The 56,836-nt window shown below is 71.6% G+C and carries 53 protein-coding genes, 1 tRNA gene and 1 pseudogene (2 of these 55 running past the window's edge); 32 read left to right on the top strand and 23 right to left on the bottom strand.

Annotation, left to right across the window (positions count from 1 at the left end; genetic code table 11):
• The 6 genes from HNR20_RS12465 to hppD all read right to left on the bottom strand — a co-directional run.
• On the bottom strand, window positions 1–594 hold the 5' portion of the coding sequence (locus tag HNR20_RS12465; RefSeq protein ID WP_184179242.1) for a hypothetical protein. Its footprint begins 288 nt before the window's first position; 594 of the gene's 882 nt are visible here — the first part of the coding sequence; it begins with the start codon at window positions 592–594; the stop codon falls past the left edge of the window.
• Window positions 595–754: 160 nt separating this feature from the next.
• Entirely contained in the window at window positions 755–1,309 is a 555-nt protein-coding gene (locus HNR20_RS12460; RefSeq protein WP_229687097.1) for a hypothetical protein, read from the bottom strand.
• Between the two features lie 139 nt (window positions 1,310–1,448).
• A complete protein-coding gene (hisC, locus tag HNR20_RS12455; protein ID WP_184179240.1) occupies window positions 1,449–2,552 on the bottom strand; it encodes a histidinol-phosphate transaminase in 1,104 nt (367 codons plus the stop codon).
• The gene (locus tag HNR20_RS12450) at window positions 2,549–3,577 is read right to left on the bottom strand and encodes an RDD family protein (protein ID WP_184179238.1); all 1,029 of its coding nucleotides are present in this window, start codon (window positions 3,575–3,577) and stop codon (window positions 2,549–2,551) included. Before HNR20_RS12450 ends, hisC begins: the two co-directional genes overlap by 4 nt.
• Window positions 3,574–4,281, bottom strand: a complete 708-nt coding sequence (locus HNR20_RS12445; protein WP_184179236.1) for an RDD family protein — start codon at window positions 4,279–4,281, stop codon at window positions 3,574–3,576. Before HNR20_RS12445 ends, HNR20_RS12450 begins: the two co-directional genes overlap by 4 nt.
• Window positions 4,282–4,292: 11 nt before the next feature.
• A complete protein-coding gene (hppD, locus tag HNR20_RS12440) occupies window positions 4,293–5,498 on the bottom strand; it encodes a 4-hydroxyphenylpyruvate dioxygenase (RefSeq protein ID WP_184179234.1) in 1,206 nt (401 codons plus the stop codon).
• Window positions 5,499–5,637: 139 nt separating this feature from the next.
• Between hppD and HNR20_RS12435 the strand changes: the two genes are divergently transcribed.
• The 5 genes from HNR20_RS12435 (at window position 5,638) to HNR20_RS12415 (ending at window position 14,153) form a co-directional block, all read left to right on the top strand.
• Window positions 5,638–6,141 carry an Lrp/AsnC family transcriptional regulator gene (locus HNR20_RS12435; protein ID WP_184179232.1) on the top strand — a complete coding sequence of 168 codons (504 nt, stop codon included), beginning with the start codon at window positions 5,638–5,640 and terminating at the stop codon, window positions 6,139–6,141.
• A 70-nt stretch (window positions 6,142–6,211) separates the two neighbouring features.
• Window positions 6,212–7,660 carry an outer membrane protein assembly factor BamB family protein gene (locus HNR20_RS12430; RefSeq protein ID WP_373291031.1) on the top strand — a complete coding sequence of 483 codons (1,449 nt, stop codon included), beginning with the start codon at window positions 6,212–6,214 and terminating at the stop codon, window positions 7,658–7,660.
• A 138-nt stretch (window positions 7,661–7,798) separates the two neighbouring features.
• A complete protein-coding gene (locus tag HNR20_RS12425; protein WP_184179230.1) occupies window positions 7,799–9,466 on the top strand; it encodes a fumarate hydratase in 1,668 nt (555 codons plus the stop codon).
• A gap of 263 nt (window positions 9,467–9,729) precedes the next feature.
• A complete protein-coding gene (locus HNR20_RS12420) occupies window positions 9,730–12,708 on the top strand; it encodes an AfsR/SARP family transcriptional regulator (protein ID WP_184179228.1) in 2,979 nt (992 codons plus the stop codon).
• Between the two features lie 35 nt (window positions 12,709–12,743).
• Window positions 12,744–14,153: a class II fumarate hydratase gene (locus HNR20_RS12415; RefSeq protein ID WP_184179226.1), complete on the top strand. Its 1,410-nt coding sequence runs from the start codon at window positions 12,744–12,746 to the stop codon at window positions 14,151–14,153.
• Here the strand turns inward: HNR20_RS12415 and HNR20_RS12410 are convergent.
• Entirely contained in the window at window positions 14,098–14,430 is a 333-nt protein-coding gene (locus HNR20_RS12410; protein ID WP_184179224.1) for a hypothetical protein, read from the bottom strand. The genes HNR20_RS12415 and HNR20_RS12410 overlap by 56 nt on opposite strands.
• A 439-nt stretch (window positions 14,431–14,869) precedes the next feature.
• Here HNR20_RS12410 and HNR20_RS12405 point away from each other — a divergent pair, with 439 nt between their 5' ends.
• The 3 genes from HNR20_RS12405 (at window position 14,870) to HNR20_RS12395 (ending at window position 16,537) form a co-directional block, all read left to right on the top strand.
• Window positions 14,870–15,682 (top strand): helix-turn-helix domain-containing protein, encoded by an 813-nt coding sequence (locus tag HNR20_RS12405; protein ID WP_184179222.1) that lies wholly within the window; start codon window positions 14,870–14,872, stop codon window positions 15,680–15,682.
• Entirely contained in the window at window positions 15,673–15,855 is a 183-nt protein-coding gene (locus HNR20_RS12400) for a DUF397 domain-containing protein (protein ID WP_110563761.1), read from the top strand. The genes HNR20_RS12405 and HNR20_RS12400 overlap by 10 nt, the downstream gene beginning before the upstream one ends.
• Window positions 15,856–15,943: 88 nt before the next feature.
• On the top strand, window positions 15,944–16,537 hold the full coding sequence (locus HNR20_RS12395) for a GNAT family N-acetyltransferase (protein WP_184179220.1): 594 nt from the start codon (window positions 15,944–15,946) through the stop codon (window positions 16,535–16,537).
• Here the strand turns inward: HNR20_RS12395 and HNR20_RS12390 are convergent.
• Entirely contained in the window at window positions 16,504–17,049 is a 546-nt protein-coding gene (locus HNR20_RS12390; RefSeq protein ID WP_184179218.1) for a CGNR zinc finger domain-containing protein, read from the bottom strand. The genes HNR20_RS12395 and HNR20_RS12390 overlap by 34 nt on opposite strands.
• An 85-nt stretch (window positions 17,050–17,134) precedes the next feature.
• Between HNR20_RS12390 and HNR20_RS12385 the strand changes: the two genes are divergently transcribed.
• Together HNR20_RS12385 and HNR20_RS12380 are read left to right on the top strand one after the other, a co-directional pair.
• Window positions 17,135–18,100, top strand: coding sequence for an EamA family transporter (locus HNR20_RS12385; protein ID WP_184179216.1), 966 nt, complete (start codon window positions 17,135–17,137; stop codon window positions 18,098–18,100).
• A gap of 102 nt (window positions 18,101–18,202) precedes the next feature.
• A complete protein-coding gene (locus HNR20_RS12380) occupies window positions 18,203–18,910 on the top strand; it encodes an HAD family hydrolase (protein ID WP_184179214.1) in 708 nt (235 codons plus the stop codon).
• 164 nt (window positions 18,911–19,074) lie between these two features.
• On the opposite strand, the gene HNR20_RS12375 is transcribed toward HNR20_RS12380, so the two are convergent.
• Together HNR20_RS12375 and HNR20_RS12370 are read right to left on the bottom strand one after the other, a co-directional pair.
• The gene (locus tag HNR20_RS12375) at window positions 19,075–19,977 is read right to left on the bottom strand and encodes a DUF559 domain-containing protein (RefSeq protein ID WP_229687096.1); all 903 of its coding nucleotides are present in this window, start codon (window positions 19,975–19,977) and stop codon (window positions 19,075–19,077) included.
• A gap of 287 nt (window positions 19,978–20,264) precedes the next feature.
• Complete coding sequence (locus HNR20_RS12370) at window positions 20,265–21,029, bottom strand: IclR family transcriptional regulator (RefSeq protein ID WP_268240271.1); 765 nt, start codon at window positions 21,027–21,029, stop codon at window positions 20,265–20,267.
• 63 nt (window positions 21,030–21,092) lie between these two features.
• Between HNR20_RS12370 and cysS the strand changes: the two genes are divergently transcribed.
• Both cysS and rlmB read left to right on the top strand, forming a co-directional pair.
• Window positions 21,093–22,508, top strand: coding sequence for a cysteine--tRNA ligase (gene cysS, locus HNR20_RS12365; protein WP_184179210.1), 1,416 nt, complete (start codon window positions 21,093–21,095; stop codon window positions 22,506–22,508).
• The gene (gene rlmB, locus HNR20_RS12360; protein ID WP_184179208.1) at window positions 22,508–23,656 is read left to right on the top strand and encodes a 23S rRNA (guanosine(2251)-2'-O)-methyltransferase RlmB; all 1,149 of its coding nucleotides are present in this window, start codon (window positions 22,508–22,510) and stop codon (window positions 23,654–23,656) included. Before cysS ends, rlmB begins: the two co-directional genes overlap by 1 nt.
• A 51-nt stretch (window positions 23,657–23,707) precedes the next feature.
• On the opposite strand, the gene HNR20_RS12355 is transcribed toward rlmB, so the two are convergent.
• Entirely contained in the window at window positions 23,708–24,313 is a 606-nt protein-coding gene (locus HNR20_RS12355; protein ID WP_184179206.1) for an NUDIX hydrolase, read from the bottom strand.
• Between the two features lie 167 nt (window positions 24,314–24,480).
• Window positions 24,481–25,572, bottom strand: coding sequence for an ABC transporter ATP-binding protein (locus HNR20_RS12350; protein ID WP_184179203.1), 1,092 nt, complete (start codon window positions 25,570–25,572; stop codon window positions 24,481–24,483).
• A gap of 342 nt (window positions 25,573–25,914) precedes the next feature.
• On the opposite strand from HNR20_RS12350, the gene HNR20_RS12345 reads away from it, so the two are divergent.
• Window positions 25,915–25,991 (top strand) — tRNA-Thr (locus tag HNR20_RS12345).
• Window positions 25,992–26,113: 122 nt separating this feature from the next.
• Here the strand turns inward: HNR20_RS12345 and HNR20_RS12340 are convergent.
• Window positions 26,114–26,734 carry a CGNR zinc finger domain-containing protein gene (locus tag HNR20_RS12340; protein ID WP_184179201.1) on the bottom strand — a complete coding sequence of 207 codons (621 nt, stop codon included), beginning with the start codon at window positions 26,732–26,734 and terminating at the stop codon, window positions 26,114–26,116.
• A gap of 90 nt (window positions 26,735–26,824) precedes the next feature.
• Here HNR20_RS12340 and HNR20_RS12335 point away from each other — a divergent pair, with 90 nt between their 5' ends.
• From HNR20_RS12335 to HNR20_RS12325, 3 genes are read left to right on the top strand one after another with little or no spacing between them, the layout of a single operon-like run.
• Window positions 26,825–28,051: an MFS transporter gene (locus HNR20_RS12335; protein WP_184179199.1), complete on the top strand. Its 1,227-nt coding sequence runs from the start codon at window positions 26,825–26,827 to the stop codon at window positions 28,049–28,051.
• Between the two features lie 38 nt (window positions 28,052–28,089).
• The gene (locus tag HNR20_RS12330) at window positions 28,090–28,491 is read left to right on the top strand and encodes a helix-turn-helix domain-containing protein (protein ID WP_184179198.1); all 402 of its coding nucleotides are present in this window, start codon (window positions 28,090–28,092) and stop codon (window positions 28,489–28,491) included.
• Window positions 28,492–28,526: 35 nt separating this feature from the next.
• Window positions 28,527–28,949, top strand: a complete 423-nt coding sequence (locus tag HNR20_RS12325) for a VOC family protein (RefSeq protein WP_184179196.1) — start codon at window positions 28,527–28,529, stop codon at window positions 28,947–28,949.
• A 13-nt stretch (window positions 28,950–28,962) separates the two neighbouring features.
• Here HNR20_RS12325 and HNR20_RS12320 read toward each other — a convergent pair whose 3' ends face one another.
• A complete protein-coding gene (locus HNR20_RS12320; RefSeq protein WP_184179194.1) occupies window positions 28,963–29,514 on the bottom strand; it encodes a hypothetical protein in 552 nt (183 codons plus the stop codon).
• Window positions 29,515–29,682: 168 nt separating this feature from the next.
• Here HNR20_RS12320 and HNR20_RS12315 point away from each other — a divergent pair, with 168 nt between their 5' ends.
• Both HNR20_RS12315 and HNR20_RS12310 read left to right on the top strand, forming a co-directional pair.
• Complete coding sequence (locus tag HNR20_RS12315; RefSeq protein WP_184179193.1) at window positions 29,683–30,450, top strand: enoyl-CoA hydratase/isomerase family protein; 768 nt, start codon at window positions 29,683–29,685, stop codon at window positions 30,448–30,450.
• Between the two features lie 79 nt (window positions 30,451–30,529).
• Window positions 30,530–32,068: a serine/threonine-protein kinase gene (locus HNR20_RS12310; RefSeq protein ID WP_229687095.1), complete on the top strand. Its 1,539-nt coding sequence runs from the start codon at window positions 30,530–30,532 to the stop codon at window positions 32,066–32,068.
• Between the two features lie 69 nt (window positions 32,069–32,137).
• Here the strand turns inward: HNR20_RS12310 and HNR20_RS12305 are convergent, their stop codons facing one another.
• The 4 genes from HNR20_RS12305 to HNR20_RS12290 all read right to left on the bottom strand — a co-directional run bounded on the left by HNR20_RS12305 (window position 32,138) and on the right by HNR20_RS12290 (window position 36,141).
• A complete protein-coding gene (locus HNR20_RS12305; protein ID WP_184179191.1) occupies window positions 32,138–32,581 on the bottom strand; it encodes an HNH endonuclease in 444 nt (147 codons plus the stop codon).
• Between the two features lie 212 nt (window positions 32,582–32,793).
• Window positions 32,794–34,005: a hypothetical protein gene (locus HNR20_RS12300; RefSeq protein WP_184179189.1), complete on the bottom strand. Its 1,212-nt coding sequence runs from the start codon at window positions 34,003–34,005 to the stop codon at window positions 32,794–32,796.
• A 67-nt stretch (window positions 34,006–34,072) separates the two neighbouring features.
• Complete coding sequence (locus HNR20_RS12295; protein WP_184179187.1) at window positions 34,073–35,626, bottom strand: hydroxysqualene dehydroxylase; 1,554 nt, start codon at window positions 35,624–35,626, stop codon at window positions 34,073–34,075.
• A gap of 26 nt (window positions 35,627–35,652) precedes the next feature.
• The gene (locus tag HNR20_RS12290; protein ID WP_184179185.1) at window positions 35,653–36,141 is read right to left on the bottom strand and encodes an MSMEG_6728 family protein; all 489 of its coding nucleotides are present in this window, start codon (window positions 36,139–36,141) and stop codon (window positions 35,653–35,655) included.
• A 95-nt stretch (window positions 36,142–36,236) separates the two neighbouring features.
• Here HNR20_RS12290 and HNR20_RS12285 point away from each other — a divergent pair.
• The 4 genes and pseudogenes from HNR20_RS12285 to HNR20_RS12270 all read left to right on the top strand — a co-directional run.
• Window positions 36,237–38,117: pseudogene (locus tag HNR20_RS12285) on the top strand (NAD-binding protein); the annotation flags it as partial.
• Window positions 38,118–38,721: 604 nt separating this feature from the next.
• A complete protein-coding gene (locus tag HNR20_RS12280; protein WP_184179183.1) occupies window positions 38,722–41,586 on the top strand; it encodes an AfsR/SARP family transcriptional regulator in 2,865 nt (954 codons plus the stop codon).
• Window positions 41,587–41,616: 30 nt separating this feature from the next.
• Entirely contained in the window at window positions 41,617–42,606 is a 990-nt protein-coding gene (locus tag HNR20_RS12275; protein WP_184179181.1) for an ATP-binding cassette domain-containing protein, read from the top strand.
• Window positions 42,603–43,388 (top strand): ABC transporter permease, encoded by a 786-nt coding sequence (locus HNR20_RS12270; RefSeq protein WP_184179179.1) that lies wholly within the window; start codon window positions 42,603–42,605, stop codon window positions 43,386–43,388. Before HNR20_RS12275 ends, HNR20_RS12270 begins: the two co-directional genes overlap by 4 nt.
• A gap of 27 nt (window positions 43,389–43,415) precedes the next feature.
• On the opposite strand, the gene HNR20_RS12265 is transcribed toward HNR20_RS12270, so the two are convergent.
• Together HNR20_RS12265 and HNR20_RS12260 are read right to left on the bottom strand one after the other, a co-directional pair.
• A complete protein-coding gene (locus HNR20_RS12265; RefSeq protein WP_184179177.1) occupies window positions 43,416–44,654 on the bottom strand; it encodes an APC family permease in 1,239 nt (412 codons plus the stop codon).
• Between the two features lie 11 nt (window positions 44,655–44,665).
• A complete protein-coding gene (locus tag HNR20_RS12260) occupies window positions 44,666–45,403 on the bottom strand; it encodes a phosphatase PAP2 family protein (protein WP_184188359.1) in 738 nt (245 codons plus the stop codon).
• A gap of 132 nt (window positions 45,404–45,535) precedes the next feature.
• Here HNR20_RS12260 and HNR20_RS12255 point away from each other — a divergent pair, with 132 nt between their 5' ends.
• The gene (locus HNR20_RS12255) at window positions 45,536–46,747 is read left to right on the top strand and encodes a DUF4032 domain-containing protein (RefSeq protein ID WP_373291017.1); all 1,212 of its coding nucleotides are present in this window, start codon (window positions 45,536–45,538) and stop codon (window positions 46,745–46,747) included.
• A gap of 391 nt (window positions 46,748–47,138) precedes the next feature.
• Here the strand turns inward: HNR20_RS12255 and nagA are convergent, their stop codons facing one another.
• Genes nagA through HNR20_RS12240 form a run of 3 tightly spaced genes read right to left on the bottom strand, consistent with a single transcriptional unit; the run spans window position 47,139 to window position 50,145 of the window.
• Window positions 47,139–48,248 carry an N-acetylglucosamine-6-phosphate deacetylase gene (gene nagA / locus HNR20_RS12250; RefSeq protein WP_184179173.1) on the bottom strand — a complete coding sequence of 370 codons (1,110 nt, stop codon included), beginning with the start codon at window positions 48,246–48,248 and terminating at the stop codon, window positions 47,139–47,141.
• Complete coding sequence (locus tag HNR20_RS12245) at window positions 48,245–49,219, bottom strand: ROK family protein (protein ID WP_184179171.1); 975 nt, start codon at window positions 49,217–49,219, stop codon at window positions 48,245–48,247. The genes nagA and HNR20_RS12245 overlap by 4 nt, the downstream gene beginning before the upstream one ends.
• Window positions 49,216–50,145, bottom strand: coding sequence for an SIS domain-containing protein (locus HNR20_RS12240; protein ID WP_184179169.1), 930 nt, complete (start codon window positions 50,143–50,145; stop codon window positions 49,216–49,218). The genes HNR20_RS12245 and HNR20_RS12240 overlap by 4 nt, the downstream gene beginning before the upstream one ends.
• Before the next feature lie 200 nt (window positions 50,146–50,345).
• Between HNR20_RS12240 and HNR20_RS12235 the strand changes: the two genes are divergently transcribed.
• The 9 genes from HNR20_RS12235 to HNR20_RS12195 form a co-directional block, all read left to right on the top strand.
• Window positions 50,346–51,131, top strand: coding sequence for a DeoR/GlpR family DNA-binding transcription regulator (locus HNR20_RS12235; RefSeq protein ID WP_184179167.1), 786 nt, complete (start codon window positions 50,346–50,348; stop codon window positions 51,129–51,131).
• Between the two features lie 121 nt (window positions 51,132–51,252).
• On the top strand, window positions 51,253–52,263 hold the full coding sequence (locus HNR20_RS12230; RefSeq protein WP_260321821.1) for an ABC transporter ATP-binding protein: 1,011 nt from the start codon (window positions 51,253–51,255) through the stop codon (window positions 52,261–52,263).
• Window positions 52,260–53,276 (top strand): ABC transporter permease subunit, encoded by a 1,017-nt coding sequence (locus HNR20_RS12225; RefSeq protein WP_184179165.1) that lies wholly within the window; start codon window positions 52,260–52,262, stop codon window positions 53,274–53,276. The genes HNR20_RS12230 and HNR20_RS12225 overlap by 4 nt, the downstream gene beginning before the upstream one ends.
• Window positions 53,277–53,382: 106 nt before the next feature.
• On the top strand, window positions 53,383–53,790 hold the full coding sequence (locus tag HNR20_RS12220) for a DUF3263 domain-containing protein (RefSeq protein ID WP_184179163.1): 408 nt from the start codon (window positions 53,383–53,385) through the stop codon (window positions 53,788–53,790).
• Window positions 53,791–53,976: 186 nt separating this feature from the next.
• Window positions 53,977–54,609: a hypothetical protein gene (locus HNR20_RS12215; protein WP_184179161.1), complete on the top strand. Its 633-nt coding sequence runs from the start codon at window positions 53,977–53,979 to the stop codon at window positions 54,607–54,609.
• Window positions 54,606–55,001 carry a phage holin family protein gene (locus tag HNR20_RS12210; RefSeq protein ID WP_184179159.1) on the top strand — a complete coding sequence of 132 codons (396 nt, stop codon included), beginning with the start codon at window positions 54,606–54,608 and terminating at the stop codon, window positions 54,999–55,001. The genes HNR20_RS12215 and HNR20_RS12210 overlap by 4 nt, the downstream gene beginning before the upstream one ends.
• A gap of 22 nt (window positions 55,002–55,023) precedes the next feature.
• Window positions 55,024–55,623, top strand: coding sequence for a DUF3618 domain-containing protein (locus HNR20_RS12205; protein WP_184179157.1), 600 nt, complete (start codon window positions 55,024–55,026; stop codon window positions 55,621–55,623).
• On the top strand, window positions 55,592–56,488 hold the full coding sequence (locus HNR20_RS12200; protein ID WP_184179155.1) for a hypothetical protein: 897 nt from the start codon (window positions 55,592–55,594) through the stop codon (window positions 56,486–56,488). Before HNR20_RS12205 ends, HNR20_RS12200 begins: the two co-directional genes overlap by 32 nt.
• Window positions 56,489–56,619: 131 nt before the next feature.
• Window positions 56,620–56,836: the start of a GNAT family N-acetyltransferase gene (locus HNR20_RS12195; protein WP_184179153.1), read on the top strand. Its footprint extends 293 nt past the window's final position; 217 of the gene's 510 nt are visible here — the first part of the coding sequence; its start codon is at window positions 56,620–56,622; its stop codon lies off the right edge, out of view.

Here is a 56,836-nt window from a genome sequence, read left to right as displayed (position 1 = left end):
GACCTGCCCGGAGCCACCCGGCGGCAGCGTGACGCCCTGCACCACCGGGAACGGGCCGGCACGGCTGTCGGCCGGTCCTTCGGTCAGGGCGACCGTGCCGGTCAGGTCGATGGCACGACCGCCGGTGTTGGTGACCTGGGCGGTGACCGTCGGCACTCCCTCTGGGCTGCGGGCCGGGCGAAGCTCACCGATCGAGAAGTCGGAGACCGGTTCGCCACCGGGTCCGATGTCGAGGTACATCCGGACGCCGACCCGGTGGATCTGGGTGATCTCCCCGCCATCCCGGGGCGCGGACGTGGCGGACGCCCAGATCACGCCGTACCGCTCGCCGCGCGAGGCGGGCGGCGGGACCTTGATGGTCGCCAGGATCCGGCCTTCGCCCCACGGACCGACCTCGACGGCTGACTTGTCGAGGGTGATCCATGAGGTCAGTTCGTTGGCCGTGCGGCCCTCGCCGAACTTGAACTCCGAACCATCCACGCTCGCCGCCGCCGGATAGACGTCGATGCGGCGGGCCTCGTCGGTGCGATTGGCGATCAGCAGTTGCCGCTTGATGGTGGTGCCCGGGGGGAGGTGATCGACGATGTAGCGCAACGCCCGGGGGTCGTCGCGGCGGTTGCTCGGCGCCTCCAGCAGCCGGATTCCGAGACGGTCGTCGGCGTCTGGCTCGGCCGCGCCGGCCCGGGTCGACAGACCCGGACCGGCGAGGAAGAGCAGCGCCAGTGCGACCGCTACGGTCGACCGGCCGTGGCGGCTAGGCCACCGAATGCGTCACCGTCCCGGTGTAGACGCCCGCGATGCTGTCCAGCGGCACGTGGACGATCAGGGTCGGGTTCCAGGTCGCGGTGTTGCCGCCGGTGCCACCGGTGTGGGTGAACGCGGGGAGCAGCGTGACGTTGTTCAGTGGTGCCGCGGCGGCCGCGGTGGCCTGCCCGGGCGTGAAGGTGCCGGTGCCGGTGGTCGTCGTGGACGGACCGGACCAGTAGTCGATCTCCGTTGCCAGCACCGTCTCAGCGGGGGTGCCACCGCCGGTCTGGAAGTTCGTCGCCGTTACCGAGGCCACCCAGGACGCGTCCGCCGCACCCCGGGAGTCGGTGACCGTGACCGCACCGAGCTGGCCGGTGATGGTGCCACCGGGCGCGCCGTCGCCCAGGTCGGCGGTGGCCGGCGCGTCGATGTCGAGGGTGCCGACGAGCACCTCGAAGGTGGTGGTGGTGGTATCGGTGGGCGCGGCGGAGGCCGGCGCGGCGAGGAAGCCCACCATCGCGGCGGCGGCCGCTCCGGCGAGGCAGATCTTGGCAGTACGCACTGTTTGTTACCCCGTTCTCGAAGTGAGCCGGCGTGAGTCCTCAGCACATCCGGCTACTTCGGAAGATAGGGCAGTTAGTGCGCACAAATGGACAAACGGAACTTATGGCCCGATCCGGGTCGTCCGTTTGGTGTGGTGCTCAGGTCAGCGCCGCCTCGGCAGCGGTCAGGAACGCGTCGTTCTCGGCCGGAGTGCCGATGGTGACCCGGACCCCGTCCCCGGCGAACGGCCGCACGATCACTCCACGCGCCTCACATGCCTTGCCGAACGCCACCGCCCGCTCGCCCAGCGGCAGCCAGACGAAGTTGGCCTGGCTCGTCGGCACCTCGGGCACGAACTTGCGCAGTGCCTCGGTGACGCGGTCCCGCTCCGCGACGACCAGAGCGCAGCGCCGCTCCATCTCCGTGACCTGGCTCAGCGCCGCGAGCGCCCCGGCCTGGGCCGCCGTGCTCGTGGAGAACGGGGTCGCCACCTTGCGGATGGCGGCGGCCACCACCGGCTGGGCGACCAGCCAACCGATTCGCAGCCCGGCCAGACCCCACGCCTTCGACAGGGTCCGCAACACCGCCACGTTGGGCCGGTCCAGGTAGTCGAGGCCGTCCGGCACCTCCGGGTCGGTGACGAACTCCCGGTACGCCTCGTCGATGACCACCAGCACGTCGTCCGGCACCGCGTCGAGGAACCGGTCCAGCTCGGCCCGGCGCAGCGCGGTGCCGGTGGGGTTGTTCGGGTTGCAGACCAGGATCACCCGGGTCCGGTCGGTCACGGCGGCGGCCATCGCCGCCAGGTCGTGTCCGTGCCCGGCGTCGTTGGGCACCCGCACGCTGGTCGCACCGCTGGTCGCCGCGATGATCGGGTACGCCTCGAAGGACCGCCACGAGTAGAGCACCTCGTCGCCGGGCAGGCAGGTCGCCCGGACCAGGTGCTCGGCGAGCGCCACCGACCCGCAACCGGTGGCGATCCGGTCGGCGTCCACCCCGTACTGCTGGGCCAGGGCGTCACGCAGCGCGACCACACCCATGTCCGGGTAGCGGTGCGAGGCGGTGACCGCCTCGGTGACCGCCTCCACCACACCGGGCAGCGGCCCGTACGGAACCTCGTTGCTGGCCAGCTTGATGGCCTCCGGCAGGCCCAACTCGCGAGCGAGGTCGGCGGGGCTGCGCCCGGGCACGTAGTTGGGCAGCGCGTCCAGGTCGGCGCGGGTCAGCCGCAGCGCCGGCTGGTGACGTCCGGAGTCGGTCATGGGGTGTCTCCCGGGGGCTGGTTGCGGTCGTTCGAGGGGGCGGATGCGACGTGCTGGGGGACTTCGACGACCACCGTCTGCGCGCGCCGGTCGTGCAGCGCCTGGCGCAGCGGGTGGTTGAAGAGCGGAGAGAGGGCATCGACCAGTTGCAGCACCAGGCCGAGCCCCGCGCAGTACCAGAGCAGGGTCGGCAGGCCCAGAGTGCTCCAGCGGCTCAACGACCGACCGATGCCCAGCGGCTGGTCGGCGGCGATCGGCACCGCTCGGATCCGCATCACCCGCTTGCCGACGGTCTGCCCACCAGCGGCCATGGCGGGCACCTCGTACGCCAACCAGAGCGCGGTGGCGATCAGCAGGATCACCAGCAGGAGGGACTCGGCCTGCGCACTGGGCATCGGCAGGCCGTCGGCGGAGGTCTCGCCCCGCGAGGCCCGCCGGAAGACCTCCTGCCAGTACGGCGCCCACTCCTGCAGCCATCGCCAGACGAACCAGCCGTTGGCCACCACGTTCAGTGCGAGGACGAGACCGAAGTCGATCAGCCGTGCGGTGAGCCGGCGGCCGTAGCCGGCCAGCGCGAAACCGTGCGGGCGCGGCTCGGGCGGCCGCATGGGCCAGCCGGGCTGACCGGCCGGAGGCGCCCAGCCGGGCTGACCACCCTGCGGACCCCAGCCGGGCTGACCACCCTGCGGACCCCAGCCGGGCTGACCACCCTGCGGACCCCAGCCGGGAGGGCCGCCGGGTGCTCCCCAGCCTGGGCCGTGACCCGGTTGCGGGCCGTACCCCGGTTGTGTGCCCTGATGTGGTGGCCAGCCGGGCGCTGCGGTCGCCGGGCCGGGGGCGCCGCCCGATGTGGCCGGCGTGGCCGGCGCGGCCGGGGTGACCGGCGCGGGCGGCTCGACCGGTGGTGGACCGTCCGGCGGGGTGGCGTCGACGGGGATGGGCGCGCCGAGCCAACCCTCGCCGTCCCAGTAACGCCGGGTCTCAGTGTCGGCAGGGTCGACATACCAGCCAGGTTGCACGCTCACGAAGACACCTTAACGACGACCGTTGCGGCGAACTTGTCATGGAGGCACTGCTGCCACGGCTTGTCCCAGAGCTGCCAGAAACCGTCGACGTAGCTGACCCCGGGGACCAGTGAGCCCGCCAGGTACTGCACGAGCCACCGCCGGCCGGCCATCCGCCGGTTCAGGGTGTGGGTCGGGTCGATCGGCACCACGCGCAGCTTCATCACCTTCTTGCCGAGCGTCTGGCCGCCGCGCTTGAGGTACTCCACGTGGTAGAGCCAGTAGAGCCCGAGCATCAGGACGAGGAGCCCGAGCTGGAGCAGGACGATCGGCAGGAAGAAATCGATGAAGAAGGTGCCCGGGTCGGGTTCCACGAGAGTCCCGTCGGGATTGGTCCGCGTCATCTCGGTGAACATCCGCCACCAGAGGATGAAGAAGAACGGGCTGAACAACGCAAGCGACACGGCGCTCGCCAGCGCCGAGTCGATCAGCCAGGCCAGCAGCCGGTCGGTGAAGCTGGCCAGTGGCTGACCGCTCGGGCTCAGCGGCGGGGGCAGCGGGCCGGGTGGGCCGACATGCCAGTGCGGCGGGGCGTACCCGGGCGGGGCGTATTGCGGCGGCGCAGCGTACCCCTGGGGGTGTGGTCCGGGCGGCGGCGCGAAGCCGCCGGCGGCGGGCTGAGGCCCACCGACCGGCGGCGTCGGGTACGACGGAGGTTGCGTCACGCTCGCAAGTGTTACAGGTTGCCGCGGGCTTCCTGCTCCCGCTCGATGGCCTGGAAGAGCGCCTTGAAGTTGCCCTTGCCGAAGCCCAGCGAGCCGTGCCGCTCGATCAGCTCGAAGAAGACCGTGGGGCGGTCCTGCACCGGCTTGGTGAAGATCTGGAGCAGGTAGCCGTCCTCGTCCCGGTCGACCAGGATCTTGCGGGCCTTCAGCTCCTCGATCGGCACCCGCACGTTGCCGATGCGGGCGCGCAGCTCGGGGTCCTCGTAGTACGAGTCCGGGGTGTCCAGGAACTCCAGACCGGCGGCCCGCATCGCGTCGACGCTGGCCAGGATGTCGTTGGTGGCGACGGCGATGTGCTGGGCGCCCGGGCCCTGGTAGAACTCCAGGTACTCGTCGATCTGGGACTTCTTACGGGCGATCGCCGGCTCGTTGAGCGGGAACTTCACCTTGCGGGTGCCGTTCGCCACGACCTTGCTCATCAGCGCCGAATAGTCGGTGGCGATGTCGTCGCCGACGAACTCCGCCATGTTGGAGAAGCCCATCACCCGCTTGTAGAACTCGACCCACTCGTCCATCCGGCCCAGCTCCACGTTGCCGACCACGTGGTCGACGGCCTGGAAGAAGCGCTTCGGCTGGATGCCGGCGTCGATCATCGGCTGCCGGTCCACGATCGGGCCGCGGGCCACGAAGCCGGGCAGGAACGGGCCGGTGTAGCGGGACCGGTCGACAAGCGTGTGCCGGGTGTCGCCGTACGCGGCGATGGCGGCCATCCGGACCGTGCCGTGCTCGTCGGTCACCTCGTGCGGCTCGACGACGCCGGCAGCGCCCTGCGCGACGGCGTGCGCGTACGCGGCGTCCACGTCCGGCACCTCCAACGCGATGTCGCTGATCCCGTCGCTGTGCCGGGCCACGTGCTCGGCGCCGTCGGCATCCGGGCGCACCGCGCCGGTCAGCACGAACCGGGCCGAGCCGCTGGTCAGCACGTACTGGGCGTGGTCGCGGTAGCCCTGCTCCGGGCCGCGGTAGGCCACGCAGGTCATGCCGAACGCGGTGGAGTAGTAGTGGGCGGCCTGCTTGGCGTTGCCGACCAGGAAGTGCACGTGGTCGAGGCCCCGGACCGGGAACGGGTCGTGGCTGATGTCGTGGTCGACGGCGCCGATGAGCCGGTCGACGTCGACGTCCTCGGTCGACTGGGGTCGGTCGATCGCCTGGGTCATGGTGGGCTCCCTCGCGTACCGGCCGGCCTGGTGGGCCGCCGTTGTCGGTTCTTGTGGCGAGGATCGCTGCCCCGGCACCGAGTGGGCAACTGTCGACAGAAATGCTGGTCAGGTTGCGCATTCGGTATGGTCTTCACCCATGAATGGTGAGCAGAATGTACAGCTCGATGCGCTCGACGTGCGCTTGATCGAACTGCTCGCCGAGGAGCCGCGGATCGGGGTGCTGGAGTGCTCCCGTCGGCTCGGGGTGGCCCGGGGCACCGTGCAGGCCCGGCTGGACAAGCTGATCGAGCGGCAGGTCATCGAGGGCTTCGGCCCGGAGATCTCACCGGCCGCGATCGGGTTCGGGGTGACCAGCTTCGTCACCCTGGAGATCAGTCAGCGGCACGGCCACGACCCGGTCACCGCCCACCTCGCGGCCATCCCCGAGGTGCTGGAGGCGCACACCATCACCGGCTCCAGCGACCTGCTCTGCCGGATCGTGGCCCGCTCCAACACCGACCTGCAGCGGGTCATCGACTCGATCGTCTCGTCCGCCGGCATTACCCGGGCTTCGACGATCATCGCCCTGGCCGAGCAGATTCCCTACCGCACGCTGCCGTTGGTGCGCAGCGCCGTACGGGCCGAGGGAAGGGCGCTCTAACACCTCCGAGCGCAGAAAGCGCGGCGACACGGCGGCGCGGGCGTACGGAAGATCCGCGATCGTGGCTACGGTGTGCGGTGTGGCGAAGGGGAGGGTGCGCGGCGGGCTGCTGCTTGGCCTCGCCGTGGTCGTCGCGCTCGCCGCGACCGGCGTGTGGAACCCTTTCCCGGGCCTGTGGGAGTGGGCGGACCGCAGCGAACCCATCTCCGAACCCGACGTGGTCTGGCAGCAGCGGGTCGGCGGCACTCCGCGCAGCGTGACCATTGCCGGCGACGCCGTCGTGGTCGAGCAGCGCACCCGGGTCGAGGCACGCAGCCTGGCGACCGGCGCGCAGCTCTGGGAGCGCAAGGCGGACTGGTCGGCGGTCGCCGGCGGCGACCGGGACCCGGTCGTCGCCGTGGGCAAGCTCCTGGTCAAGGGGTACGAGCTGCTCGACCCGGTCACCGGGGTGACCCGGCGACGCGACGACGACGCGGTGGCCGTGTGGACGTACCGGAACCTGCTCCTCGATGCCCGGTGCACGGATGCCACCGACTGCACCCTGAGCGCCTGGGACCCCCGCGGCACCGCGCCACTCTGGACGGCCTTCCTGCCCGGGGTGCACAGCGGCCTGCTCGCCGACAACCCGGGCCTGCGCGGCACCCGCCGGCTCACCGCCACCCGGATCGACGACGGGGTGGCCGGGGCGGAGCCCGCGCCACCGCTGCTCGGCTTCCCGGTCGACGGCCGCGTGCACGTGGTCGACACCGCCACCGGCAGGGTTCTGCAGAACGTCGAGCCCGGCCGGGACGAGCGGCTCTCCGTGGTGGGTGGCCGGATGCTACGGATCGCCGCCCGCTCCCAGGACGGCACCTGTTACTTCGCCATCTCCGCCCGGGACCCGGCGACCGGGCAGGAGGCCTGGCAGCGGGCCGGAGTCAACCTGCGGACCGCCGACAGCGCCGGCTGCGTGCAACGTGAGGACCCACAGGGCGCGCGCAACGTGCTGATCGGCGTCGCCCCGGACGGTCGCGAGGCGGTCATCGACGGGTACGACGGACGGCTGCTCTGGGTCGGTGACTCGGGCACCAAGCTGATCGCCGTCGACGACCGCTACGCGGTGTTCCGGGCAGCCGACAAGCGCTCGGTTATCGCCCGTGAGCTGGGCACCGACCGAGTGCTCTGGACACGTCCCGCCAGCGGCAAGGCCGGTGCCGCGCTCACCCCGTACGCGGCGGTGGTCGCCGACGAGAAGCCGTCCCGGTTGGCCGCGGTGGATCCGCGCACCGGCCGGGAGCTGGCCGTCCTGCGGACCTCGGCGAACGCTCTCGCGGTCGGGTCGCAAGGCATGATCATCGGTGAGGGGCGCGAGATCGGGTATGTCCGTTTCGGCGCCACCGGGGGCTCGCCCACCCGACCGCCCGGCGACGGCGGAAATCCCAGACCCGGCGGCACCGGCCCGGGCGGCGGGCAGAACAACGGCGACTGTGGGCCGAAGGGGGAGCTCTGCCCCGACCCGGACGGCGGCAAGGACGGCTGAGCGGCATGGCTGAGCGGCCGGGATGCCCGCTGAACGAGTTGGCGGCGGAGCGCGGCGCGTCCAGGCGATGAGAGCGGCGTCCCAGGACCAGCCCGGCGGGTGGGAGTGATCGACCGGTCTGCCCTAGGCTTGCCGCTCATGAGCAGTGCCGCCGCATTCTCGTACGCCCCTCTGCTGCCGACCGGCCCCGACCAGACGGACTATCGCCTGGTCACCGACGAGGGTGTGGACGTCGTACACGGCCCGGGAGGCCGCCGGTTCCTCACCGTGGAGCCGGCCGCGCTCACCGCGCTGACCGCCGAGGCGATGCACGACATCGCGCACTTCCTACGCCCTGCGCACCTCGCTCAACTCCGAGCGATCATCGACGACCCGGCCGCCTCGCCGAACGATCGGTTCGTCGCGTTGGACCTGCTGCGCAACGCCAACATCGCCGCCGGCGGGGTGCTGCCGATGTGCCAGGACACCGGCACCGCGATCGTGATGGGCAAGCGCGGCCGGCACGTGCTCACCGACGGCGCCGACGCCGAGGCCATCTCCCGCGGCGTCTACCAGGCGTACACCAAACTCAACCTGCGCTACTCCCAGCTCGCCCCGCTGACCATGTGGGACGAGCGGAACACCGGCAGCAACCTGCCGGCCCAGGTCGACCTGTACGCCGAGGACCCGGACGGGCACCCCGACGCGTACAAGTTCCTGTTCATGGCCAAGGGTGGGGGCTCGGCCAACAAGTCGTACCTCTACCAGGAGACCAAGGCGCTGCTGAACCCGACGCGGATGATGCAGTTCCTGGAGGAGAAGCTGCGGCTGATCGGCACCGCCGCCTGCCCGCCGTACCACCTGGCCATCGTCATCGGCGGCACCTCCGCCGAGTACGCCCTGAAGACCGCGAAGTACGCCAGCGCCAAGTATCTCGACGCGCTGCCCACCTCGGGCTCGATGAGCGCACACGGCTTCCGTGACCTGGAGCTGGAGGCGGAGGTGCTGGAGTTGACCCGCAACTTCGGCATCGGAGCGCAGTTCGGTGGCCGGTACTTCTGCCACGACGTGCGGGTGGTCCGGTTGCCCCGGCACGGCGCGTCCTGCCCGGTGGCGATCGCCGTCTCCTGTTCGGCGGACCGGCAGGCCGTCGCCAAGATCACCCCGTCGGGCGTGTGGCTGGAGCGACTGGAGACCGACCCGGCGCGCTTCCTGCCGGACGTCACCGACGATTCGCTCGACGCCGAGCTGGTCGTCCGGGTCGACCTGAACCGGCCGATGGCCGAGATCCGCGCTGAGCTGTCCAAGTACCCGGTGAAGACGCGCCTCTCGCTGTCCGGTCCGCTGGTGGTGGCCCGGGACATCGCGCACGCCAAGATCGCTGAGCGGCTGGATGCCGGCGAGCCGATGCCGCAGTACCTGCGCGACCACGCGGTCTACTACGCGGGCCCGGCGAAGACCCCGGAGGGGTACGCTTCCGGCTCCTTCGGCCCGACCACCGCCGGCCGGATGGACGCCTACGTGGAGAAGTTCCAGGCCGCGGGTGGCTCGCAGGTGATGCTCGCCAAGGGCAACCGCTCCGGCCAGGTGACCCGTTCCTGCCAGCAGCACGGCGGCTTCTACCTCGGCTCGATCGGTGGCCCCGCGGCCCGCCTCGCCCAGGACTGCATCAAGCACGTCGAAGTGCTCGAATACGCGGAGCTGGGCATGGAGGCGGTCTGGAAGATCGAGGTGGAGGACTTCCCCGCCTTCATCGTGGTCGACGACAAGGGCAACGACTTCTTCGCCGAGGTCACCAAGCCGGTGCTCACCGTCGGCCGCCGCTGACTCGGCGCGTACACGAAAAGGGGTGCCGGGCGGATCCGCCCGGCACCCCTTCTTCCGTCGTCTGTGCTCCACCGACATCGGTGCGCCCGCCCCGCTGGGGTGGACGGGCGCACCGCCCCCGTCGGATGCCGTCACCGACAACCCGGTGCGATTGTCGGTTGTACCGCTGTCGATCCGCTCTCACATCACTCTCGCCTGACTGCGGCGATCTGTGATCGTCGGACTACTCTGCTGGAAGTTGCGTTATCGATGCGGGGGAGTAGATGCGGTTCGGGATCATGGGGCCTCTGCGGGTCGGCGGTGGCGAGTCCACTGTCACCGCTGGTCGCGACCGGATCGTGCTCGCCATGCTGCTGTTGCGGGCCGGCCGGCTCGTGCCGGTCGACGAGCTGGTCGACGCGGTGTGGGAGGAACGTCCTCCGGCCACCGCGCGGGCCCAGTTGCAGACCTGTGTGTCGCGGTTGCGTCGCCGGTTCGCCGAGCTCGGGCTGCCGTCGGAGACCATCGTCACCGACCCGGCGGGGTACGGCGTCCGCGTCGCACCGACCGACCTGGACGCCGAGGTCTTCGCCCGAGGTGTGGAAGCCGCCCGTGCCGCCGTCACGGCCGGTCGCCTGATCGACGCACGTGCGGAATTCCGCGCTGCCCTGGCGCTCTGGCGAGGGCCGGCGCTCGCCGGGATCCCGAGCCGCAGCGTCCGCCGCCGTGCGCACGCACTCGACGAGCAGCGCCTCACCGCGTTGGAGGAGTGCGTCGACGTCGAACTGCGCCTCGGGCCGGCCGTCGAGTTGATCGACGAGCTTGCCGAAAGTGTCGACCAGCACCCGTTGCGGGAGCGGCTGCGCGGCCAACTGATGATCGCCCTCTCCTCGATGGGTCGGCAGGCAGACGCGCTCAGGGCCTATCGGGAGGGCCGGCGGCTCTACGCCGAGGAGCTGGGCATCGAACCGGGCGCCGAGTTGCAGGAGCTGCACCAGCGGGTCCTCGCCGGCGACCTGGCTCTGGCCGGTCGGGAGCCCGGGCCGATCGCCCCGGTCCGCTCGCTGCCTCGGGCGATCGGCGACTTCACCGGTCGGCAGCAGACGTTGGCCCGCCTGGTCAAGGAGGTGGACGCCGGCGCGCGGATCCAGCTCATCGACGGCATGGCCGGCAGCGGCAAGACCGCGCTCGCGGTGCACGTCGCCACCGCCCTCGCGGACAACTACCCCGACGCCCAGCTCTACATCGACCTGCACGGGCACAGCGAACGCACACCGCTGACGCCAGCGGCGGCGGTGGCCACACTGCTGCGGCAGCTCGGTGTGCCCTCCGAGCGGGTGCCGACGAACCTGGACGACCGGTTGGCGCTCTGGCGCACCGAGCTGGCTGGCCGCCGAGCTCTGGTGGTGTTGGACAACGCCTCCAGCGCCGATCAGGTGACCCCGCTGCTGCCCAACGGCTCGCACTGCCTGATTCTGATCACCAGCCGTCGCCGGCTGGTCGGCGTCGACGAAGGGCGCCCGTCGTCGCTGCCCGTGCTCGACACCGACGAGGCGATCGACCTGCTCGGGCGGGTGGCCGGTGTCAGCCGGGTGGCGGCGGAGCCGGAAGCGGCCACCGAGGTGGTCCGCCGCTGCGGCCACCTGCCTCTCGCCATCCGGCTGGCCGGTGCCCGGCTGGCGCACCGACCCCGCTGGCGGATCGCCGACCTGGCCGAGCGACTGAGCACCCGACCCGATCCGTTGGCCGAGTTCGAAGCGGGCGAGCGGTCCGTCGGCCGGGCCTTCGCCCTGTCGTACGCACAGGTGTCGCCGACCGCGCAGCGCACGTTCCGGCTGCTGGGCCTGCACCCGGGGGTACGGTTCGACAACTCGGTCGCCGCCGTGCTCGCTGAGCTGCCCCTACCCGAGGCGCAGGACCTGCTGGACGAGTTGGTCGACGCGCACCTGGTGGAGGAGGCGGAACCGGGTCGGTACCGGCTGCACGACCTGGTTCGCGAGTACGCGCGGACGCTGGTTGCCGAGCCGGAGCGAGCGGTCGAGCGGCGGGATGCGGTTGGGCGTCTGCTCGACCACCACCTGCACGTCGCCGTGGCGATCGCCCGGACGACGGAGCTCTCCTCGGGCCACTCGCTGATCGTGACGGCGGAGCCGGTCCGCCCTGACCTGGTCACTCTCGTGGCCCAGCAGGGTCGAGCCTGGCTCGACGAGAACCTGGCGGCGTGGACCACCCTGGTCCGCCTGGCGGAGACCGAGGGGCTCTTCCGTTACTGCTGGCAGTTGGCGAGGGCCTGCTGGCACGCCCAGTTCGAGGGCGGTCACCTGGACGAGTTGATCGAGACCCACACCGTTGGCCTGCGGGCCGCCGAGGAGTTGGGCGACGACCGGGCGGTGGCGACGATGCTCAACTATCTCGCCTCGGCCCACTACCGGCTGGGCAACTTCCCCGAGTCGATCCGGCTGATGGAGAGGTCGCTCGCCATCTTCCGTCGGCTCGGCCTGCGCAACGACGTCCGCAACACCCTGGGCAACCTGGGCACCTCGTACGCCGCCAACTTCGAATTTCGCCGCGCCCGGGAGTGCTACGACGCCGGCGCTGCTCTGGCGAGGCAGGTACGCGACAAGGAGGCACTCGCGAACGTCCTCAACAACCTGTCGATCACCTACCTGCTGTGGGGGCGGCACGACGAGGCGTTGCGCACCGCTCGGCGACACCTGGGGCTCGCCCGGGAGATCGGCGATCCCCGTCGGATCGGCAACGCCTTCGGGCACCTGGGCATGGTGCGGCACCGGATGGGCGACGTGGCACCGGCCCGCCGGTTGCTGCGGGTGGCGTTGCGCTTCAAGCAGCAGGTGGGCACCCGCTTCGGCGAGGGCGAGGTGCTCAACGAGATCGCGACGATGGAGCGGGAAGCTGGCCGCCCGGAGCGGGCCGCCGACCTGCACCGCGCGGCTCTCGTCGCGATGACCGAGGTGGGGGACCGCATCGCGCAGTGCAGCTCGCGCAACCTGCTGGCCCGGGCGATCCTCGACCAGGGGGACGTGGCCAGCGCGCTCGACCTGCATCGCCGGGTGCTCGCCGACGCCAACCGGTTGGGTGCCCGCTACGAGCAGGCTCGGGCTCTGCTGGGCCTCGCCCGCTGCCTGCGTCCCACCGACCCGGCGGCGGCGAGCACTCACCTGACCCGGGCGCTGTTCCTGTTTCGCCAGGTCGAGTCACCGGACCAGCACGAGGTGGAACGCCTGCTCGCCGAGTTGGGCTGACGGATCATCTGCGAGGCGGCGGCGGGCGCGGCAGGATGGTACGCGTGACGACTCCAGAGGCGACCGGTTACCGCATCGAACGCGACTCGATGGGCGAGGTGGAGGTGCCCACCGAGGCGCTGTGGCGGGCACAGACCCAGCGTGCGGTGCAGAACTTTCCGATCTCCGGTCGGGGCCTCGAGCCGGCCCAGATCAAGGCCCTCGCGCAGATCAAGGGCGCTGCAGCCGAGGTCAACGGTGAGCTGGGCGTGATCGACGCCAACGTGGCCGCCGCCATCACCGCCGCCGCGGCACACGTGGCCGACGGCGGCTACGACGACCAGTTTCCGGTGGACGTGTTCCAGACCGGTTCGGGCACCTCGTCGAACATGAACGCCAACGAGGTGATCGCCACCCTGGCGACCCGGAAGCTGGGCCGGGACGTGCACCCCAACGACCACGTCAACGCCTCCCAGTCCAGTAACGACATCTTCCCGTCCTCGATCCACCTGGCCGCCACCCAGTTCATCGTGGAAGACCTGCTGCCGTCGCTGGCCCACCTGGCGTCGGCGCTGGAGGCCAAATCGGCCGAGTTCGAGACGGTGGTCAAGGCCGGGCGTACCCACCTGATGGACGCCACCCCGGTCACCCTGGGACAGGAGTTCGGCGGGTACGCGGCCCAGGTCCGCTACGGCGTCGACCGGCTGGAGGGCGCGCTGCCCCGGCTGGCCGAGTTGCCGCTGGGCGGCACCGCCGTGGGCACCGGGATCAACACCCCGCTCGGCTTCGCCGCCGCCGTGATCGGCAAGCTGCGCGAGTCGACCGGGCTGCCGTTGTCCGAGGCGCGCAACCACTTCGAGGCGCAGGGCGCCCGCGACGCGCTGGTGGAGACCTCGGGGCAACTGCGTACCGTGGCGGTCGGCCTCTACAAGATCGCCAACGACATCCGCTGGATGGGTTCCGGCCCCCGCGCCGGCCTGCGCGAGCTGCGCATCCCCGACCTGCAGCCGGGCTCGTCGATCATGCCGGGCAAGGTCAACCCGGTGGTCGCCGAGGCGATGCGGCAGGTGTGCGCACAGGTGATCGGCAACGACGCGACCGTTGGTTTCGCCGGTTCGCAGGGCGACTTCGAGCTGAACGTCATGCTCCCCGTGATGGGTCGCAACCTGCTGGAGTCGATCCGGCTGCTCTCCGCGGCGAGCCGGCTGTTCGCCGACCGACTGGTGGTCGGCCTGGTCGCGGACGCCGAGGTCTGCCTGGCGTACGCCGAAGGCTCTCCGTCGATCGTCACCCCGCTGAACCGCTACCTGGGGTACGACGAGGCCGCGTCGATCGCCAAGGAGGCGCTGGCCAAGCAGACGTCCATCCGCGAGGTGGTGATCTCCCGGGGGCACGTCGACTCCGGCAAGCTCACCGAGACTCAGCTCGACGAGACGCTGGACCTGCTCCGGATGACCCACCCCTGACCGGTGCCGCCCAGCCGAGGAATCGGGTGAAGAGCGCTGCGGGGTCCGGGCCGTCGTGCGGGTTGAGCCGGTACAGGTCGGCGGCTGCGTCGTGCAGGACCGTGCAGAGGTAGATGCTCAACGCGATCTGATCGTCGGCGTACTCCTGCCGGAGGGTGAGTCGGGCGACCGGGCACGGCCAGGGCCCGGCGCAGACCCGGCAGAGCCAGAGCGGGCGCAGCGGCAGGTGCGGCCGCCGTTGCGGCGTGATGCGGTCCTCCGGGGCGGTCCGGGTCATGAGGCGGCCTTCCTTTGGAGCTGAATCGTTTGCGTCATCACCCCCCCCCGCTCGCCCCGGCGGTGGGCTGTGTGGGCGGTGGCTGCCCGGGCGGTGGGCTGTCCGGGCGGTGGGACGGCTGGGCGGTGGGACGGCCCGGTTGATCGACACCAGGTCGGCGACATGGCGGTATCGCACCCGTCGGGTTACCCCCACATCGGCGAACTGGAGTGGATCAACTCATCTGGACACTCTCGACCTGGCCGCCCTGGGCGGGGGCGGTCCCGTGCGGCGCCGACAGGCCCGGGGGCGGGAAGCGGTTCCGCACTTCACAGTCTGGTGATCAGACGACTACGGTCGGAAGCGTTTGGCCGCGTCGTCGTAGCCACCCTGTTTCGGGTGGCACCACCGCTGGCGGCCGACTGGAGTTGATCGTCGGCGGGGTGGAGGGCGGCAGGGCATGGCCGATGGACAGATGACGGCGGCGGCGTTCCTGATCGCGGAGCTGCGGCGGGCGCGGGCCCGGCGGGGCTGGAGCCAGGACGAGCTGGCCAAGGCGGTCAACTACTCGGCGTCGATGGTCAGCGCCGTCGAGCTGGGCCAGCAACCGCCCACCGGGAAGTACCTGGAACTCGTCGACCGTGCCCTGGACACCGGTGGCCTCTTCGGCCGCATGTCCACCGAGCTGGTCAGCCTCGACAAGGCCCAGGTCTGGTTGCGCGGCTGGCGGGGGATCCTCGCGGAGGCGCGAGCACTGCGGTGGTTCGATCCGCTGCACGTTCCAGGGCTGCTGCAAACCGAAGGCTACGCCCGCGCCATTTTCGAATCGGACAGGCTGCTCGACGCCGATGAGGTTGAGCGGCGGTTGACGGACCGAATGGACAGCCAGCAGGTTCTCTACGCGGACCGACCGCCGCACCTCGTAGCTGTGCTCGACGAGTCGGTGCTGCGGCGACGCGTCGGCGGCCGGAAGGTGATGTGCGAGCAGGCTCTGCACCTGGCGCGGTTGGCGACCGAACATCCGCGCGTTCAGCTGCATGTCGTGCCTCGTTCGGCCGAGGAGTATCCCGGCCTCAACGGCCCGTTCATCCTTGCCACCGTCGCCGACAACAGCGACCTTGCCTACCTCGGAGGCCAGATCGGTGGTCAGGAACTTGATCGACCAGCGGATTTGCTCCGTCTACAGCGGACTTGGGAGGCTACCCTCGGCCAGGCGTTGCCACCACAGGAGTCGATTGAGTTGCTGAGGGAAGTGGCGGAGTCGTGGAGTTGACCCGAGCCCGGTGGCGGAAGAGCAGCCGCAGTGGTTCCAACGACCAGTGTGTCGAGGTGGCGACGAATCTGGGGGACGTGGTCGGGGTACGAGACAGCAAGGACCCGGACGGGCCCGTGCTCGTTGTCGACGCGTATTCCTGGCGGTTCTTCGTGGTCGCGCCCCCGCGCTGACGCGACCGCCTCGCCTGCGACGGCCTTGATCTTCTGGTCGCGCGGTAAATGGTTCGACGGTGGTGTGTGGGGGCGGGATGATCCCGTCATGGGGGTGGATGACGTCGGCCTGCCTTCGACGGAGCGGTTGCGGTTGCGGCGGCTGACCACGGCGGACGCGGGCGCGCTGGTCGAGCTGGACAGCGATTCCGAGGTGATGCGTTTCCTCACCGGTGGTGTCGCTACCCCGCTGGCCACGGTCCGTGATGAGCAGTTGCCGAGGTTGTTGGCCGGGTACGACCGGCATCCCGGGCTGGGGCGCTGGGCGGCGCTCGACCGGGAGACCGGCGAATTCCTGGGCTGGTTCGCGCTCGACCCGTCGGCGGACGGCACCGAGGCCGAGTTGGGCTACCGGCTGCGCCGCGCGACGTGGGGGCGGGGTCTGGCCACCGAGGGTTCCCGTGCGCTGGTCCGCTACGCCTTCGACACCGTCGGGGTGCGTCGGGTCTGGGCCGAGACGATGGCGGTCAACGAACGCTCCCGGCGGGTGATGGCCAAGGCCGGGCTGCACCACGTGCGCACCTTCCACCTGCAGTGGGATGACCCGATCCCGGGCACCGAGCACGGCGAGGTGGAGTACGAGTTGCGGGCCGAGGAGTGGGCAGCCGGTCAGGAGCGGCCGGCCGCCCGACGGGCGCGGTAGGCGGTCACGGCGGCGCGGTTGCCGCAACCGGCCTCGCAGAACCGCCGGGACCGGTTCCGGGACAGGTCGACGAGCACGTTGTCGCAGTCCGGGTACTCGCAGATCCGCAGCCGGCTCAACTCACGTGCACGGACCAGGTCGGCCATGGCCATGGCCGCCTCCACCGCGATCCGAGTGGCCAACGGCGCGTCGCGAGGTACGGCATGCAGGTGGTACGGCTCTCCGTCGTGCTCGATGAGCTGGGGCAGCGCCCGGTGTTCGAGCAGCAGACCGTTGACCAGCGCGACGATCTCGGGCGGCTCGGAATACCAGATGCGGCGCAGTTGGGGCCGCAGCTCCCGGACGGCGCGCAACTCGGCCTCGGTCTGCTCGTGCCGCCCGCTGTAGCCGCGTCGGACGAAGAACGCGTCCAACGCCGCGATGTCGGGCAGCAACTCGCCGTCCCGTCCCGCGGTGTTGACCAGCGCGGCGGCGGCGATCAGCGAACATTCGGTGTCATGAGCGAATAGCAACTTGACTCCTGTCACAGGGGCCGCCTAGCGTCATCGGTACAAGGATAGTTTGCTAATGACACGGTGCCATCCCGAGGAGCGCGACATGCACTCACGACCTGCCGCCGGCGCCGCGTTGGCGCTGCTCTCCGCAGTCACCTTCGCCACCTCGGGCACCTTCGCACGATCGCTCATCGATGCGGGCTGGTCGGCGGAGGCCGCGGTGATCGCCCGGGTCGGCATCGCCGCCCTGGTGCTGGCGATCCCCGCCCTGCTGTCGCTGCGGGGAAAGAGGCAGGTGCTGCGGAGCAACGCAACGGCCATCGGGCTGTTCGGGCTCCTCGGGGTGGCGCTGGCCCAGGTCTGCTTCTTCAACGCGGTGCGCTACCTGCCGGTCGGTGTCGCGCTGCTGCTGGAGTACCTGGGCATCATCCTCGTCGTGGGCTGGATGTGGCTGCGGCACGGGCAGCGCCCCCGCCGGCTCACCGTGGCCGGATCGGTGGCCGCCCTGGCCGGGCTCACGTTCGTGCTGGACCTCGCCGGGACCACCGACTTCCACCCGGTGGGCGTGCTCTGGGGGCTGGGCGCGGCATTCGGCCTGGCCGGCTACTTCGTGCTCGCCGGCCGGGTCGATCCCAAGCTGCCCTCGGTCGCCATGGCCAGCGGGGGAATGGCCGTCGGCGCAGCCGTGCTGCTCCTCGTCGGGCTGACCGGTCTGCTGCCGCTGCACGCCACCTTCGGCGAGGTCACCTTCGCCGGACAGTCCACCACCTGGCTGTTGCCCATCGCCGGGCTCGCACTGGTGGCCGCCGTCATCGCGTACCTGGCCGGTATCGCCGGCACCCGGATCCTCGGCCCACGGCTGTCGTCGTTCGTCGGGCTGACCGAGGTGGTCTTCGCGGTGCTGATCGCCTGGCTGTTCCTGAACGAACTGCCCACCGGCTGGCAGCTGTTCGGCGGCGCGCTGATCGTCGCCGGGGTCGCACTGGTACGCCTCGACGAACTGCGCGGGACCCCGTCGACGTCCGCGCCGGTCTCGCCCGAGCCCGCGCTGGTGCTCGACGGTCGGTGACCCGGTGCTTCTCGGGCTACGTGCGGGCGCGCGACGGGTCGGTGAGCTGGTGCCCGATGGTCGATGTGCCGGCGCGCGACGGTCGATGAGACAGTGGGCATCGTGCTGACCACCGTGGTGTTCGACGCCGACGAAACCCTGCTGGATCTGCGTCCGGCGGTGACCGGCGGACTGGTGGCCGTCCTCGACGAGATGCGGCGGCGCACCCCGGCAGCGGCCCGGGTGACGCTCGCCGAGCTGGATTCGGACTGGGACGCGGTCTTCGGCGAGTTGAACGCCGCTCCGGTTGCCGAGATCCGCCGCGCCGCGCTGACCCGGTCGCTGGCTCGCGCCGGGCTGGAGGACCACCTGGACGAACTCGCCGCCCTCTTCTTCGCCCGCCGCTTCGCCCTCACCAGACCGTTTGCGGATGTGCCACCGGCGCTGGCCGCGCTGCGCTCCCGGTACACCCTCGGCTTCGCGACCAACGGCAACAGCCGTGCCGAACGGTGCGGGCTCGCCGGCGAGTTCGCCTTCGAGGTGTACGCCCACGAGAACGGCCTGCCCAAGAAACCGGCCCCGGATTTCTACGCGGCAGTGGTCGCGGTGGCCGGGGTGTCGGCCGGGCAGATCGTGTACGTCGGTGACTCGTGGGAGCACGACGTGGTGGCACCTCAGCGGGCCGGCCTGCGGTCGGTGTGGCTGAATCGGCACGGGTTGCCTCGTCCGGGTGGGTGCACGCCCGATGCGGAGGTGTCGACAATGGCCGATCTGCCGACCGCCCTCGCCGACCTGGGGGCGTTGCGAGCCGACCTGCCGACGCTGTCGTAGCGCACCGCCCCCGCAGCCCGACCTCGCGGCGGGCGCGGTCTTGTGGTGGGCACGGTCTTGTGGTGGGCGCGGTCTTGATCGACTTCAGGTCGCCGATGTGGCGGTTTCGGGTTCGTCGGATGCCCCCAGGTCGGCGAGCTGGAGTCGATCAGGGTTGGTGGTGATCAACGGCGCCAGCCGCGAGAGATCAGGGCCGACCGGACCTCGCTCAGCACGGCCGGGAAGTCGTTCTGCAGCCGTCGGCTGGTCACGTGCAACACCAACCAGCCCGCACCGACGAGGAGGTTGAGTCGTCGACGGTCTCGGTGCAGTTGCTCGGGGTCGGCGTGCCATCGGCCGTCGTACTCCACGGCCACCCGAAACTCGGGCCAGGCCAGATCGGGGTGGAGCACGAGCCCACCGGCCAACTGGATCGGGTGTTGGGCAACCGGCCGGGGTATCCCGCCCAGCACCAGACGTACCCGTAGCTGCGACTCGGGCGGCGATTGCGCGCCCGGATCGGCCAGATCGAAGATCCAGCACGCCCGTCGGCCACCCGGCCGGTCCGCGTTGGCGGTGCGGACGGCGGTCAGGGCCGCCCGGGTGGTCAAGCCGCTCGCGAGCAGCGAGTCGACGATCGCGACGGCCCGCAGCGGATCCAACCAGGCTGCTGCCTCCCACGCCGCCGCAGACGGATCCGTTCGGCGGAGTGAGGGCTTGGTCGGCGCGCCCAGTTGAGCCGTGATCGAGGTGGATGGCTGCGCGTCGGCAACCACACCATTGGTCGGGGTGGCAGGGGTGTCGGCTCCGGCCAGGTGCACGCGCAGGCCGCGTTGCGAGTCGACGCGGCCGACCCTCGGCACCAGAACGTGCACGTCATCGTCGAAGCCGGCGGCATGCTCGATGCCGTGCAGGTAGGCCGCCGAAGGCCCAGCGATCATTGCTCCGGGCGGCAGCCGCAACATCGCGGCGTGGCAGGCAAGCTCGTGGTCACGATCGAGGCGGGCGTCGGCGTACACGTCGTGGCGAAGGCGGACCCAGGACGATCCGCGTAGCTGATGTCTGGTGACCAGGCCTCTTCGGATCACGTCGGAACCGCGAAAGACCTGCCAGGCCAGGGCAGGAGGTCGGTGGGGGTGAGGAGGCATGCGACCAGACTCGGACGCTCGGTGTGGCGGCCGATACCCCTGTGGACAGCGCCCGGAGGGCACTCGGCGCGTGCCTGTGGATGACCTCCAGCCGCCGAATCAGAGTGCTATACGGCGAGATCATCACCATGTCGGCGATATGGCGCTATCGATCGGCAAGGATGCCGCAACATCGGCGATCTGGTTTTGATCAAGCCGCAGCGCGCCGAGGTTGGGCTGTGCTGGGGTCAGCTGAGGGCGGTGGTGATGGCTGCGGCGGCGGCCAACACCTGGGGGCCGATCGTGTCGACGTCCAGTGGGGCGAGCGCGACCACGCCGACGCTGGCTTCCAGACCAGGCACGCCGAGCACCGGTGCGGCCACCCCGTACGCCCCGGCCTGCAACTCCCCGCTGCTGCTTATCGGCTCCGCCACTCCGGCTCGACCAGCCAGGATGGCTCGACCCGCCGCCCCCCGGTCCAGTGGGTGCCGTGCCCCGGCCCGGTACGCGACGTGGAACGACGTCCAGCTCGGCTCGACAACGGCCAGGGCGACGCCCTCACCACCCTCGACGACGGTCAGATGCGCGGTCGCGCCGGCCTGCTCGGCGAGGCGGCGTAGCGCGGGCAGCGCACCCTCGGCGAGCAACGGCTGGGCGCGTCGGGCCAGGTGCAGCAGCCCGGCGCCGAGGCGCAGCCGGCCGTCGCCGTCGCGGCGCAGCATGCCGTGCCCGGTCAGCGGGCCGACCAGCCGGTAGACGGCGGCCCGACCGATGCCGAGCCGGTTCGCGGCCTCGGTGACGGTCAGACCGGCCGGGGCATCGGCAACCAGGTGCAACAGCCGCAACCCCCGGTCGAGGGTCTGCGACGTCTCCGCGACCCGCCCCGAGACCGCGTCGCCCTGCCCGGTAACGGCATCGCCCGGCCCGGTAACCGCGTTGGCCTGCCCGGTAACCCCGTCGGCGGGGGTTCTGGGGCTGGCCGGCGGCTCACCGGCGCTTGCGATCGCATCCACGACTGGCAGCGTACGACCCGGCACCGGCGGACTCGGACAGGCACGGACAGCTACCCTTGTACGGTGACGCTACGCCTGTATGACACTGCCACCCGATCGGTGCGGGACTTCGTCCCGCGGGAAGCCGGCAAGGTGGGGGTCTACCTGTGTGGTCTCACACTCCAGTCGCCGCCGCACATCGGTCACCTTCGCTCCGGCGTCAACTACGACGTCCTGCGTCGCTGGCTGCTGGCCGCCGGCTACGAGGTCACCTTCATTCGCAACCTGACCGACATCGACGACAAGATTCTGGTCAAGGCAGGCGAGCAGGGCCGACCGTTCTGGTCGATCGCGTACGCCAACGAGTTGCTCCTCGCCGAGTCCTACCGGGCACTGAACGTGCTGCCGCCCACCTATGAACCGCGCGCCACCGGACACATCCCGGAGATGCACGAGCTGATCACGAAGTTGATCGCCGACGGGCACGCGTACCCGGCCACCGACGGCTCCGGCGACGTCTACTTCGATGTGGCGTCCTGGCCGGCGTACGGGTCGCTGTCGGGTCAGTCCCCGGACGCGATGCAGTCCGCCGGGGACGCCCCCGACCGGGGCAAGCGGGACCCACGCGACTTCGCGCTCTGGAAGGGCGCCAAACCGGACGAGCCGGCGGACGCCTACTGGCCGTCGCCGTGGGGGCTGGGCCGCCCGGGTTGGCACATCGAGTGCTCGGCGATGTGCTGGCGGTATCTCGGCCCGGAGTTCGACATCCACGGCGGCGGGCTGGACCTGACGTTCCCGCACCACGAGAACGAGATCGCCCAGTCCCAGGCGGCCGGGTTGCCGTTCGCCCGCTTCTGGGTGCACCACGGGCTGCTCAGCATCGGCGGGGCCAAGATGGGCAAGTCCGCCGGCAACGCGCTCGACCTGGCATACGTGGACTCGCTCGGTGTGCGGCCAGTGGAGCTGCGTTACTACTACGCCGCCGCGCACTACCGCTCGGTGATCGACTACTCGGAGGATTCGCTGCGCGACTCGGCGACCGCGTACCGCCGGATCGAGGGTTTCGTGCAGCGGGCGGCCGAGCGGGTCGGTGTCGGGCAGGTCGGTGAGCTGCCTGGCGGCTTCGTCGCGGCGATGAACGACGACCTCAACACGTCCGCCGCACTGGCCGTGCTGCAACAGCACATCCGGGACGGCAACACCGCGCTGAGCACCGGCGACGATGTGACCGTCCGCACCACCCTGGCCGTGGTGCGGGCGATGCTGGATATCCTCGGGATCGACCCCCTCAGCCCGGCCTGGACCGGTGGCGGCCGCTCGGATGATCTGCGTGCCGTGGTGGACTCCCTGATCGCGCTGGCCCTGGAGCAGCGCGCGCAGGCCCGGGGCCGCAAGGACTGGGCTGCCGCCGACGCGGTACGTGACCAGCTCAAGCTGGCCGGTGTGGTGGTCGAGGACACCCCCCAGGGCCCCCGTTGGACTATTGGAGAGCAGGACTGATGGCCGGCAACTCGCAGCGCCGTGGCCGGCGACTGACGTCGAAGGCAGGCGCCCCCAAGGGCACCGGCGGCAAGAACAAGGACTCGTTGGCCGGGCGGGGGCGCACCCTGCCCGCGGACGAGCGGCCGTGGCACAAGGGCTACTCGGGCACCGAGAAGCTGCCCCAGCGCACCGCCTGGAAGCAGGACAAGGAGCGCCGCGCGGCGGCCGAGGAGGGGCGTGCCCCCAAGATCGGCCAGCCCGGCAGCAAGGACACCACCTGGGGTCGGGGCGGCGGTCGGGGCGTGCCGGGCGGCCGGGGTGCCGCCGCTGGTAGGGGTGCCACCGGCGGCCGGGGCGGCAAGCCCACCGCCCGGTCCGGCCCGCGGGTCTCGCCGGGGCGCAAGTCCAACCCGAGCAAGGACACCCCGGAGCTGCTGGTCGGGCGTAACCCGGTGCTGGAGGCGCTGCGCGCCCAGGTGCCGGCGACGGCCCTCTACGTCGCCCAGGGCATCGACGTGGACGACCGGATCAACGAGATCATCCGGACCGCCGCCGACCGGGGCATCGCCAACCTGGAGATCAGCCGGGCCGAGCTGGACCGGATGACCGGTGGGGTGCTGCACCAGGGTGTCGGGCTGCAGGTGCCGCCATTCGCGTACCAGCCGTTCGAGGACATGGTCGCCGCTGCCCTGGAGCAGCAGGCCCCGCTGCTGGTCGCGCTGGACGGTGTCACCGACCCGCGCAACCTGGGTGCCGTGATCCGGTCGGCTGCCGCGTTCGGCGCGCAGGGTGTCTTCGTACCCGAGCGGAGGGCCGCCGGGATCACCGCGACCGCCTGGCGGACCAGTGCCGGCGCGGCCGCGCGGGTGCCCGTGGCGCAGGTGACCAACCTGACCCGGTCGCTGAAGGCCTGCCGGGACGCCGGCTTCATGGTGGTCGGCCTGGACGCCGACGGCGACACCGACCTGTACGACCTGGAGGCCGCGGTTGGTCCGCTGGTGGTGGTGGTCGGTTCCGAGGGGCGCGGGCTGTCCCGCCTCGTCGGGGAGACCTGCGACCTGACCGTCAGCATTCCGATGATCTCCGAGGTGGAGTCGCTCAACGCCAGCGTGGCTGCCGCGGTCACCCTGGCCGAGGTCGCCCGCCGGCGCGCCGTCGAGCTGTAAACACGTCGACGAGGCCCCTTCCCGGCTCCGGGAAGGGGCCTCGTCGTGTGTCTAGATCTGGTGGGTCCAGGCGACGAAGAGCAGCGCACCGGCCAGCGCCATCAGCAGCATGGTCGGGATCAACCAGCGCGAACCTCGCTCCCCGTCCAGTCGTCGGGTCAGGCGCTGGTGCATGGCCGCGATGCCGATAAGGGCGGCCAGCCCGGCGGCGGCAAACGGCAGGCCGATGAGGAAGTGCGCCAGCCACGCCCCACCCCGGGTCGGACCGCCCCAGGCACCGACGTAGGGCCCGGAGACCACCACGCCGTACAGCGCGCCGCGCAGCACCACCAGCAGTCCGACGCCGATCGGCAGCAGGGCGAGGGCACCGAGGAGCAGGCTGAGCAGCGCGTGGCCGAGCACCGCGAGCCTGCCGGGTCGCCGGGCGGGCGCGGGCGTCGGTGACTTCCCGAGCAGACCGGTACGCAGGGACCGCCAGCGTGCGACGACGGCATCGGCTCCGCCCAGCGGGGCCGTCACCAGTGCGAGCAGGGCGACCGGGATCAGCGTCGCGCAGTAGGCGAGGCTGCGGCCGGCCAGGCGACCCATCCGGTACGGCAGCGAACGCCTGGTCGGCTGGACGGCGGGGTTGGCGGGGTTGGCGGTAACGGCTGGCACGGCATCTCCTCGGTTCGGGTCACCGTGACCGTACGAGCGCGGCCTGCCGTGCCGAGTCACCCCGGAGAGCCACCTTCGCGCTGGCTCCGCAGAGTGAGACACCCGCCGCGGTACGACGAAAGGGGCGGCCCGCCGAAGCGGACCGCCCCTTTCGGTTGGGCGTTACGTCAGATCCGGCTGCCGGTGGCGGCGTGGAAGACGTGGCTGCGGCCGGCGCTCGGCCGAACGAACACGGTGTCACCCATGTTCGGCATGTTGCGCCGGTCGGTGCGGACGACGAAGCGCTCCGAGTTGCCACCCAGGGCGGCGTGGCCGTAGACGTTGGCGTCCGAGCCGAGGTCCTCGACGAGCTCGACCACGACCGGCATGCCGCCCTCGGTCGGGCTGACCAGCTCGCAGTCCTCCGGGCGGAAGCCCACGGTGACCTTGCCGTCGCCACCCTCGGCGCGGGCCGCCTCGACCTGCTCCCGGGTCAGCGGGATGTGCAGCTCGGCGAATTCGGCACCCTTCTCGTTCAGCGGAACGGTCTTGATGTTCATGGCGGGAGAGCCCATGAAGCCGGCGACGAACACGTTGGCCGGGGTGTCGTAGAGCGCCCGCGGGGTGTCCACCTGCTGCAGGACACCGTCGAGCAGCACCGCGACCCGGTGACCCATGGTCATGGCCTCGACCTGGTCGTGGGTGACGTAGACCGTGGTGACGCCCAGCTTGGCCTGCAGGGACGCGATCTGGGTACGGGTCTGCACACGCAGCTTGGCGTCGAGGTTCGACAGCGGCTCGTCCATGAGGAAGACCTGCGGCTCGCGGACGATCGCCCGGCCCATCGCGACACGCTGACGCTGACCACCGGAGAGCGCCTTCGGCTTGCGGCTGAGGTACTCCTCCAACTGGAGCAGCCCGGCCGCCTCCTTGACCCGCCGGTCGATCTCCGACTTGGAGGTCTTACGCAGCTTGAGGGCGAACGCCATGTTCTCGTACACCGTCATGTGCGGGTAGAGGGCGTAGTTCTGGAAGACCATCGCGATGTCGCGGGCCTTCGGGGGAAGGTGGGTGACGTCACGCTGGTCGATGTAGATCGAGCCGGCGTCGACATCCTCCAGGCCGGCGAGCATCCGCAGGCTGGTGGACTTGCCGCAACCGGAGGGGCCGACCAGGACGAGGAACTCCCCGTCGCCGATCTCGAGGTCCAGCTCGTTGACGGCGGGACGCTCTTGGCCCGGGTAGACCCGGGACGCCTTGGAATAAGTGACCGTAGCCATGGTGAAGCGCTTCCTTTCACCGGCAGGAACGTGCCGGACGATCCGAGTGAAGGAGCGACCGGCACGTGTCCGCGCCGGTCAGCGGACGGCGAGTCGGTCGCGAGGGCGCCGACTTTGTCGTCCGTGTGACTGAACCGTAAACGGGTTTCCCCGCGCTGCCAAGGCGAGGGAGCACCGAAGGTGGACTACGGCCTACTCATTCCGGGCACTCGGGCACGCTCAGACATCAATCGGCATCCCGTCAAGGCGGCGCGCGTCGGGTTGTTGACGTTTCCCGTGCTCGGGAGGCCTCGCGAGCGGGATATCCGGACGTCAGTCGCTATGCTGACGTCGACGCACGACGCCCCTGTAGCTCAGCTGGCCAGAGCACTCGCCTTGTAAGCGAGATGTCGCCGGTTCGATCCCGGCCGGGGGCTCCATATCCACCAGGCATTTCCCGATCGGCTTTGTCATGAGTCGACCGCTTGACAGCAACGCTGACGCTTTGCCGTTCGGATTGCGAAGGGCGGCGGATGGGCGTTGCCTGGACTCGGGAGCGCGCTCAGCGCGTCGCTCGAGTGCGCCGGGCGGCGACGTAGCGCCGGATCTTCTCGTTGGTTCCGCAGTCGTCCATGCTGCACCAGCGGCGACTGCGGTTCTTGCTCTCGTCGCTGAAGATGAAGCGACAGCCCCCGCATCCCTTGATTCGGTCCAGCGCCCCCGTGGTGAGTAGTTGGACCGCTGCGTGCACCACCGGCCGTAGGGGTCGGGCAAGCGTGCGGTCATCTCGCCAGACCCACGTGAACGTGCTTCCGCCCTCAAGTTGTGCGTGGCCGAGCGCGTCCGCTTCGTCGTCCCGCAGCCGGGCCAGGGCAGGCGTGCTCGGAGTTCCTCCAGCGGCCAGCGGCCGGAATACCTCGTCGAGATAGTCGCGGGTGCCCAGCGCTCGCGAGAAGGCTGCGCGGGCGCCGTCTGGATCGTTGCGAGACAGCCGGCGTAAAGCTGTCGCCTCTGTTTCGGTGAGGGCGCCCGCGTACGCGCCCCAGGCGACCAGCTCCGGATAGCCCGTGAGCACGTCGTCGTCCAAGGGTCCGCTGGGTGGACCGGTGCGGGTGTTGATGAAGTCCAGGGCGAGGTTGCCGCCCACCAGGTGCATCCGCGTGACGTCCTCGACTGTTTCCATCAAAACCCACTTTACCAGTTGACCCCTGTCGGGGGCGCCGCTAGCTTGTTTCTGGCGTACCTGGTTTAGCTGGTAACAGTTGGGGGACGGATGAGCCGCAGACGAGCAGTGGGGGCGCTGATCGGCTTGTCCGGCGGGACCTTCCTCTACACCACCGCCGAGGCGCTGCCGATCGGGCTGCTGCTCCCGATGGCCGCGGACCTCGCCGTCCCGCCGTCGCAAGTGGGCATGCTCGTCACCGCGTACGGCGCGGTGGTCGTCGTCGCCTCGATCCCGTTGACGGCGTTGGCCAGGAGGATCCCTCGCCGGCGACTACTGTCGGCGCTCCTGGCAGGCTTCGTCGTCAGCACCGCGATCACGGTGTTCGCGAGCACGTTCGCGCTGCTGCTGGCGGCGAGGATGGCGACCGCGGCGACCCACGCGTTGTTCTGGGCGGTAGTGGTGCCGGCCGCGGCCGAGCTGTTCCGACCCGGGCTACGCGGGCGGGTGGTCGCGATCGTGTTCGCCGGCGGCAGCGTCGCTCTGGTCCTGGGGGTGCCGGCGGGCACCTGGTTGGGCGAACGCGCCGGCTGGCGGGTGTCGTTCCTGGCGGTGGCCGGACTCGGCGCGATCGTGCTCGTCGCGGTGGCTTCGCTCCTGCCGTCGACGCCGCCGAATCAGGGGCACGCCGCCAGGGGAGCGACACCCGACGTGTACCGCTTCTGGCTGCTGGTCGCGGTGGCCATCCTGACGACCGCCGGTGCCATCGCCGCCTACACCTATGTCGCCCTCTTCGTCACCGAGGTCAGCGGGTTCCCCGACTCGTCGGTCGGGGCCATCCTGTTGGCGCGCGGCGTTGCCAGCGTGCTCGGGATCCTCGCTGTCGGCGCGGTGGTGGACCGCAGCCCGTGGCTCGCCCTGGGCGCGACCGTCGCGCTGCAGTCGGTGGCACTGCTCGGGCTGTACACGATTGGCCACCGGCCGACGGCTGCCGTGAGCCTGCTCGCTCTGGCCGGGCTGGCGTTCGCGGCGTTCACCGCGGTGCTCGGTGGCGTCGTGTTGCAGGTGGCGCCCGGTCGCTCCGACCTCGCCGCCGCCACCGTCTCTGCCGCTGTCAACGTCGGCATCACCGGTGGTGCCCTGCTCGCTGGCCTCGCGCTACCGAGCCACGGCGTACACAGCACGGTGCTGCTCGGCGCACTGCTCGGCGTCGTCGCTCTGCTGATGGTCGCCATTGGCTTCAACCTCCGGCCGACGAGGTGCGGTCAAGACCCGCAACGGCTGAAGCAGGTGCAGGAGGCGCACCAGACGACCGGACGACGGGGCGCCCGGCGGTAGCCTGGGGCCTGGCAGCGAGCGGGGCGAGACGGGGGCCGATGAGTCGAGCGGTGGAGGAGTCGAACCGGGCGATGCTGCGTGCCCGGGACGCCATGGACCGGGCGTACGCCGAGCCTTTGGACATCCCTGCGCTGGCCCGGATCGCGCACGTCTCCGAGGCGCACTTCATCCGTACCTTCCGGGCCACGTTCGGCGAGACCCCGCACCGCTACCTGCAACGCCGCCGGGTGGAGCGGGCGATGACGTTGCTGGTGGAGACCGCCCGGGACGTGACCGACATCTGCTACGCCGTCGGCTTCGGCAGCCTGGGCACGTTCAGCCGGACGTTCCGGCAGATTGTCGGGGAGTCGCCCTCGGATTTCCGCCGTCACCGCGTGGCGTCGGCCAATGTGCCGTCGTGCTTTACGAAAGCCTGGACCCGACCCAGCAGTTTTGGATAAGCAGCAGGTCACGGTCGACCTCTAACGTCATGGGCATGACGATGAACGCGATCAGCCGCTCCCAGATCTATGTCCTCGACCAGGACGAGGCGCTTGACTTCTACGTCAACAAGCTCGGCATGGAGGTCAACACCGACCAGGACCTCGGTTTCATGCGCTGGTTGACGGTCAACCTGCCCGGTGACCCGGAGCGGGAGATCCTGCTGGAGAAGCCGGGCCCGCCGGCGCTGGACCCGGCCACCGCCGGGCAGGTTCGGGAACTGCTCACCAAGGGTGCCCTCGGTGGGTACCTCTTCATCACCACCGACGACGCACGCAAGACGCACGAGGATCTCGTGGCCAAGGGCGTCGAGATCACCGACGAGCCGACCGAGCGCCCGTACGGGATCGACTTCGGCATTCGGGACCCGTTCGGCAACCGGATCCGCATCGGCCAGATGTTCCCGCGGACGACGTAGGGAGCCATCGGGATCACCTGGTGTGCATGGCGGTGGCCCGCAGTAGCAGCTTGACCACCGCTTGCGTGGCCGGCGGCGGCGGTCCGTCCTCCGGGCAGTCGACGTACCCGCTTTCGATGCTGTCCACGGTGAGCCGGTACTGGAACGCGTCCGAGCAGACGGTCGAGGTGGTCGGCTGCCGCGCCTCGGCGGCCAGCCGGGGGTCGGCGGCCAGTCCCGTCAGGCGGCCGAGATCGGCAGGGGTGAGCCGGCCGTTGCGCCGACTGCCGGCCCGGTCCACCGCGGTCCACTGACCGTCCGGCTCGACGGTCACGGCATCACCGCGGCCGGTGAAGCCGCCGGAGCTTCGCAACATCACCCGGGCGGCCGCGCCGCTGGTCTTGTCGGGGCCGGCGGTGGCGACGATGGTCGGCTGCGGCGTGCCGGTGGCCGTGCCGGCCGGGCCGGTAGCGGTGGTGACCGAGGGCTGGTCCGAGGCGGTCGGGGCTCGGTCGACGCTGGTGCAGCCGGTCAGCAGGCCGGCCAGGAGCGCGATCGTGACGGCGGTCGTCGATGCGGGTCTCATGTCCGTCGGACGCTTGGCTCCGTCCGCCGGTTCCACTGCCACTGCCACGCCCGGGGCACCCCGCGCCGGTGGTCGTTCGGCTCGCGCCGTTATGGTCGCCGGACCGGTGTGCGACGTCGCCGGACCAGATTGGCGGCGCTGGACGGTTGGCGCGGGAGGGAACGGGACGTGTCGGACGCGAAGTTGACCGTCGAGGTGACCGGACCGGTCGCGACCGTGGTGATTGACAACCCGGCTCGGCGCAATGCGATGACCGCCGCCATGTGGCGTCAGCTCCCCGAACTGCTCGACCGGCTGGAACCCGACCCCGACGTACGGGCGTTGGTGCTCACCGGAGCGGGCGACGCGTTCTGCGCGGGTGCGGACCTGGGCGATCTGGCGGAGCTGCTGGACGCCGGCGACACCAGCATCGCGGTGGCCGCCGAGGAACGGCTGGCCCGCTTCGCCAAGCCGACAGTCGCGGCGATCCGGGGTGCCTGCGTCGGTGGTGGAGCTCAGCTCGCCGTCGCCTGCGACCTGCGGATCGCCGCGGACAACGCCCGTTTCGGCGTACCTCCGGCCCGGCTCGGACTGGTCTACCCGGCGCCGACGACCCGTCGGCTGGCTCGGCTGATCGGCCCGTCCGCCGCCAAGCATCTGCTGTTCACCGCCGAGCTGATCGACGTCGAGCGCGCCCTGCGGATCGGCCTGGTCGACGAGGTGCTGCCGTCCGACCGGCTCGCCGCGCGGGTGGACGAGCTGACTACGACGATCGCCCAGCGGTCGTCGCTGAGCATCGCCGCCGCCAAGGAAATCGTCGACGATCGGGCCGGGCCCGCCCGGATCGCCTGGTGGCACCGGAGGGTGGCGACCGCCGGCGAGGCCCGGGAAGGGGTCGCGGCGTTCGCCGAACGCCGGACGCCCCGCTTCGCCTGGCAGCCCTCAGCCGGCGACTGACCACCTTCGGGCGTACCAACCATTGCGACACCTCGATCCGGGGTGGTCCGGGCCGGGTCGGTACGGCAGGCTGTCCGTCGTGCAGCGTGATCAGTTGCTTGCGGGCCGCTACCGGCTCCTGGAGCGTCTCGGCAGCGGCGGCATGTCGGCGGTGCACCGGGCGTACGACGAGGTGCTCGAACGGGATGTCGCGGTGAAGGTGCTGGTCGCCTCGGATGCCAACGCTCGCCAGCGGATCCGGGCCGAGGCCAAGGCGGCTGCCCGGCTGTCGCACCCGCACGTCACCAGCGTGTACGACTACGGCGAGTCGACGCTGGACGGTTCCCCGGTCCCGTTCGTGGTGATGGAGTTGCTCGGAGGTCACACCCTCGAACAACGGCTGGCGGTCGGGCCGTTGCCGCCCCGCGCCGGTTTGCGCGTCTGTGCCGAGGTGGCCGCTGCCCTTGCGGCCGCGCACGCCGAAGGCCTGGTGCACCGCGACATCAAGCCGGGGAACGTGATGCTCGCCCCCACCGGTGCCAAGGTGCTCGACTTCGGCATCGCAGCCGTCGTCGGTGAGCCGGAGATCGACTTCGAGGGACGGCTACTGGGCACACCGGCCTATCTCGCCCCGGAGCGACTGGAGGCCGGCGAGGTGTTGCCGGCCTGCGACGTGTACGCCCTCGGTCTGCTCCTGCACCGGGTGCTCACCGGCCGACTGCCGTGGCATGTCGAGGCACAGACCGACATGCTCAGCGCACACACGCATGTAGAGCCGGACCCGCTGCCCCAGATCGACGGCGTGCCACCCGAGATCCACCGGCTCTACCGTTGGTGCCTGTCCCACGATCCCGCCGACCGGCCGCCGGCCGCGGAGGCGGCCCGCATCCTGCTCGCCGCCTCCAGCGCATCGGCTGCCGTCGGCGGTACCACGGCCAGGTCGGCTGCCCAGACCGCCCGACCGGCCGCAGGCAAGGCCGAACAGGCCGACGCGGCCGTAGCCAAGGCCGAACAGACCGACACGGCGGCTGTCGAGCCGATGCGCGGTGCGGAGGCAGGGCCGACCTCGCGGCGGGGTCCGTGGCGTCGGCGGCGGGCCATGATGGCGGTCGGCGCTGCGTTGATCGCGGTCGTGGCGATAGCCGAGTCGCTCGGCGACTCGGCCATCAGTCGACCGGGGCAGGGGGCGTCGCCGACCCGTATCGGGCCGGGTGGCGCCACATCGGTGGGGTTGCCGGGCACCGCCGAGCCGGCCGCCGCGGTGGACTCGGCACCGTCCCCTGTCCCGGCGGCCAGGAACACCGCGCCCAGCCCACAGCCCGATCCGACCGTTGCGGCTGCCGCGAGCCCAACCGCCGACAGCCCGGGACCGACCCCGACCAGGGCCGCGCCGACGCCCACACCTCCCTCGGGCGAACAGGTGGACGCGCGTGGCGGGACGATCACCGTTCGCTGCGTCGGAAAGTCGGCCGAGGTGCTCGCGGTGACGCTCGCGCCCGGCTTCCGGGCCGAGGCGTACGACCCCGGCCCCGCGAAGCAGGTCCAGGTCGAGTTGACCTCAGTCGAGCACCGCAGTGGGATCCGGGTGCACTGCCCCAGCGGGCAACCGAAATCGAAGGTCAAGGAACGCGCCAGCTGACCGGGGGCCGGCGGGTGCCGCGCCTGGGACGTACCCGGACGCGGCCCCCCGATCCCGCCGGCCGGTCCGTCACCGCCCGGCCAACGCCCCCCAGCCAGGGTTCACCGGCTCCCGGCGCAGCGGCATGCCCGCCTCCGCCGGCGTCCGGTCGCCCTTGCGCTGGTTGCAGGCGTAGCAGGCCGCGGTGGTGTTCCGCCAGGTGTTCCGGCCGCCGCGCGAGCGGGGCAGGATGTGGTCGATGGTGGAGGCCGGGCCACCGCAGTACGCGCAGCACCGGTCGTCGCGGCGCAGCACACCGGCGCGGGACCAGGCCGGCCCGGAGCTGAACCTCCACCGGGTGACCACGTAGCGGACCAGCCGCACCACCCGGGGCATCGGGAAGACCCCGATCACCTGGTCCGGCTCGGCCTCGTGGATCTCGGCCACCCGGCGGCACAGCATCCGGACGGCATGTTGGACGGTGACCCGGTGCAGCGGGCCGAGGTCGGCGTTGATGACGAGGACGGCGTCCACCGGGACTCCTTTCAAATCGGTGACGGACGGCGAAGAGCCGCCCGGTCCGGCTGTTGGACGGGGCGGCTCAGCGCGTACGGGTACGCGTCAGTCGGGCCGGCCCGCCCACGGACCTTCCGCTCGGCAACCGTCACCGGGCAGCGTCGACGGCACGGTGGAGACGTGCGACATCGTCATGAGCTGCTCCCGCGGCGGTGGTTGACCTTGCGCGATCACGGTAGGTCGGGGCGGGATAGAGGGGCAACGTATTTCGATCGACCGCCCGGCTGCTCCGGATGGCGTTGACGCCGGGTCCGGGGAGCAACGACCGTCGAGCGCCGGGCGTTGGTCAGCGGCCGGTTCAGCCGCAGCGCCATCCGCGCGGTGAGTTCGCTGTCCAGCAGGGGCCGGTTGACCTCGCCGGCGACCGCCAGCGCCGGCCCGGAGACCGATCGCCAGATCGCGGCCAGCCCGGCGCCGAGGCCCACCAGGGCGACGGTGGCCCGGGTGGTCGGTGAGCCGGCGGCCGCCGCGGCGCTCACCCCGACCACCGCGAAGAGCACCAACAGCAGGGGTACGAGCACCGGCCAGAAGATGCCCCGTGCCGCCTGTGCCACCAGCCGCCGGTCCCGGATGATCAGATTTCGGGCGATCACCGCGTAGTCCTCCTCGTCGAGCAGGTCGCGCGGGTGCAGCCCGCCGGTGAGCACGTCCCGCCAGAGGTCACCCTGGCCACGCAGTGCCCGGCTCAGCTCGGCGGGCGCCGGCTCGGCCGGGTCCCCGTGGCCGGCCCGGTCGACCGCGGTCGCCCAGGCGGCCAGCGAACGGCGCACCACCGCGGCCGAGTACGGCGGCAGCACGCTGGCCAGCTCGTCCAGCCACCGGCTGATCTGGATCTGCCGGCCGCCGAACTGCCGCAGCAACTGGGTGGAGTCACCGGCTCGGACGGTGTCGGCCACGGATCGGCCCAGCCGGTAGGCCAACCCGACCCGGTGGTTGGTGGCCATCGCCCAGCGCAGCACCTCCACGTTGAGGTCATCGAGGGCGAGCAGTAGCGGCACCGGGTCGGCGGGGTCGGGTCGGGCCAGGTCGGGGAGCAGCGCCCGGGCGGCAGACGTGTCGGGCACCGGCCCGGTGTGCCGGGTGAGTTCGGCGATCTGAGCCAGGGCGACGTCCACGCCGTCGAGGTACATCCGCATCCGCCGGTGGGCGGACATCTCGGTGAGGTTGGAGAGCTTTGCCGGCGGTACGGCTGGGCGGGGCCCGACGGGAACGCCAAGCTCCGCGTGCTGCCCGTGGTGGTAGGCGTCCGCCATCCACCAGCCCAGCCGCAGCGCGGTGACGATGCAGGCGCGTTCGTCGCGGATCAGTGGGTACGCGTCGTCGCGGCCGATCTCGCCGATTGGTGGACCGTTGTCCGCGCCGGCGCGGTGCAGTGGTGACATTCCCCGCTGCCCTCCCGCCCGGTCGATCGACGGTTGATCAACCAAGCGTACGGCAGCGTACCGTTGCTTATGTTGTGTTTTGTCGGTTTGGTCTGCGGCGACCGGCCAGCAGCCCACGCGGCCGGATCGAGCGCACCGGCTCCGTCGCGCCACCCTCGGCACGCAGGATGTGGTTCGCGGCGATGATCCCCGTCGCCGCGGAGCGTTCCATCAACGCGCTCGGGAAGTCCGTGGTGATGCCGTCGCCGGCCAGGTACAGGCCGATCGCGTCGGTGCGTACCCCCGGTCGCCAGGCGTGGCTGCCCGGCGTGAACGCCGGCGCCTGCGCCTCGACCCGGGCCCGCAACTCGCGGACCCGCAGGTCGGCGGCCTCCGGCCAGAGCGCGACCAGCTCGCGGCGCATCCGCTCGGCCAGCTCCTCGGCCGGCACGCCGGGATCGCAGGCGTACGCGTGCAGCTCGATGACCGACCCGCCGGTCTGCCGAGCCCAGCGCCGTGGCTCGTCCTCCAGCCGGTGGTAGAGCGTCACCGAGTCCAGAGTGGGCTGCCGGGACACCCCGCTGAACACCGCCCGCTCGGCGGCCACGTCCCCGTCACACCAGTACCGTGCCACCGCGTACGGCGGGCCGGGGACGCCGAAGGCCGGCATCCGCGCCGCCAGCTCCGGTGCCCGCTCGGCCAGGTCGGGGGAGGCCGCGACCAGCGCGGCGAGGGACGGCGGGTCCACGGCCAGCACGACGTGGCCCGCCGGGTGGCTGCCACCGTCGGCGGTCGTCACCCGCCACCCGTCGGCGTCGGGGCGCACCCCGGTCGCACAGGAGTTGGTGCGCACCCGGCCGCCGTGCTTCTCCACGTGCCGGGTCAACGGCTCCCAGATCGCCGTGGCGTAGTCCTCGTCCGGGCAGTCGAACGCCAACCCCTCCGGGTTGCCGAGCAGATAGAAATGGAACTGGGCGACCATCTCCGCGGCCGACATCTCCGCCTCATGGTTGAAGAACGAGTGCGAGAAGACCTCGAACAGCATCGCCCGGGCCCGGTCGGGCAGCCGCAGCGACGCCAGCAGCTCGTCGGCCGTGGTGTCGTCCAGCTCGGCGTAGGTGTGGACCGGGTCGTAGCTGAGCAACGGCAACGCGGCGTCCCGGTCCATCAGTCGTAGGTCGGCCAGACGCAGGCTGGGGCTGCGCAACAGCAGCGCGAGCAGGTTCGCCGGTGGCGCGGGCGGCAGCTTGCCGAACTCCTCCGTCGGCCACTGCGCGCTGAGGATCGGGTAACCCGCAATGGGCTTGAGGAAGCCCAGGTCAGGATCGATCCGGCGGAGGATCGACCGCCAGTTGTAGTACTGCCGGAAGAACGCGTGGAAGCCGTGCTCGTTCTGCTGGTGGCCGTCGGCGAGCGACTCCGGCCAGGCGCCCAGTCGACCGCCGAGCGTCGGCGCCGCCTCCAGCACCGTGACCGCCACACCCCGCTCGGCCAGCACCACCGCCGCCGACATGCCGGCGATGCCGCCACCGACCACCACCGCCGCCGTTGGTCGCGGCACGCGGTCGGCCCCACCGCCGCCCGGGTCCACCTCATGTTGACGTACGCCGATGAGTCGACCGACCACTTGCGACAACGCCATGGGCACCAGTCTGCCGTACCTGCTGCTCAGTCGGGTGGTAAGCAACGGCGGGGGCGGTCGGAGGCTGGCCAGACGTACTCCAGGTCTCCCGGCACGTCGTCGCCGAAAATGGGGCGGTAGTGCGTGGGGTCCTTGCGCAGCAGCGACGAGCGATGGCTCAGGTGCAGGTCGTCGCGACCCAGCCACGGCGGCAGCTCACCGGCCCGGGCCAACTCGTCCTGGGTCCGTACGACGCCGGACCCGCAGGCGGCGGCGAGGTCGACGGTCATCGTGGTGGCGCAGGTGTCCGCCCGCCCCGGTTCGGTCCAGACCGCGCACATGTCCAGCCCGTAGCGGGTGAGAGCCTCCTCGTACCCGGCCCACATCTTCACGGCCGGGTGATTGCGCCAGCCGTACCCGGGTCGGGTGAGCCCGCGCAGCACCTGGATGGCCTCCACCCGCTGCTTGCCCAGCCGCTTCTGGTCCAGCGTGCGGGCGCTGGCCAGGAAGCCCGGGTACGGGAGGAACGTCTGCATGCCGCTGCTCTACCCGTCGCCGGGGCGGGCATGCCTGGTGGTGGGATGATCCGGACGGGGTCGCCCACCATGGCCGTGCTGATTACGATCCGGGCATGGCGGAGCCGTGGCGGGACCGGGCGCGACGGGCGGTCGAATGGAACTGGCGGCTGCGCTCCGCTGGTGATCCGCGACCGCATTACGTGATCTGCGGGAAGGACGCGCTCGCCTACTACGTGGCCCGCGCGCTGCTCGAATCCGAACTGCCGGCGGGCGGGGCGCGGGTGACCGTCGTGGTGCCGGAGCGCTACCGCAGCAACGGCCCCGATGTCGCGGGGTTGCGGGGGCTCCGGGTGGTCCGCTCGGATCGGCTGGACGTGGCCACCTTCGAGGCCGCCGGCCTGGCCGGGGCGGCCGGGCTGGCCCTGCTGCACCAGGACGATGTGGGCAACCTGCACGCCGCGCTCTGCGCGCAGGCCGTCGATCAGCGGGTCCGCCAGGTGCTGCGGATGTTCAACGGGACCCTCGCCGACGGTGTCCGCAAGCTGGTCACCGCACCGGTCGAGGTGCTCTCCGACGCCGAGATGGCCGCGCCGGCCTTCGTGGCCGCCGCGCTCGGTGAGGTCGACCCGAGCTCCTTCCAGCATCGGGACAAGACGCTGCGGGTGGCGCGGCGGGCCGACGTCCGACCGCAGGACGTGGTCTGCGCGTTGGCCCACCTCACCGAGGCGCAGGGGGTGGAGCTGCTGCCGGCCGAGCAGGCCGGTGCCGATCTGGTGCTCGCCGAGGCGACCGGGCAGCCACCGGGCACCCAGGTAGCTGCCCGTCGGCTGGTCCGGGCCCGCCGTCGACGCCGCCCGGTCGCCGTGGTGATGGGAGCGGTACGCGGCTTCGCCACCCGCAAGATCGGCGTCGCGGTGATGCTGGTGCTGGCGGTGATCGCGGTGCTGGGGGCGCTGATCTCCCGCGCCGAGGAGGTCTCTCCGCTTGAAGCGCTGTACCTGACGCTCGTCACCACGCTCAGCGGCGCCGACCCGGACACCGGCAAGGCGGCCGACGCGCAGATCATGCAGGTGGTGCTCAACCTGGCCGGGTTGGCGCTGATCCCGCTGATCACCGCGGTCGTGGTCGACGGCATTGTCAATGCCCGGCTGGCCCTGCACACCGGCCGGTTGCAACCCGCGCGGGTCGGGCACGTCGTGGTGGTCGGCCTGGGCAACGTCGGCACCCGGGTGATGGCGCAGTTGCGCGAGTACGACGTCGAGGTGGTGGCGATCGACAAGGAGCCGGAGCCGCGCGGTGCCGCGTTGGCACGTCAGCTGGAGGTGCCGCTGATCGTCGGCGACGCCGCGCTCCCGGAGACCCTGGCCGCAGCGTCGGTGGCCGACTGCCAGGCGCTGGTGGTGGCGTCCACCGACGACGTGGCCAACCTGGAGGCGGCGCTCGCTGCCCGCGATCTCCGTGCCGACCTGCGAGTGGTGTTGCGGCTCTTCGACGGTGACTTCGCCGAGCGGGTGGAGGAGACCTTCGCCCTCGGGGTGTCCCGCTCGGTCTCCTACCTGGCCGCCCCGGCCTTCATCGGGGCGCTCACCGAACGCGCGGTGATCACCACCATCCCGGTCGACCGGCACGCGCTGCCGGTCGCCGAGGTGCCAGTGGCCGCCGGCTCCGAACTGGACGGCCGACCGCTGGACGTGGTCAACCGGGACGGGCAGGTCCGGCTGATCGCCCGAACCCCGGCGGGCGGCGTCAAGACGATCTGGTGGAAGGACCTCGACCCCCGACAGGTGATCTTCGCGGGCGACCGGCTGACCGTGGTCGCCCGCCGACGCGGGTTGGACTGGCTGACCAGGCAGTGCGCCCCGCCCGCCCCGGGGAAGGTGACCCTGCCGCCCGGTCACGTCGGCTCGGTGTCCCGGCCCGTGCCCACCCCGTCCGGCGCTGTTCCGGCCGCCCCCGCCGTCGGCCGGCAGCCGTCCCCACCGACGGCGTCCCCCGCGTCGACCGATCAATCCTCGAACCCGAACGAGCGAAGAACAGTGACCAGGAATCGTTTGACCGCCGCCGGTTTCGAGGTGCTCGAAGTGCTCGGCAAGACAGCCGTGCTGCCGTCCGAGTACGCGGCCTGGAAGCCGGTCATCAGTGCACTCGCCCGTCCCGACTGGTCGGTCAACCGCACTGCGGATGATGCCGTGCAACAGGTGGAGAGACAGTGGCGCCGACTGGCGTACGAGCGGGGTGTGGCGAGTCCCGAGGGCACCCTGCTGATCAGCCTGACAAAGCAGCACGAGGACGAGGGCTGGATGCTCGTTCGGCTGCCGGAAGAGCCGCTGGCACTCGACGCTCTCGGTCCGAACCCGGGTGAACCTGAGTTCGTCGCGATGTCCCTGGCCGGGGATGCCGTATGTGGGGTGACGGCGGAGGAGTACGAGCTGTGGGTGGTCTGCACCCGGGTTGATCCACTCCAGGTCGCCGATGCCGGGGTGTCGGAGCGCGGTTGATACCGCGATCTCGGCGAGGTCGAGTGGATCGGCTGAGCTCGGCGGCGGGCGACCGGTCGGCGTTGTACTGGGGGGACGGCGCTGAGCGACAATCGGTGTCATGCGTTTCCGCATCCTGGGGCCGACCCAGGTGTTGCTGGCCGACGGGCGAGAGGTCCCCGTGGGCGGTCCGCGGCTGCGCGCCCTCTTGGCGCTCCTCCTGCTCGACGCGGGTCGGGTGGTCTCCGCCGAGCGGCTGATCGACGGTCTGTACGGCGAGCATCCGCCCCGGGGCGCGGCCAACGCGCTCCAGTCCCAGGTGTCGCGGCTGCGTCAGGCCCTGTCCGCCGAGCACTACCCGGTCGAACTCCACCCGGGCGGTTACCGCCTCGCCGTGGATCCCGAAGATGTCGACGCGTACCGGTTCGAGCAGCTCGCCGAGGTGGGGCGCCGGGCGCTCGCCGACGGCGACCCGCCCCGCGCGGCGGCGACGCTGCGCGAGGCGCTGGAGTTGTGGCGTGGTCGCGCGCTCGCTGACGTCGTCGACGTGGCCGGCGCACTCGCCCCGGCGATCCGGCTGGACGAACTGCGGCTGGCCGCCACCGAGGATCGGATCGAGGCCGAGCTGGCGTTGGGCGCGCACGCCGCGTTGGTCGCGGAGTTGCGGGAACTGGTCGCGGCGCATCCGTTGCGGGAGCGGTCGCGCGGCCAGCTCATGCGTGCCCTGGCCGCACTGGATCGGCCGGCGGAGGCGTTGGCCGAGTTCGAGGACGCCCGGCACACGCTGGCCGAGCAACTTGGCGTCGACCCGTCGGCCGCGCTGGCCGCGATTCACCTGGCTGTACTGCGCAGTGAGGAACGCCCGGTGGCCAACCAGGCGCTGCCGAGCCAGCTCACCACGTTCGTCGGACGGGAGGAGGAGCTCAAGCGCGTCGGGGAACTGCTTGGCGAGCGCCGGCTCGTCACCCTCACCGGCCCCGGCGGCGCCGGCAAGACGCGCCTGGCGATCGAGGCCGCAGGCCGCCTCGACGGGGAAGTCTGTTTCGTCGAGCTGGCCGGGCTGGCCGACGGGTCGGACGTACCGCAGGCGGTGCTGAGCGCGCTCGGTCTGCGCGACGCCGGCCTGCGCGCCCCGGCCGAGCCGGGCCGGCAGACCACCGATCGGCTGGTCGAGGCGCTCGCCGAGCGGCGACTGCTGCTCGTGCTCGACAACTGCGAGCACGTCATCGCCGACGCGGCCCGGCTGGCCGCACGCTTGCTGAGCGCGTGCCCGGCGCTGCGCGTCCTCGCCACGAGTCGCGAGCCGCTCGGGCTGGCCGGTGAGGCGTTGTGCCCGCTGTCCGGGCTCACCCTGCCACCGCCCGACGCGTCCGCGCTGGAAGCCGACGACTACGCGGCGGTCGGCCTCTTCGCCCAGCGGGCCGGAGACGTCGCGCCCGACTTCACCGTGACGCCGGCCAACGTCGAGATGGTGCTACGGATCTGCCGCAGCCTCGACGGCCTGCCGTTGGCGATCGAGTTGGCCGCCGCGCGGCTGCGGGCGCTGTCCGTCGCCGAGGTCGCCGCCCGACTCGACGATCGGTTCCGGCTGCTGTCGACCGGCAGTCGGGCGGTGTCGCCGCGACACCGCACGCTCCGGGCCGTGGTCGAGTGGAGTTGGGATCTGCTCGACGACGCCGAACGGCGGCTGGCTCGACGGCTGACCGTCTTCGCCGGTGGAGCCACGCTGGAGGCGGCCGGGCGGGTCAGCGGCCTGCCCACGCCCGAGCTCGTCGACGCGCTCACCGGTCTGGTCGACAAGTCCCTCGTGGAGATGACCGGTGGCCGCTACCGGATGCTCGAAACGGTGCGGGCGTTCTGCGCCGAACGTCTCGCCGAGGCCGGCGAGGCCGACCAGCTACGTCGCGCGCACACCGCGTACTTCCTGGAGTTCGCCTGGACCGCCAGCGACCATCTCCGGCGCGCCGAACAGCTGCACTGGTTGCGACGGCTCGACGCCGAGCGGGACAACCTGCACGCGGCGCTGCGTCGCGCCACCGCGGCGGGTGACGCGTCCGACGCGGCCGGGTTGGTCGCGGCCCTGTCGTTCTACTGGTGGCTGCGTGGCATGCGCGGGGAAGGGGCGCGGCTGGCCGCCGACGTCCTCGAACTGCTCGGCACCGAAGCGCCGCCGGGGCTGAACGAGGAGTTCGCCCTCTGCGTCTACAACGCCTCGCTCGCTGGATCCGGCCACCTGCCGTCCGTCGGGACGCAGCGGTCCGTGATCCGCAGCCTCGACCGGCCACCTCGACAGCCGTTCCTGCTCTACCTGTCGGGGATCTCGACCGGACCGCCGTCCGGCGGCGGCGAGAATGTCGACGAACTGATGGAGGAGCTGCGACGGCTGGTCGGCCCGGATGCGTGGATCAACGCGCTCGGCGCGATGGGCAGCGGCTCGGCGCTGATGTGGAGTGGCCAGTGGGACCGGGCCAGGACCGCGCTGGGGACTGCCTTCGAAGGCTTCCGGAGCACCGGGGACCGGTGGGGCACCATGATCACCCTCGGTGCGCTCGGTGAACTGGCCGCCTGGCAGGGCGATCCGGAGGCGGCGGGCGCCTACATGGATCAGGCCATGGGATTGGTCGAGGCACTCGGGTCGGACGTCGACCAGGCCGACATGCTGCGTACCCGGGGCGAGATAAGGCTGCGTGCCGGTGACCTCGGGGCGGCGTGGGACGACTTCGCTGGTGCGCTGCTCCTGGCGCAGCGCAGCGGCGCGCCCGAGTTCGTCGCCAGCGCCCGGCTCGGCCTCGCCCAGGTGGCCCGACTGCGGGGCGACCTGGCCGAGGCGAGGCGACTCTGCGAGGAGGCGTTGGCCGGCGGGCTCACCGGCTGGTACGTCGGCGAGGCCGCCCGTGCGGAGATCATTCTCGTTCTTGAGCAGATCACCGAGGCGGAGAAGGCCGGAGCCGGGCCTGGTGCGCCGCCGTCAGCGGACGGTGCGTGATCCGTCAGCGCCCAGCCGCACCGTGGGGGCATGACGACATTCGAAGTGGTCGCCGAGGGTCTGGGCAAGCGGTACGGCCCAACCCGCGCGCTGGAGACGTTTGACCTGACCGTGCCGACCGGAACGGTCCACGGACTGCTGGGACCGAACGGCGCCGGCAAGACGACGGCCGTACGAATCCTCACCACGCTGCTGCGCTTCGACACGGGAAGGGCCACCGTGGCCGGGTACGACGTGCTGCGTCAGCCGGACGAGGTGCGGGCCAGGATCGGGCTCACCGGGCAGTACGCCGCGGTCGACGAGATCCTCAGCGGCCGGCAGAACCTGGAGTTGTTCGGCCGGCTGTTCCGGCTCAGCCGACGGGAGGCCCGTCGACGCGCCGACGAACTGCTGGAACGGTTCGGGCTCGACGAGGCGGCGAATCGGTCCGCCGGTGAGTATTCGGGTGGGATGCGCCGCCGGCTGGACCTCGCGGCCAGCCTGATCCGTACGCCGCGGGTGCTCTTCCTCGACGAGCCGACGACCGGCCTGGACCCGCGCAGTCGCAACCAGGTGTGGGACCTGGTTCGCAGCCTGGTCGCGGAGGGGACCACGGTGCTGCTCACCACGCAGTACCTGGAGGAGGCCGATCAACTCGCCAACCGGATCTCGGTGATCGATGCCGGTCGGGTGGTGGCCGAGGGCTCACCGGACGAGCTGAAGTCGAGGACCGGCGGCGACCGGATCGAGGTGGTGGTGCGTGACGCCGCCGACCTGAACCACGCTGCCCGCATCGTCGCGCCGATCTGTGGCGCGGAGCCCGAACTCGACCCGGAGGTCCGACGACTCAGCGTGCCGGTGGCCGACCGGGTCGCCGGGCTGGTCGACGTGGTCCGGGCGTTGGACGACGCCGGCATCGCGGTCGAGGACATCGGACTACGGCGCGCGACGTTGGACGAGGCATTTCTGCATCTGACCGGGCACCGGGCCGACGAAGCCCACCAGCCGGTCGGTGTCGGTCGGAAGGTGGATGTGGCATGACGACTGCGATCGTCGATGGCTGGACGATGACCAGGCGGAACATGACCCACGTGATCCGCGCACCGGAGGAGTTGATCCTCTACTTCTCGCTGCCGATCATGTTCGTCCTGGTCTTCGGGTACGTGTTCGGCAGTGGCATGCAGGTGGCGGGTGGCGGCAACTACCGCGAGTTCCTGCTGCCCGGGGTCTTCGTGATGACGATGCTGTACGGGCTCGGGGCCACCGCGACCGGCGTGGCGCTGGACCTCAGCCGGGGTGTGGTCGACCGGTTCCGGTCGATGCCGATGGCGCGGTCCGCCCTGATGACCGGCCGCAGCGCCGCCGACCTGCTCCGCGCCCTGCTGGAGATGTCCACCCTGCTGGTCTGTGGCCTGCTCGTCGGGTGGCAGTGGCGACAGGGTGCCGGCAAGGCACTGCTCGCCGTCGGGCTGCTCCTGCTGCTGCGAATCGCGATCACCTGGGTCGGGATCTACCTGGCGCTGCTGGTCCGTAACCCGGACACGGTCGGTGTGATCGTCTTTCCGGCCGCGTTTCCGTTCACCGCGATCTCCAATGTCTTCGTGTCGCCCGAGCTGATGCCGTCGGTCATCGGGACGATCTCGGAGTGGAACCCGTTGTCGGCCACTGTCGCGGCGATCCGCGAACTGTTCGGTAATCCAGGTCTGGGTGGCGACTCATGGCCAGCGGAGCACGCGATTCTGTTGGCGGTGCTGTGGCCGGTGCTGCTGATCGCGACGTTCGCTCCGTTGGCGGTGCGTCGCTACCAGCGGCTGAGTCGCTGACCCCTGCTCGCCGGTGGCCCACTCGGGTCACCGGCGCGCGGGCCGCAGACCGTGCCAGGCGGCGCCGATGGCGAGCACGCCAGTTCCGGCGAGGACGCTGCTCAGCGGCAGGTTGACCGCGAGCAGCAGGCAGCCAACCAGCCCGAGGCCGGCGAGTACCCGGGCCGGCAACCGCCGGTCCGGGTCCCGGTCCAGGGTCAGTGCGGCCGCGTTGGTGATCGCGTAGTAGACGAGCACCGTGCAGCTGGAGAAGCCGATCGCGCCCCGTAGGTCGCCGAGCAGCACGACCAGGATCACCACGGCGGCCACCGCCAACTCGGCGCGGTGCGGCACCTGGTGGACCGGGTGCACGGCGGCCAGCACGCCGGGCAGGTCGCGGCGGCGGGCCATGGCGAGGGTGGTCCGGCCGACGCCAGCGACCAGGGAGAGCAGCACCCCGATCACCGCGATCGTGGCGCCGGCGCGGACCACCCAGGCCAGGCCGGGTAGCCCGGCGTCGGTCACCACGTCGACCAGGGGCGCGGCGGATCCGGCCAGCCGGTCGGCGCCGAGCACGCCGAGCGTGACTACGGCCAGCACCAGGTAGATCAACAGCACCACCCCGAGCGCCAGCGGCACCGCGCGAGGAATGGTCCGTTGCGGGTCGCGCACCTCCTCACCGAGCGTGGCGATCCGGGCGTACCCGGCGAAAGCGAAGAAGAGCAGCCCGGCGGCGGTGAGCACGCCCCGGGCGGAGCCGCCCTGGTCGGTCAGCCGATCCAGGTGCACCGGCCCGCTCGCCACGCCGACGACCACGACCAGGGCCAGCACCGCGAGCACCAGCGCGACCAGCGCTCTGGTCACGGTGGCCGTCTTGCCGATGCCGCGCAGGTTCACCGCCGTCACCGCGAGCACCGCGCCGACCGCGACCAACCGGGCCTGAGCCGGCCACAGGTACGCCCCGATGGTCAACGCCATCGCCGCGCAGCTCGCGGTCTTGCCGACCACGAAGCCCCAGCCGGCCAGGAAACCGGCGAACGGCCCGAGGCGCTCTCGTCCGTACACGTAGGTACCGCCGGACTCGGGGTAGCGGGCCGCCAGCCGCGCCGAGCTTGTCGCGTTGCAGAAGGCGACGAAGCCGGCGAGCACAAGGGCGGGCAGCAGCCCGGCGCCGCCGGCCGCTGCCGCGGCCGGGCCGAAGACCACGAAGACGCCCGCGCCGAGCATCGAGCCCAACCCGATGACAACCGCATCGGGTACGCCGAGCCGCCGCGCCAGTCGATCCACGGGCCGAAACCCTAGGGGTACGAGGTGAACGGCCGGTCCCATGCGCGTAGTCGGCCGGGGAGCGGCAGGCCGTCCCACGGCACCCGGTGCAGCAGCCGGTCCAGGATCAGCCCCAGCAGCAGCCCGGCCACCGAGTCGGTCAACCAGTGCCAGCTCAGGTAGGTGGTGGTGGTGAGGACGACCAGCGGCGGCACGATGCGGACCACGGTGACCAGCCGGGCTGGCAGTTGCCGGTTGAAGCTGCGGGCGAGCGGGGCGAGGAGGAGTGCGATGACCCCGTACCAGACGATCGCGTTGGCGACGTGCCCCGACGGGTAGGACTGGGCGAACCGGACCGGCAGGTCGTCGTGGAACAGCGGCAGGGTCTGCTCGGGCGACAGGAACGGCTCCTTGACGCTGGCGCTCGGTGCCGCCCGCGCGGTCCACACCTTCAGCGGGCCGATCGTCAAGAAGGTCAGCACGAACGCGACCACCGGCGGCAGGATGGGCCGCACCGACCGCAGGCGGAACGCCAGCAGCACGCCCAGCCCGGCGGCGATCAAGGTCAACGGGGTGCCCTGGCCGAGCAGGTTCAGCACCCGGGCCACCCAGTAGGCGACCGTCGGTCGGTGCCCGTCGGCCCAGTCGGCGACGGCCCGGTCCAGCCCGAAGAGCTGGTCCGCGGCGAGAGCCACGGTCAATCCGACCAGACCGACCAGTAGCAGCGCGTCGAACCACCAGCCGGCCGGGCGGACAGGCCGTAGCCGCAGGTCACGTCGTACCGCCGTGGGTTTGAGCACGCGACCACGCTACCGGCCCGGCGCGAGGCCGGGTCGTTCGGCGCTGTGTGCCCAGCCACGATGTGAGGCGGATGCGGGGTGCGACCAGTCATGCTTGTGCCCGTGCGGATCACGTCTGCCCTCGTGGACCCGGCGCTGCTCGACCTGCCCTGGTCGACACCGCTGGAGGAGTGGCCTGCCCAACATCTGGTGGCGTTGCCGCAGGGCATCTCCCGACACATCGTCCGGTTCGTCCGGCTCGGTGACTACGTGTACGCGTTCAAGGAGACCCGCGAGCGGATCGCCGAGCGGGAGTACGACCTGCTCCGGGCGCTGGAGCGGATCGACTTTCCCTCGGTCGAGGCGGTGGCGGTCGTCGCCGACCGGCAGACCGAGGACGGGGAGCCCCTGGAATCGGTGCTGATCACGCGGCACCTGCAGTTCTCGCTGCCGTACCGGGCGCTCTTCTCGCACACCCTGCGACCGGAGACGATGAGCCGGCTGCTCGACGCGCTCGCCGCTCTGATCGTGCGGATGCACCTGACCGGCTTCTTCTGGGGCGACTGCTCGCTGTCGAACACCCTGTTCCGCAGGGACGCGGGTGCCTTCGCCGCCTACCTGGTCGATGCGGAGACGGGCGCGCTGCACAACTCGCTCTCCAACGGGCAGCGCGGTGAGGACCTGGAGATCGCCCGGGTGAACATCTTCGGCGAGGCGCTGGACCTGCAGGCCGCCGGCCTGCTGCACGAGTCCATCGACCCGGAGGTGGTCTGCGAGGAGGTCGTGCAGCGCTACGAGCGGCTGTGGCACGAGATCACCTACGAGCAGGCCGTCGAGCGGGAGGCCCGGCACGACATCGAGGGCCGGATCCGCCGCCTCAACGAGTTGGGCTTCGACGTGGCCGAGGTGGCCATGTCGTCCATCGACGACGGGCGTTTCCTGGTCCGGCCGAAGGTCGTCGACGCCGGCTACCACACCCGGCGGCTGCTGCGGCTGACCGGTCTGGACGCTGAGGAGAACCAGGCCCGCAAGTTGCTCAACGACCTGGACGCCTACCGGGCGGAGAGCGACCTGGTCGACGAGCAGCAGGCCGCACACCGCTGGCTGACCGAGGTCTTCGAGCCGGTGGTCCGGGCCGTTCCCGCGCACCTTCGTCAGAAGCTGGAGCCGCAGGAGCTGTTCGCGCAGATCATCGAGCACAAGTGGCTGCTCTCCGAGCAGGCCGGCCGGGACGTCGGGATGCGCCACGCGGTCCAGTCGTACCTGGCCGACGTGCTGGTGCACCGCCCCGACGAGCAGGCCGTCCTCGGCGTGGAAGTCCCCACCCTGAGCTGACCCTCCGCCTCGGGAACGGCCCGACCTGCGCTCGTCGAGGGAGGCTGGGTCACCAGGCAAGGCTGGGGTTGCCAGTGTGTGGTTGGCGCCCTGTAGAGCTGCCCCAGATGTGGGGCGGTCTGCGATGCCATGCCGCTGGCATCAGGTCTGTGTGCGCAGGTCTGCGTGTGCGCAGGTCTGTGTGTGCGCAGGTCTGCGTGTCCCGTGGCTCCGTCTGCCCCACGTCTGGGGCAGCTCTACAGGCCGCGCAACAGTCACGGCGCAAGCGTCAAAGCGAGCGCCAGCGGCGGCGAGGCGCGGCCGGCATCGGCCAGGCACGGCCGGCAGTGGCAGACCGCCGTCGAGCGCGGTCACGCCCCGACGTCGGCAAGCGCCTACGAAGGGCTCGGCGTCACTCCACCCAGGAGCCGTTGCGGAGGACCCGGACCACGTTCAGGTCGTCGTCCAGCACCACCAGGTCGGCGCGGAGGCCCACCTGAAGGGAGCCCACCCGGTTGCCCAGGCCGATGGCGCGCGCCGGGGTGGTGGCCACCATCCGTGCCGCGTCGGCGATCGGGATCCCGGCGTTCACGGCGTGCCGCAGCGCGGCGTCCATGGTCAGCGTGCTGCCGGCAATCGCGCCGTCGCGGGCGAGCCGGGCCACCCCGTCGGTCACGGTGACGGCCTGGCCGCCCAACTCGTACTCTCCATCGGCCATGCCCGCGGCGGCCATCGCGTCGGTGATCAGCGCCGCGCGGTCCGGGCCCACGGTCGCGGCGACGAAGGTCAGCATGCCGTCGTGCAGGTGCACCCCGTCCGCGACCAGCTCGCAGATCACGGTGGGCGCGTCGAGCAGAGCCACCACCGGGCCCGGCTCGCGGTGGTGCACCGGCCGCATGCCGTTGAACAGGTGGGTGCCGACACTGGCGCCGGCGGCGACCGCGGCGCGGGTCTGCTCGTACGTCGCGTCGGTGTGCCCCACCGCCGCCACCACCCGCTGTGCGGTGAGCAGCTTGATGGCCTCCAGCGCGCCGTCGCGCTCCGGAGCGAGGGTGACCATCCGGATCGCGCCCCGACCCAGCTCGATCAGCTCGGACAGTTCGTCGGTCGACGGGTCGCGCAGGTACTCCGGGTTCTGCGCGCCACAACGGGCAGCGGAGAGATAGGGCCCTTCGAAGTGGACCCCCGCCAGCACACCCTCGTCGACCAGCGGGGCGAACGCCTCGGTGGCCGCGCGCATCAGCGGGAAGGGCGAGCTGACCAGGCTGGCCAGCAGGGTGGTCGTGCCGTGCGCAAGGTGGAAGTCGGCCGCCGCCCGGGCCTCGTCGGCGTCCCCGGTGGTGAAGGTGTGCCCACCACCACCGTGCGTGTGCATGTCGACGAAGCCGGGCAGGATCCAGTGCCCGTCGCGGACCGACGGGTACTCGGCGACCGCGGTGATCCGGTCCCCGTCCCACTCGACGCAGCCCTGTCGGACGACACCGGTCGGGGTCACCACTCGGCCGTTCACCCGCACGGTCATGGCTTCTCCTGAAGTTCACGGACGCGTACCGCGTCAAGTTCACGGACGCGTACCGCGTCCAGGGCGAGCAGGGCGGCGCCGAGGCAGCCGGCCTCGTCGCCGAGGGCCGCCGCGACCAGTTGCGGCTCCCGGTGGAAGGTCATCCGTTCGTGCAGTGCTGCCCGCAGAGGGATCAGCAGCCGGTCCCCGGCCTGGGCCAGGCCGCCACCGAGCACGATCGTCGCCACGTCGAACAGCGCCTGCCCGGTGGCCAGGCCGTCGGCGAGGGCCTCGACCGCCTCCTGCCAGACCTGGTTGGCGAGCGCTTCGCCGGCCGCGGCCCGCTCGGCCACCTCGGCCGCTGTCACCGGGGCGTCGGCTGTCTCGCCGGCCAACTCGGCGTAGCGGCGGCCGATCGCGGCGGCCGAGGCGATCGCCTCCAGGCAGCCGGGTCGACCGCACCCGCAGCGCGGTCCGTCGGGTCGGACCAGGATGTGGCCGATCTCCCCGGCGGCACCGTGGGCGCCCACGGCGGCCGTGCCGTCGACGACGTGCGCGGCGGCGATGCCGGTGCCGATCGCCACGAACAACACGTGCCCGGCGCCGCGGCCGGCACCGAGACGGGCCTCGGCGAGACCACCCACGCGCACGTCGTGGCCGATCGCCGTCGGCAGGCCGAGCCGCGTCACCGCCAGGTCCCGCAGGGGTACGTCCCGAAAGCCCACGTTCGCCGACCAGACCGCGACTCCGCGCGCCTCGTCCACCACCCCGGGCACGGCGATGCCGAGCGCGATCGGGGTGAGCCCGTCGGCGCGGGCCTTGGCGGCCAGCCCGCCGGCCACGTCCAGGATCGTGCCGACCACCGCGGACGGGCCGCGCGTGGCGTCGGTGGGGTGCCGCTCGGTGCGTACCGCGACGCCGTTCGGCCGGACCAGGGCGCATTTCATGCCGGTGCCGCCGACGTCCAGCGCGACGACCACGTCGTCGCTCACGCCAACACCACGGACCGGGACAGGTGTCGGGGCGCGTCCGGGTCGAGACCCCGGCTGGTGGCCAGCGCGACCGCGAAGCGCTGAGCCAGGATCAGGTCGGCCATCGGGTCGACCGGGGTACGACCGGCGGACCAGCTGCCCAACACCGTGCGCCAACCGTGCGTGCGGCTGTGCACGAAGGCCGCACCGGTGGCGGCCACGTCCTCGGGCAGTCCTTCGGGCAGCTCCCCGAACGCCCAGACCAGTCGGCCGGGCGCGGCGACCGAGATGGGCCCGTGCCGGTAGTCCATCGCCGGGTAGGCCTCGGCCCAGAAGGTGGCCGCCTCGCGGCACTTCAACGCCGCCTCCTGGGCCAGCCCGACCGTCCACCCCCGACCGAGGAAGGTGACCTGCCCGATGGTGGCCGGGTCGATCGGCAACGGGGATCGCACCGCGACTTCGGCGTCGGCGGCGAGCGCGGTCACCGGGTCGCCGAGGTGGGCGCGGAGCAGGGCCAGTGCGGTGGTCGCGAAGCGGGTCTGCACCACCGACCGCTCGTCGGCGAAGGGCATGGCCACCGTGGCGGAAGCCAGATCGACCACCGGGGACCCCGGGTCGCCGACGATGACGGTGGTGGGTGTCCGCCCACGCAGCGCGGCGAGCAGCTCCAGCACCTCGGTGGTGGTGCCGGAACGGGTGATCGCGATCAACCGGTCGTAGCGGCGGCCGGCGGGGAACTCGGACGCCTGGAACGCGTCGGTCTCGCCCTGGCCGGCCTGCTCGCGGCGGGCCGCGTACGCCATCGCCATGAACCACGACGTGCCGCAACCGACGACGGCGACCCGCTCACCGGGGCGCGGCAGGTCACCCTGTACGACGCCGGCCAGCTCGGCCGCCTCCCGCCAGCAGTCGGGTTGGCTCGCGATCTCCGCGTCCACGTACGCCATGGGAAACTCCTCGCAGGGGCGACCGGTGCGCAATACGGCTCGTTAGACCCGCATTTCGCGCGTTATTCTGCGCGAATGCGGGTGGCCGTGGCAACCGACCAGCCGATCGCGCAGGTGAGTCTTTTGCGCCAGCCTAGTTTCGCGCACTAGTGTGCACGCAATCAATCACCGTCCGTGCAGTCACTGGGAGGGCCCCCGCGGTGGACCGGTACGCCAGATGGAATGCCCTGCTCGAGATGCTGACCGACAACGGCCGGGTCAGCGTCGAGACGGCAGCCGAGCGGCTGGACGTCTCCCAGGCCACCATTCGGCGCGACTTCGACCAGCTCGCCCAGCAGCAGATGATCACGAGGACCCGGGGTGGCGCGGTCGCGAACGGCGTCTCGTACGACCTGCCACTGCGTTACAAGACGGCCAAGCACTCGGCGGAGAAGCAGCGGATCGGCGCGGCCGCGGCGGCGCTCGTCACGCCGGGCACCGTGGTCGGCCTCAATGGCGGCACCACCAGCACCGAGGTGGCGAGGGCGCTCGCCGTCCGACCGGATCTGAACACCAGTGCCGAGGGTGCGCAGCTCACCGTGGTGACCAACGCGCTGAACATCGCCAACGAGCTGCTGGTCCGGTCGCGGATGAAGGTCGTGGTGGCCGGCGGGGTGGTCCGCCCGAAGTCGTTCGAACTCGTCGGACCGCTGGGCGGGGCGCTGCTGCGTGAGGTGACCCTGGACGTCGCGCTGCTCGGCGTGGACGCGATCGACCCGCAGCTCGGTGCCGCCGCCCACCACGAGGGGGAGGCCGCGATGAACAACCTGATGGTGGCCCGGGCCAAGCGCGTAGTGATCATCGCGGATTCGTCCAAGCTGGGGGGTCACGCCTTCGCCCGGATCTGCCCGGTCGAGCGGGTGGAGACGCTGGTGACCGACTCGGGTGCCGCCCCGGAGGTGGTGGACGCGTTCCGCGCTGCCGGTGTGCAGGTCATCTGCGCCTGAGCCGTTACGTTCCGTCGATGAAATAACCCGTTCGGCGCGTCTGTGCATACCGCGTATTGCGCGGGTCTGCATACCGCGTATGGTGTCGGCTGTCACGCCCACCCATCGGGGGAGGTGCAGCTTGCCAGCTGTCCTGGAGATCGAAGGTCTACGTAAGACGTACAAGAGTCGTCGACGCGGCACCCGCAACGCGCTGGACGGCTTCGACATGCGGGTCGACGCAGGGCAGGTGCACGGCTTCCTAGGCCCCAACGGGTCCGGCAAGACCACCACGCTGCGTACCCTGCTCGGCCTGATCCGACCCGACGGCGGCCGGATGGCGCTGCTCGGGCACGAGGTCCCCGACGCGCTGCCTCAGGTCGCCGGCCAGGTCGGCGCGATCGTGGAGAGCCCGCAGTTCTTCCCGCACTTCACGGCACGGGACACCCTGTCCCTGTTGGCCGGGGCGGGCGAGGTGCCGGCCACCCGGGTCGACGAGGTGCTTGAGCTCGTCGGGCTGCGCGACCGCTCCGGCGAGCGGGTCAAGACGTACTCGTTGGGCATGAAGCAGCGGCTCGCCGTCGCCTCAGCCCTGCTGAAGAACCCGAAGCTGCTCATCCTCGACGAGCCGGCCAACGGCCTCGACCCGGGCGGCATCCGGGAGATGCGCACACTGATGCGCAACCTCGCCGAATCCGGGATGACCGTGGTGCTGTCCAGCCACATCCTCGGCGAGATCCAGCTGATCTGCGACTCGGTCACCATCATCTCGCTGGGCCGGCGGGTCGCCTTCGGCCCGGTCGACGAGGTGCTCGCGCAGCACTCGTCCGGCGCGGTACGCGTCCGACTGGAGGCGGTCAGCGATCTGCCGGCGGCCACCGAGGCGCTCACCCAGGCGGGGATCCGGGTCACCGGCCACCCGGACCACCTGATGCTGGCCGGCGTCGACAAACCGGCCTCGGTGACGCGCCTGCTCGCCGAGCACAACCTCTACGTCAGCGAGTTGGCTCCGATCGCCGTCGATCTGGAGAGCGTCTTCCTCGAACTGACCGCCACCGCACCGGTCCCCGGTCAGCACCGGCAGGTCGACGAGTCCATGAAGGTCGGTGGGACGGGTCAGTCCGGTACCGCCGGGGGAGGGTGGGGCGCGTGAGCCTCTTTCGTACGGAGCTGCGCCGGCTCACAAAGCGGCGCTTCACCCGCTACATGACGCTGCTCGGCCTGCTGGTGCTGGTCGCGATCGTGGTCGGGGTGTTCTTCACCAACCAGAAGATCGGCGCCGACCAGCTCGCCAAGGCCGAACGTCAGGCCGACCAGCAGTACCAGGAGCAGGTGCGCTGGAGCGACCAGGAGCGCGCCGCGTGCGAGCAGGCCAAGACGGCCGGCACATCGACCGACGGCCGTTACCCCGACGACTGCTCGATGATCACGGCGCCGCCCCGGGACCAGATCGACGCGAAGTGGTTCCTGCCCTCGACGTTCGACTTCCGGGACACGTTCGACGAGACACTGATCCCGTTCGCGGCGATCCTCGCCCTGGTCGGGTTCGTGGTCGGCGCGTCCTTCGTCGGCGCCGAGTGGAGCACCGGCGGCATGATGAACCTGCTGCTCTGGCGGCCGAAGCGGCTCACCGTACTGCTCACCAAGCTGGCCGCGCTGCTCACCGGCATGTTGGCGGTGACGCTGCCCGCCGCGGTGGTCTGGTTCGCCGGGTTCTGGGCGGTCGCCTCGTTCCGGGGCAGCACCGAGAAGGTGACCTCCGGGGTCTGGCAGTCGTTCGTCCTGACCGGGGTGCGCGGCGTGGTGCTGGTGCTGGTGCTCACCACCATCGGCTTCGCCCTCGCCTCGTTGGGTCGGCACACCGCGATGGCCCTCGGCGGCGTGGTGGCGGTGATGGTGGTCGGCCAGTTCGGCCTCGGCATCCTGCTGTCGATGGCAAGCGTCCGCTGGGCCGAGGCGTGGCTGCTCCCCACGTACGCGCTCGCCTGGATGACGAAGACGGTCACCCTGCAGGACTACAACTCCTGCAACGCGACCTACTACGGCTCCTGCGAACCGGCGACGTTGGACATCACCTGGCAGCAGTCCTCCGTACTCTTCTCGGTCGGGTTGGTGGTGATCCTCGGGGCGGCGCTCTGGTCGATGCGTCGCCGCGACATCACCTGATCGGAACGACGCGACGCGGCCGGCCCGGCCGTCGGGATTCCCGGCGGCCCAGGGCCGGCCGCGCCGCTTGCTGCGACGCTGGTCGACCCTGGTTAGGCTGAGCGCCATGCCCGCCGACACCACCCCGACCGCCCCCGAGCCGTCCACCGACGCTCACTCGGGCGTCACAGCGGTTGGTGCCGGGCCCACCGTTCCGACGCCCCGGCCGGCACCATCCGTCGAGAGCACCGACGATCTCGCGTCGGACGACGACGGTGTCGATGCCGAGCCCAGCGCGTCAGCGGTCGGGCTGACCGAGCGGGAACGGGCCATCCTCGCCTTCGAGCAGCAGTGGTGGCGGCACGCCGGCGCCAAGGAGCAGGCCGTCCGGGACACCTTCGGGGTCTCCTCGACCCGGTACTACCAACTGCTCAACGGTCTGCTGGACAACCCGGCCGCGCTTGCCGCCGATCCCGTGCTGATCGGTCGGCTCCGCCGGCTGCGTTCGTCGCGCGCCCGCAATCGCCGCCGCTGACCGTCGGCCGCGCCGCCTCCCCTTTTGCCCGGTGTGCCGATTCGGCCGGTTCCTCCCGTTGACGCCTCCCCGGCTGGTCTGCCTGCCCAGGCCGGGCCGGCATACCGCATGCCGGCTGGTCAGGCGGGTAGGCGGGTGGCGTTCCGAGGTCGCCAGGCGACCGAGCACCCAGGAGGGGAGCGGAGCATGACGGCAACGAACCAGCGCGGGCAGCAGGCCCGGCAGGAGGCCTCCCGAGTCGGCCAGCAGGCCACGCAGGCCGGGGGCCAGGTCGCCCACACCGCGGCCGAGCAGGGCGGGCAGGTGGCCGCAGAGGCGCGACGACAGGCTCAGCAGTTGACCGGCCAGGCCAGCGGGCAGCTTCGGGACCAGGCGCAGACGCAGCAGCGGCGCGCCGCCGAGGGCCTCCGCGACCTGGGCCGCGACCTGGGCTCAATGGCCGAGCGGGACGGCGATTCCGGGCTGGCCGGTCAAGCGGTACGCCGGGTGGCCGACGCCGCCCAACAGGCCGCCGGCTGGCTCGACGAGCGCGAACCCGGCGAGGTGCTCGACGAGGTACGCGCGTACGCGCGAAGCCACCCCGGGACGTTCCTCGCGGGCGCGGCGGTGGCCGGGCTGCTGGTCGGGCGGCTCACCCGTGGCCTGACCGCACCTGCCTCCGGCAATGGTCAGAGTGGCAGCACGTCCGACGCTCCGCCGCCTGCGCAGGGTGCGCCAGCGCAGGCGGCCCAGCAGCCGTACGTGGGGACGGCACGGGCGCAGAACGTCTCGCCCGACGGTCATCGGGGCCGGGACCTGCCCGGCGGGGTGGCCCCGTGAGCGCCCCCGAGAAGGAAAGGACCCAGGCCTCGGTCGGCGAACTGCTGGGCGATGTGACCCGGGACGTGTCCACCCTGGTGCGCAAGGAGGTCGAGCTGGCCAAGGCCGAGCTCCGCGAGGAGGTCAGCCAGGCCGGCAAGGCGGGCGGCATGTTCGGCGGTGCCGGGCTGGCCGGGTTCCTGGCAGTGCTCTTCGTGTCGTACGCCCTGTGGTGGGGGCTGTCGAACACGATGGACCAGGGATGGGCGGCGCTGATCGTCGCAGTCCTCTGGGCCGCCGTGGCTGGTGGTCTCTTCATCAACGCCAGGACCCAGCTGAAGCGGGCACGTGCGGTGCTGCCTCGGACGAAACAGACCGCCCGGGAGATGCCGGACGCCCTGCGGGGCCGGTGAACGAGTCGGGAGGGAACAGGTCATGTCCAGTGATCCGGATCGGATCCGGCGGGAGATCGAGACCACCCGCAACGAGCTGAGCAACAAGGTCGACGCGTTGACCGACCGGGTCAACCCGCGTCGGATCGCCGGTGATCGGGTCGAGCAGGCACGCGGCGCGTTCACCCGAGCGAAGGAGAAGATGATGGGCAACTCGCACCATCTCAGGCAGGAGACCGGTCAGCGGATGTCGTACGCGGCCGGCTCCGTACGCGACGAGACCCGTTCGCTCGGGCAACAGTCCCGTGAGCAGGCTCAGGGCAACCCGATGGCCGCTGGCCTGGTCGCCTTCGGCGTCGGTCTGCTGGCCGCCTCGTTGATCCCGCCGAGCGGGCGCGAGCGGCAACTCGCCGGACGGGCGCGGAGCATGGTGAGTGAGCACTCCGATCAGTTGCGGGGGCAGGCCAGCCAGGTCGGCCACCAGATGCAGGACAACATGCGGGAGCCCGTGCAGCAGGCGGCGCAGTCGGTGCGGTCCAGCGCCCAGCAGGGAATGTCCGCGGTACGCGACCAGGGCCGCTCGGCCGCCGGTCAGGTGCAGGGGGAGGCGCATGCGGCCGCCGACGACCTTCGGCAGCGCTGACCTGGACGGCGCGGCGGGGCCGGCGCCGGTGATGCGGGTACGCTCCGCGTCCGCGCCGGCCCCGGGGCGCCCGGTCAACGAGGACCTGGTCTTCCGGATCGGCCCGCTGGTCGGCGTCCTGGACGGCGCGACCGTGCCGGAGGGCTTCGACACCGGCTGCGTGCACGGGCCGGAGTGGTACGTCCGGCACCTGGCCGCCCGGCTCAGCCTGGCGGAGGCGGCACGCCCGGCAGCCCGGCTGACGAGCAACCTGGCTGCGGCGATCCTCGCGGTGCGGGCCGACCACGGCGGGCAGTGCGACCTGGACCGACCCGGCACCCCGTCCAGCACGGTCTGCCTCCTGCGTGACTGCGGCGACCAGGTGGACTACCTGGTGCTCTGCGACAGCCCACTGGTGCTGGACGCCGGCGGCCAGGTCAGCGTGGTGACCGACAACCGCCTGGACGAGGCGATGGCCGAGCTGCGGGAGACGGTGGCCACCGTGCCGGGCGGCGCCGCCGATCCGGTCACCCGGTTCCGGCACGCCGTGAGCGTCCAGCGGGAGCGGATGAACCGCACCCACGGGTACTGGGTCGCGGCTTCGGACCCGGACGCGGCCTTCCACGCGGTGACCGGCTCGATGCCCCGGCGAGGTCCGGCGGCGATCCGCAGGGCGGCACTGCTCAGCGACGGTGCGTCCAGCGCGGTGGAGCAGTTCGGGCTCACCGACTGGGCCGGCCTGCTGGACCTGCTGAGCGTCGACGGGCCGGGCGCGTTGATCGACCGGGTCCGGGACGCCGAGCGCGACCACCCGGACCGGCTGCGCCGGCACAAGCCCACCGACGACGCGTCGGTGGTGTTCTGCGAGTTCGGGACGGCGGTGTGAACACCAACGGGTGACAACAGAGCGTGAGGAGTAACACCCGGGCCGCCCGACCGGCCGGTACCGGTAGCCGGACCGCCAGTGCATCGGCATTGGGGTGGACTTCGGCCGATGAGGGCGGCAGACTGCGGCACGTGGCGGGTGCGGTCCGGCTGGAGCCGGTGGACGAGCAGAACCTTGAGCCGTTGCTCTCCGTAGCGGCTGCGGAGGCGGAGCCCGGCGATGTCATGCCTCCGGTCGAGGCTCCCGCCGGCTGGTCGCTCGCCCGCCGGGAGGCGTTCCGCGAGTTCCACCGGGCGAGCTTCGGCGGGCTGGACGGCCCGACCCGCTCGCAGATGTACGCGATCATCG

Origin of the sequence: Micromonospora parathelypteridis (assembly GCF_014201145.1) — a bacterium.
In the GTDB taxonomy this organism is placed as follows: Bacteria; Actinomycetota; Actinomycetes; order Mycobacteriales; family Micromonosporaceae; genus Micromonospora; species Micromonospora parathelypteridis.
This window is presented reverse-complemented; position numbering and strand designations above follow the sequence as displayed.

Excerpts from the sequence above, each read along its gene's own strand:
- hisC (WP_184179240.1), bottom strand. The coding sequence starts at position 2,552 with ATGACCGACTCCGGACGTCACCAGCCGGCGCTGCGGCTGACCCGCGCC.
- hppD (WP_184179234.1), bottom strand. The coding sequence starts at position 5,498 with ATGACCCAGGCGATCGACCGACCCCAGTCGACCGAGGACGTCGACGTC.
- HNR20_RS12435 (WP_184179232.1), top strand. The coding sequence starts at position 5,638 with ATGAATGGTGAGCAGAATGTACAGCTCGATGCGCTCGACGTGCGCTTG.
- HNR20_RS12425 (WP_184179230.1), top strand. The coding sequence starts at position 7,799 with ATGAGCAGTGCCGCCGCATTCTCGTACGCCCCTCTGCTGCCGACCGGC.
- HNR20_RS12420 (WP_184179228.1), top strand. The coding sequence starts at position 9,730 with ATGCGGTTCGGGATCATGGGGCCTCTGCGGGTCGGCGGTGGCGAGTCC.
- HNR20_RS12415 (WP_184179226.1), top strand. The coding sequence starts at position 12,744 with ATGGTACGCGTGACGACTCCAGAGGCGACCGGTTACCGCATCGAACGC.
- HNR20_RS12410 (WP_184179224.1), bottom strand. The coding sequence starts at position 14,430 with ATGACCCGGACCGCCCCGGAGGACCGCATCACGCCGCAACGGCGGCCG.
- HNR20_RS12405 (WP_184179222.1), top strand. The coding sequence starts at position 14,870 with ATGGCCGATGGACAGATGACGGCGGCGGCGTTCCTGATCGCGGAGCTG.
- HNR20_RS12395 (WP_184179220.1), top strand. The coding sequence starts at position 15,944 with ATGGGGGTGGATGACGTCGGCCTGCCTTCGACGGAGCGGTTGCGGTTG.
- HNR20_RS12385 (WP_184179216.1), top strand. The coding sequence starts at position 17,135 with ATGCACTCACGACCTGCCGCCGGCGCCGCGTTGGCGCTGCTCTCCGCA.
- rlmB (WP_184179208.1), top strand. The coding sequence starts at position 22,508 with ATGGCCGGCAACTCGCAGCGCCGTGGCCGGCGACTGACGTCGAAGGCA.
- HNR20_RS12350 (WP_184179203.1), bottom strand. The coding sequence starts at position 25,572 with ATGGCTACGGTCACTTATTCCAAGGCGTCCCGGGTCTACCCGGGCCAA.
- HNR20_RS12340 (WP_184179201.1), bottom strand. The coding sequence starts at position 26,734 with ATGGAAACAGTCGAGGACGTCACGCGGATGCACCTGGTGGGCGGCAAC.
- HNR20_RS12335 (WP_184179199.1), top strand. The coding sequence starts at position 26,825 with ATGAGCCGCAGACGAGCAGTGGGGGCGCTGATCGGCTTGTCCGGCGGG.
- HNR20_RS12330 (WP_184179198.1), top strand. The coding sequence starts at position 28,090 with ATGAGTCGAGCGGTGGAGGAGTCGAACCGGGCGATGCTGCGTGCCCGG.
- HNR20_RS12325 (WP_184179196.1), top strand. The coding sequence starts at position 28,527 with ATGACGATGAACGCGATCAGCCGCTCCCAGATCTATGTCCTCGACCAG.
- HNR20_RS12320 (WP_184179194.1), bottom strand. The coding sequence starts at position 29,514 with ATGAGACCCGCATCGACGACCGCCGTCACGATCGCGCTCCTGGCCGGC.
- HNR20_RS12300 (WP_184179189.1), bottom strand. The coding sequence starts at position 34,005 with ATGTCACCACTGCACCGCGCCGGCGCGGACAACGGTCCACCAATCGGC.
- HNR20_RS12295 (WP_184179187.1), bottom strand. The coding sequence starts at position 35,626 with ATGGCGTTGTCGCAAGTGGTCGGTCGACTCATCGGCGTACGTCAACAT.
- HNR20_RS12290 (WP_184179185.1), bottom strand. The coding sequence starts at position 36,141 with ATGCAGACGTTCCTCCCGTACCCGGGCTTCCTGGCCAGCGCCCGCACG.
- HNR20_RS12280 (WP_184179183.1), top strand. The coding sequence starts at position 38,722 with ATGCGTTTCCGCATCCTGGGGCCGACCCAGGTGTTGCTGGCCGACGGG.
- HNR20_RS12275 (WP_184179181.1), top strand. The coding sequence starts at position 41,617 with ATGACGACATTCGAAGTGGTCGCCGAGGGTCTGGGCAAGCGGTACGGC.
- HNR20_RS12270 (WP_184179179.1), top strand. The coding sequence starts at position 42,603 with ATGACGACTGCGATCGTCGATGGCTGGACGATGACCAGGCGGAACATG.
- nagA (WP_184179173.1), bottom strand. The coding sequence starts at position 48,248 with ATGACCGTGCGGGTGAACGGCCGAGTGGTGACCCCGACCGGTGTCGTC.
- HNR20_RS12240 (WP_184179169.1), bottom strand. The coding sequence starts at position 50,145 with ATGGCGTACGTGGACGCGGAGATCGCGAGCCAACCCGACTGCTGGCGG.
- HNR20_RS12220 (WP_184179163.1), top strand. The coding sequence starts at position 53,383 with ATGCCCGCCGACACCACCCCGACCGCCCCCGAGCCGTCCACCGACGCT.
- HNR20_RS12215 (WP_184179161.1), top strand. The coding sequence starts at position 53,977 with ATGACGGCAACGAACCAGCGCGGGCAGCAGGCCCGGCAGGAGGCCTCC.
- HNR20_RS12205 (WP_184179157.1), top strand. The coding sequence starts at position 55,024 with ATGTCCAGTGATCCGGATCGGATCCGGCGGGAGATCGAGACCACCCGC.
- HNR20_RS12200 (WP_184179155.1), top strand. The coding sequence starts at position 55,592 with ATGCGGCCGCCGACGACCTTCGGCAGCGCTGACCTGGACGGCGCGGCG.